Source organism: Streptomyces sp. P9-2B-2 (assembly GCF_030406865.1).
Lineage (GTDB): Bacteria > Actinomycetota > Actinomycetes > Streptomycetales > Streptomycetaceae > Streptomyces > Streptomyces platensis.
Genome location: NZ_CP129126.1, coordinates 1,317,456 through 1,375,126, shown reverse-complemented (window position 1 = coordinate 1,375,126; position 57,671 = coordinate 1,317,456). Strand labels below are relative to the sequence as shown.

At 70.0% G+C, this 57,671-nt stretch carries 42 protein-coding genes, 3 rRNA genes, 2 pseudogenes and 1 riboswitch (1 of these 48 only partly in view); of the genes and pseudogenes, 28 read left to right on the top strand and 19 right to left on the bottom strand.

The window, feature by feature from the left end; genetic code table 11:
* A protein-coding gene (locus QT196_RS05790; protein WP_290354483.1) for a hypothetical protein crosses the window boundary here: on the top strand, positions 1 to 2,512 show its 3' portion. Its footprint begins 2,168 nt before the window's first position; 2,512 of the gene's 4,680 nt are visible here — the last part of the coding sequence; its start codon lies beyond the left edge, outside the window; the stop codon is at positions 2,510 to 2,512.
* A gap of 28 nt (positions 2,513 to 2,540) precedes the next feature.
* Here the strand turns inward: QT196_RS05790 and QT196_RS05785 are convergent, their stop codons facing one another.
* Both QT196_RS05785 and QT196_RS05780 read right to left on the bottom strand, forming a co-directional pair.
* A complete protein-coding gene (locus QT196_RS05785; RefSeq protein WP_290354482.1) occupies positions 2,541 to 3,626 on the bottom strand; it encodes an S-(hydroxymethyl)mycothiol dehydrogenase in 1,086 nt (361 codons plus the stop codon).
* A gap of 228 nt (positions 3,627 to 3,854) precedes the next feature.
* A complete protein-coding gene (locus tag QT196_RS05780) occupies positions 3,855 to 4,661 on the bottom strand; it encodes an IclR family transcriptional regulator (protein WP_168477922.1) in 807 nt (268 codons plus the stop codon).
* A 160-nt stretch (positions 4,662 to 4,821) separates the two neighbouring features.
* Between QT196_RS05780 and QT196_RS05775 the strand changes: the two genes are divergently transcribed.
* Complete coding sequence (locus QT196_RS05775) at positions 4,822 to 5,151, top strand: bifunctional 3-phenylpropionate/cinnamic acid dioxygenase ferredoxin subunit (protein ID WP_042160182.1); 330 nt, start codon at positions 4,822 to 4,824, stop codon at positions 5,149 to 5,151.
* Positions 5,152 to 5,161: 10 nt separating this feature from the next.
* Here QT196_RS05775 and QT196_RS05770 read toward each other — a convergent pair.
* A pseudogene (locus QT196_RS05770) lies at positions 5,162 to 5,530 on the bottom strand (hypothetical protein); the annotation flags it as partial.
* Between the two features lie 388 nt (positions 5,531 to 5,918).
* On the opposite strand from QT196_RS05770, the gene QT196_RS05765 reads away from it, so the two are divergent.
* The 3 genes from QT196_RS05765 (at position 5,919) to QT196_RS05755 (ending at position 9,694) form a co-directional block, all read left to right on the top strand.
* Positions 5,919 to 8,759, top strand: coding sequence for a nitrate- and nitrite sensing domain-containing protein (locus QT196_RS05765; protein WP_290354481.1), 2,841 nt, complete (start codon positions 5,919 to 5,921; stop codon positions 8,757 to 8,759).
* On the top strand, positions 8,756 to 9,196 hold the full coding sequence (locus QT196_RS05760; RefSeq protein WP_168477919.1) for a roadblock/LC7 domain-containing protein: 441 nt from the start codon (positions 8,756 to 8,758) through the stop codon (positions 9,194 to 9,196). The genes QT196_RS05765 and QT196_RS05760 overlap by 4 nt, the downstream gene beginning before the upstream one ends.
* A gap of 84 nt (positions 9,197 to 9,280) precedes the next feature.
* Entirely contained in the window at positions 9,281 to 9,694 is a 414-nt protein-coding gene (locus tag QT196_RS05755) for a DUF742 domain-containing protein (RefSeq protein ID WP_085928522.1), read from the top strand.
* Positions 9,695 to 9,707: 13 nt separating this feature from the next.
* Here QT196_RS05755 and QT196_RS05750 read toward each other — a convergent pair whose 3' ends face one another.
* Both QT196_RS05750 and QT196_RS05745 read right to left on the bottom strand, forming a co-directional pair.
* The gene (locus QT196_RS05750) at positions 9,708 to 10,709 is read right to left on the bottom strand and encodes an MASE1 domain-containing protein (protein ID WP_248001043.1); all 1,002 of its coding nucleotides are present in this window, start codon (positions 10,707 to 10,709) and stop codon (positions 9,708 to 9,710) included.
* Positions 10,710 to 10,737: 28 nt separating this feature from the next.
* Positions 10,738 to 11,562: a PP2C family protein-serine/threonine phosphatase gene (locus tag QT196_RS05745; protein ID WP_168477917.1), complete on the bottom strand. Its 825-nt coding sequence runs from the start codon at positions 11,560 to 11,562 to the stop codon at positions 10,738 to 10,740.
* 214 nt (positions 11,563 to 11,776) lie between these two features.
* On the opposite strand from QT196_RS05745, the gene QT196_RS05740 reads away from it, so the two are divergent.
* The 3 genes from QT196_RS05740 to QT196_RS05730 all read left to right on the top strand — a co-directional run bounded on the left by QT196_RS05740 (position 11,777) and on the right by QT196_RS05730 (position 14,149).
* On the top strand, positions 11,777 to 12,646 hold the full coding sequence (locus QT196_RS05740) for an alpha/beta hydrolase (RefSeq protein ID WP_290354480.1): 870 nt from the start codon (positions 11,777 to 11,779) through the stop codon (positions 12,644 to 12,646).
* 60 nt (positions 12,647 to 12,706) lie between these two features.
* Positions 12,707 to 13,318, top strand: a complete 612-nt coding sequence (locus QT196_RS05735; RefSeq protein ID WP_168477915.1) for a TetR/AcrR family transcriptional regulator — start codon at positions 12,707 to 12,709, stop codon at positions 13,316 to 13,318.
* Between the two features lie 219 nt (positions 13,319 to 13,537).
* Positions 13,538 to 14,149, top strand: coding sequence for an ATP/GTP-binding protein (locus tag QT196_RS05730; RefSeq protein ID WP_168477914.1), 612 nt, complete (start codon positions 13,538 to 13,540; stop codon positions 14,147 to 14,149).
* Between the two features lie 66 nt (positions 14,150 to 14,215).
* On the opposite strand, the gene glpK is transcribed toward QT196_RS05730, so the two are convergent.
* From glpK to QT196_RS05700, 6 genes and pseudogenes are all read right to left on the bottom strand, one after another.
* Entirely contained in the window at positions 14,216 to 15,754 is a 1,539-nt protein-coding gene (glpK, locus tag QT196_RS05725; RefSeq protein WP_290354479.1) for a glycerol kinase GlpK, read from the bottom strand.
* 79 nt (positions 15,755 to 15,833) lie between these two features.
* A complete protein-coding gene (locus QT196_RS05720) occupies positions 15,834 to 16,601 on the bottom strand; it encodes an MIP/aquaporin family protein (RefSeq protein WP_168477912.1) in 768 nt (255 codons plus the stop codon).
* Positions 16,602 to 16,899: 298 nt separating this feature from the next.
* Positions 16,900 to 18,078, bottom strand: a complete 1,179-nt coding sequence (locus QT196_RS05715) for a lipid-transfer protein (protein WP_290356612.1) — start codon at positions 18,076 to 18,078, stop codon at positions 16,900 to 16,902.
* A gap of 282 nt (positions 18,079 to 18,360) precedes the next feature.
* A pseudogene (locus tag QT196_RS05710) lies at positions 18,361 to 18,786 on the bottom strand (zinc ribbon domain-containing protein); the annotation flags it as partial.
* A 497-nt stretch (positions 18,787 to 19,283) separates the two neighbouring features.
* Positions 19,284 to 20,123, bottom strand: a complete 840-nt coding sequence (locus QT196_RS05705) for a M15 family metallopeptidase (RefSeq protein WP_168477910.1) — start codon at positions 20,121 to 20,123, stop codon at positions 19,284 to 19,286.
* A 169-nt stretch (positions 20,124 to 20,292) separates the two neighbouring features.
* Positions 20,293 to 22,698: a TIM-barrel domain-containing protein gene (locus QT196_RS05700; protein ID WP_290354478.1), complete on the bottom strand. Its 2,406-nt coding sequence runs from the start codon at positions 22,696 to 22,698 to the stop codon at positions 20,293 to 20,295.
* 383 nt (positions 22,699 to 23,081) lie between these two features.
* Here QT196_RS05700 and QT196_RS05695 point away from each other — a divergent pair, with 383 nt between their 5' ends.
* Positions 23,082 to 25,112, top strand: coding sequence for an acetoacetate--CoA ligase (locus tag QT196_RS05695; RefSeq protein WP_290354477.1), 2,031 nt, complete (start codon positions 23,082 to 23,084; stop codon positions 25,110 to 25,112).
* Positions 25,113 to 25,258: 146 nt separating this feature from the next.
* The gene (locus QT196_RS05690; RefSeq protein WP_290354476.1) at positions 25,259 to 26,191 is read left to right on the top strand and encodes a hypothetical protein; all 933 of its coding nucleotides are present in this window, start codon (positions 25,259 to 25,261) and stop codon (positions 26,189 to 26,191) included.
* 87 nt (positions 26,192 to 26,278) lie between these two features.
* Here QT196_RS05690 and ptsP read toward each other — a convergent pair whose 3' ends face one another.
* Positions 26,279 to 27,949 (bottom strand): phosphoenolpyruvate--protein phosphotransferase, encoded by a 1,671-nt coding sequence (ptsP, locus tag QT196_RS05685; RefSeq protein WP_168477908.1) that lies wholly within the window; start codon positions 27,947 to 27,949, stop codon positions 26,279 to 26,281.
* A 77-nt stretch (positions 27,950 to 28,026) separates the two neighbouring features.
* Positions 28,027 to 28,476: a PTS glucose transporter subunit IIA gene (locus QT196_RS05680; protein WP_018090628.1), complete on the bottom strand. Its 450-nt coding sequence runs from the start codon at positions 28,474 to 28,476 to the stop codon at positions 28,027 to 28,029.
* An 899-nt stretch (positions 28,477 to 29,375) separates the two neighbouring features.
* On the opposite strand from QT196_RS05680, the gene QT196_RS05675 reads away from it, so the two are divergent.
* The 13 genes from QT196_RS05675 (at position 29,376) to QT196_RS05615 (ending at position 44,826) form a co-directional block, all read left to right on the top strand.
* Positions 29,376 to 30,904, top strand: a 16S ribosomal RNA gene (locus QT196_RS05675).
* A gap of 301 nt (positions 30,905 to 31,205) precedes the next feature.
* Positions 31,206 to 34,328: ribosomal RNA gene (locus tag QT196_RS05670) — 23S ribosomal RNA — on the top strand.
* 74 nt (positions 34,329 to 34,402) lie between these two features.
* Positions 34,403 to 34,519, top strand: a 5S ribosomal RNA gene (rrf, locus tag QT196_RS05665).
* The 16S, 23S and 5S rRNA genes sit together here, the layout of an rRNA operon.
* Before the next feature lie 146 nt (positions 34,520 to 34,665).
* The gene (locus QT196_RS05660) at positions 34,666 to 35,274 is read left to right on the top strand and encodes a CDP-alcohol phosphatidyltransferase family protein (protein ID WP_168477906.1); all 609 of its coding nucleotides are present in this window, start codon (positions 34,666 to 34,668) and stop codon (positions 35,272 to 35,274) included.
* A 121-nt stretch (positions 35,275 to 35,395) separates the two neighbouring features.
* Positions 35,396 to 37,891, top strand: coding sequence for a mannose-1-phosphate guanyltransferase (locus tag QT196_RS05655; protein ID WP_168477905.1), 2,496 nt, complete (start codon positions 35,396 to 35,398; stop codon positions 37,889 to 37,891).
* Positions 37,892 to 37,967: 76 nt separating this feature from the next.
* Positions 37,968 to 38,900 carry a DUF881 domain-containing protein gene (locus QT196_RS05650; protein ID WP_211117295.1) on the top strand — a complete coding sequence of 311 codons (933 nt, stop codon included), beginning with the start codon at positions 37,968 to 37,970 and terminating at the stop codon, positions 38,898 to 38,900.
* Positions 38,897 to 39,229 (top strand): small basic family protein, encoded by a 333-nt coding sequence (locus tag QT196_RS05645; RefSeq protein ID WP_003984969.1) that lies wholly within the window; start codon positions 38,897 to 38,899, stop codon positions 39,227 to 39,229. Before QT196_RS05650 ends, QT196_RS05645 begins: the two co-directional genes overlap by 4 nt.
* 5 nt (positions 39,230 to 39,234) lie before the next feature.
* Positions 39,235 to 40,251, top strand: coding sequence for a DUF881 domain-containing protein (locus QT196_RS05640; protein ID WP_168477903.1), 1,017 nt, complete (start codon positions 39,235 to 39,237; stop codon positions 40,249 to 40,251).
* A gap of 118 nt (positions 40,252 to 40,369) precedes the next feature.
* Positions 40,370 to 41,218, top strand: coding sequence for an FHA domain-containing protein (locus tag QT196_RS05635; RefSeq protein ID WP_168477902.1), 849 nt, complete (start codon positions 40,370 to 40,372; stop codon positions 41,216 to 41,218).
* 17 nt (positions 41,219 to 41,235) lie between these two features.
* Positions 41,236 to 41,982 (top strand): MerR family transcriptional regulator, encoded by a 747-nt coding sequence (locus QT196_RS05630; RefSeq protein WP_168477901.1) that lies wholly within the window; start codon positions 41,236 to 41,238, stop codon positions 41,980 to 41,982.
* 56 nt (positions 41,983 to 42,038) lie between these two features.
* On the top strand, positions 42,039 to 42,512 hold the full coding sequence (locus QT196_RS05625) for a bifunctional nuclease family protein (protein WP_006606439.1): 474 nt from the start codon (positions 42,039 to 42,041) through the stop codon (positions 42,510 to 42,512).
* A gap of 187 nt (positions 42,513 to 42,699) precedes the next feature.
* Complete coding sequence (locus QT196_RS05620; protein WP_290354473.1) at positions 42,700 to 43,305, top strand: MerR family transcriptional regulator; 606 nt, start codon at positions 42,700 to 42,702, stop codon at positions 43,303 to 43,305.
* Between the two features lie 66 nt (positions 43,306 to 43,371).
* Positions 43,372 to 44,826 (top strand): DNA polymerase IV, encoded by a 1,455-nt coding sequence (locus QT196_RS05615; RefSeq protein ID WP_168477900.1) that lies wholly within the window; start codon positions 43,372 to 43,374, stop codon positions 44,824 to 44,826.
* Here the strand turns inward: QT196_RS05615 and QT196_RS05610 are convergent.
* Entirely contained in the window at positions 44,736 to 45,119 is a 384-nt protein-coding gene (locus QT196_RS05610; protein ID WP_026170300.1) for a PRC-barrel domain-containing protein, read from the bottom strand. The genes QT196_RS05615 and QT196_RS05610 overlap by 91 nt on opposite strands.
* 114 nt (positions 45,120 to 45,233) lie before the next feature.
* A riboswitch (glycine riboswitch) is annotated at positions 45,234 to 45,330 on the top strand.
* Positions 45,331 to 45,515: 185 nt separating this feature from the next.
* Between QT196_RS05610 and gcvP the strand changes: the two genes are divergently transcribed.
* Complete coding sequence (gene gcvP, locus QT196_RS05605; RefSeq protein WP_168477899.1) at positions 45,516 to 48,401, top strand: aminomethyl-transferring glycine dehydrogenase; 2,886 nt, start codon at positions 45,516 to 45,518, stop codon at positions 48,399 to 48,401.
* Between the two features lie 69 nt (positions 48,402 to 48,470).
* Here gcvP and QT196_RS05600 read toward each other — a convergent pair whose 3' ends face one another.
* A complete protein-coding gene (locus QT196_RS05600) occupies positions 48,471 to 48,665 on the bottom strand; it encodes a DUF5999 family protein (RefSeq protein ID WP_042152060.1) in 195 nt (64 codons plus the stop codon).
* Positions 48,666 to 49,008: 343 nt separating this feature from the next.
* Positions 49,009 to 49,596: a hypothetical protein gene (locus tag QT196_RS05595; RefSeq protein ID WP_290354472.1), complete on the bottom strand. Its 588-nt coding sequence runs from the start codon at positions 49,594 to 49,596 to the stop codon at positions 49,009 to 49,011.
* Positions 49,597 to 50,184: 588 nt separating this feature from the next.
* Between QT196_RS05595 and QT196_RS05590 the strand changes: the two genes are divergently transcribed.
* Entirely contained in the window at positions 50,185 to 51,738 is a 1,554-nt protein-coding gene (locus QT196_RS05590) for a glutamate-cysteine ligase family protein (RefSeq protein ID WP_290354471.1), read from the top strand.
* A gap of 15 nt (positions 51,739 to 51,753) precedes the next feature.
* On the opposite strand, the gene QT196_RS05585 is transcribed toward QT196_RS05590, so the two are convergent.
* Positions 51,754 to 53,541, bottom strand: a complete 1,788-nt coding sequence (locus QT196_RS05585) for a substrate-binding domain-containing protein (protein ID WP_168477896.1) — start codon at positions 53,539 to 53,541, stop codon at positions 51,754 to 51,756.
* A 172-nt stretch (positions 53,542 to 53,713) separates the two neighbouring features.
* On the opposite strand from QT196_RS05585, the gene QT196_RS05580 reads away from it, so the two are divergent.
* Positions 53,714 to 54,541, top strand: coding sequence for a CPBP family intramembrane glutamic endopeptidase (locus QT196_RS05580; protein WP_266734553.1), 828 nt, complete (start codon positions 53,714 to 53,716; stop codon positions 54,539 to 54,541).
* A 68-nt stretch (positions 54,542 to 54,609) separates the two neighbouring features.
* On the opposite strand, the gene QT196_RS05575 is transcribed toward QT196_RS05580, so the two are convergent.
* On the bottom strand, positions 54,610 to 55,431 hold the full coding sequence (locus QT196_RS05575) for a PhzF family phenazine biosynthesis protein (RefSeq protein ID WP_266734555.1): 822 nt from the start codon (positions 55,429 to 55,431) through the stop codon (positions 54,610 to 54,612).
* 197 nt (positions 55,432 to 55,628) lie between these two features.
* On the opposite strand from QT196_RS05575, the gene QT196_RS05570 reads away from it, so the two are divergent.
* On the top strand, positions 55,629 to 56,270 hold the full coding sequence (locus QT196_RS05570; protein ID WP_290354470.1) for a PadR family transcriptional regulator: 642 nt from the start codon (positions 55,629 to 55,631) through the stop codon (positions 56,268 to 56,270).
* A gap of 60 nt (positions 56,271 to 56,330) precedes the next feature.
* Here QT196_RS05570 and QT196_RS05565 read toward each other — a convergent pair whose 3' ends face one another.
* Positions 56,331 to 56,759: an SRPBCC family protein gene (locus QT196_RS05565; RefSeq protein ID WP_168477893.1), complete on the bottom strand. Its 429-nt coding sequence runs from the start codon at positions 56,757 to 56,759 to the stop codon at positions 56,331 to 56,333.
* 292 nt (positions 56,760 to 57,051) lie between these two features.
* Between QT196_RS05565 and QT196_RS05560 the strand changes: the two genes are divergently transcribed.
* Positions 57,052 to 57,582, top strand: a complete 531-nt coding sequence (locus QT196_RS05560) for a Clp protease N-terminal domain-containing protein (RefSeq protein WP_168477892.1) — start codon at positions 57,052 to 57,054, stop codon at positions 57,580 to 57,582.
* Positions 57,583 to 57,671 lie beyond the last annotated feature (89 nt).

Here is a 57,671-nt window from a genome sequence, read left to right as displayed (position 1 = left end):
TCTCGCCCAGTCCGTCGACCCCGCCGACCACACCCGGGTGCTGGCCGCCCGCCCCGAGCTGGTCGACGGCGTGATCATCACGGACCCGGAGACCCATGCGCGGGCCCGCGAGGTGCTCGCCCAGGCCGCGCTGCTGCCCCGCTCGGCCGTCGCGGTCGGCACCGCCGCCGCGCTGCTCGCCCCCACCCCCGCGCCCGACGAGCGGGAGTCCGGCGTCTTCCTCGTCCCGCCGAACCCGGCGATGCACGACGAGTCCGCCGCCGACGAGGAGCGCCAGGCGCTGCGGGCGCGCGCCATAGAGCGCGACGAGGAGATCCGGGCGCTGGCCGCCCGGCTCGCCGGGGACCGTGCGCTGGCCGCCCGGCTCGGCTCGTGGCGTACGGGCTGCCCGGCCGGCCGGCTCGCCGAACTGGCCGCCGCCGCGCACGAGACCCGTACGGCAGCCGAGGAGGCCGCCGCGGAGCTGGCCGAGGCCCGTGCGGCGCGCGCCGAGACCGACGAGGCCGCGGCCGAGGCCACCGGGGTGCGCGACGAGCGCCAGGAGGCGGCGCAGCGGGCCCGCCGCGCCGCCGATCTGCTGGCCGGGCTGGCCCACCGGCTGCGCGAGCGCGCCTCCTGGCAGTCCCGGATGCGGGAACTCGCCGACGAGGCCGCCGAGTTCGAGGCCGTTGCCGAGGAGTGTGTGGACCGCGCGCGGGCCGCGGACGAGGACCGCCGGGCCGCTCAGCGGGCCGCCGACGACGCCCGTCGTACCGCCCGCGCGCTGCGCGCCGAGCGCGCCGAGATCGCGGGTGTACCGGACGATCTGGGGGAGGCCCCCGAGGGGGTGAGCACCTCGCTGCCCGCGCTGCGCGAGGCCTACCGCGCCGCCTCCCAGCTCTACGAGAAGGTCGGCGTCGGCGCCGATCTGCGCGCCGAACAGGCCCGCGCCGAGGGTGACGAGAGCGCCTCCCTGGCCGAGCTGAACCGCCTCACCAACAAGGTCCGCACCCGCGCCGAGGCGCTCCTGGAGAGCCCGGACGCCGCCGACGGCCCGTCCCGGCAGGCCGCCGCCGCCCGCGCCGAATCGCTGGTGCACATGCTGGAGACCCGCGCCTCGGCCGCCAGTGAGCAGCTCGGCCGGCTGCGCGGTGAGGCCGAGCGGCTCGCCCCCACGGACGCCGAGGCGCACACCGAGCTGCCCGAGGAGCTGGTGCCCGGGGACGCCGACCGCGCCAAGGAGCTGCTGCGCACCGCGGCGGGCGAACTGGCCACCGCCGGCGAGGCGTTGACGGCCGCCCGCGACCGGCACGAGGAGCTGCTGCGCGGCCACCGCGCCGCTGAGGACGCGGCCGGCGGCTTCGACGAGACCGCCGCTCTGCTGCGCGATCTGCTCCGTGACCACCAGGACGCCGAGGACCCGGCGGACGGGCAGATCGAGGCGTACGCCGGACAGCTGGCGGACGCCCGGCAGGCCGCCGCCGAGTCCCGCCGCTCGCTGCGCGGCTGCGCCGCCGATCTGTCCACCGCCGATTCCGCGGTGCGCGAGGCGAGCGACATCCTCGTCCGGCACGCCAACTCCACGCGCTACGAACAGGTCCGCACCCCCGCCCGGCAGCAGATCCGCGAACTGCCCGCCTCGGCCCTCCCGGACCACGCCGCCAAGTGGGCGGAGGCCTTCGCGCCCCGGCTACGGGTGCTCACCGACGAGCTGGAGCAGCTGGAGCGCAACCGCGACTCCATCGTCGACCGGCTGCGCGGTCTGGTCGAGTCGTCGCTGACGACGCTGCGCTCCGCCCAGCGGCTGTCGCGGCTGCCCGAGGGGCTGGGGGAGTGGTCCGGGCAGGAGTTCCTGCGGATCCGGTTCGAGGATCCCGACCAGGCCACGCTCACCGAGCGGCTCGGCGAGGTGATCGACGAGGCGACCCGGTCGGCCGTGAAGAAGAACAGCGATCTGCGGCGGGACGGGATGTCCCTGCTGCTGCGCGGGGTCGGCGCGGCGCTGCAGCCGCGCGGGGTGGCCGTGGAGATCCTCAAGCCGGACGCGGTGCTGCGCGCCGAGCGGGTGCCGGTCGGGCAGATGGGCGATGTCTTCTCCGGCGGCCAGCTGCTGACCGCCGCCATCGCCCTGTACTGCACGATGGCGGCGCTGCGCAGCAACGACCGGGGCCGCGACAAGCAGCGGCACGCCGGCACGCTGTTCCTGGACAACCCCATCGGCCGTGCCAACGCGACGTATCTGCTGGAGCTCCAGCGGGCCGTCGCCGATGCCCTGGGCGTCCAGCTGCTCTACACCACCGGCCTGTTCGACACCACCGCGCTCGCCGAGTTCCCGCTGGTCATCCGGCTGCGCAATGACGCGGATCTGCGGGCCGGGCTGAAGTACATCAGCGTCGAGGAGCATCTGCGGCCCGGCCTGCCGCAGCCGGACCCGTCCGGCGAGGCGGTGCACGGACAGATCACGGCGACGCGGATGTACCGCCGTCCGGAGGATCCGGCCCCCGAGGAGCCGGCGGACCCGGCCGGCGGCTGACCGGCGGCGCGGGAGGGCCTGCGGGCGGTCAGACCACCACTACCGACCGCAGGACCTCGCCGCGCTGCATCTTGGCGAAGGCCGGTTCGATGTCGTCGAGGCCGATGGTCTCGCTGATGAACCGTTCCAGATCGAGCTTGCCGCTCAGGAACAGATCGATCAGTACCGGGAAGTCGCGGCTGGGCAGACAGTCGCCGTACCAGGACGACTTCAGTGCGCCGCCGCGCGAGAAGAGATCGATGAGCGGCAGCTCGATCCGCATGTCCGGCTCGGGGACGCCGACCTGGACCAGTGTGCCGGCCAGGTCGCGCATGTAGAACGCCTGCCGGTAGGTCTCCGGGCGGCCCACCGCGTCGATCACCACATCGGCGCCGTGCCCGCCGGTGAGCGCCCGGACCGCCTCGACCGGGTCCGTACCACGGGAGTTGACGGTGTCGGTGGCCCCGAACCGTTCGGCGGCGTCCAGTTTGCCGTCGTCGAGGTCCACGGCGATGACCCGCCGCGCCCCGGCCCGGGAGGCGCCCGCGATGGCGGCGTTGCCGACGCCGCCGCAACCGATGACGGCGACGGTGTCCCCGCTGCCCACGCCGCCGGTGTGCACCGCCGCGCCGTACCCGGCCATCACCCCGCAGCCGATCAGCCCGGCGGCCTCCGGGCGCGCCGACGGATCGACCTTCACCGCCTGCCCGGCGGCCACCAGCGTCTTCTCGGCGAATGCGCCGATGCCCAGGGCCGCGGTCAGTTCCGTGCCTTCCAGCAGGGTCATGGGCTGGGTGGCGTTGCGGGAGGCGAAGCAGTACCAGGGGCGGGCGCGGCGGCAGGCCCGGCACTGGCCGCAGGGCGCCCGCCAGGCGAGCACCACGTAGTCGCCGGGCGCGAGTTCGGTGACACCGGGGCCGACGGCCTCGATGACACCGGCCGCCTCGTGGCCGAGCAGATAGGGGAAGTCGTCGCCGATCGCGCCGTCGCGATAGTGCAGATCGGTGTGGCACACCCCGCAGGCCTGGACGGTCACGAGCACTTCGCCCGGGCCGGGGTCGGGCACGAGGATCGGCAGCACCTCGACGGGGGCGCCCTTCTTGAGGGCGACGACGGCGCGGGCTTCGTGCGGCATGTCTCACTCCTAAAACAGCGCCTGCGGCGGCGGCAGGGCGGGTGGCACGCGTGCGGTGACACGGATGCGGGTGAGGGGTGGGAGTGGTGCGCTGTGCTGAGAACGGGGACGGTGGTGGAGGCCGGTCCGCCTCCGTCGCCGTGTTGCCTATAGTGCGCTTGGTTGCGCTATAGGAGACATGCTGGAAGTCCGCCAGGGATCCGTCAAGAGGGATTTTCCGCTACCCGCTCAACCCGGGCACCCCATCCGGCGGGAGAGGTCGGCGGCCGCCTTCGCGGCCCGCTCCGCGAGCTCCGGCAACAGTTGACGCTCCATCCGGTACGCCGGTCCCGAGACGCCGATCGCGCCGATCACCGCGCCGTCGTGGGCCCGCACCGGCGCCGCCACCGCGTTCAGCCCGATCTCCAACTCCTCGCTGGTGCAGGCGAATCCGTCCTCCAGCGCCGCGGTCAGCTGCTCGCGCAGACCGGCCGCCGTGGTCAGGGTGTGCTCGGTGAACCGCGGCAGCTTGCGGGTCACCAGGGTCTCCCGGCGCGGGGCCGGCAGATACGCCAGCAGGACCTTGCCGCTGGCGGTGGCGTGCAGCGGGGTCCGGCGGCCCAGCCAGTTGTACGCGGTGACCGCCGCGGAGCCCCTGGCCTGCATGATGTTGACCGCCGCATCGCCGTCCAGCACCGCGATGTTGGCGGTCTCCCCGGTGTCCTCGGCGAGCGCCCGGCACACCGGCTGGCCCTCCTGGGAGATGTCCAGCCGGATCGCCGCGGCACCCGCCAGCCGCAGCACCCCGGCGCCCAGGTAGTACTTTCCGCGCTCCCTCTCCTGCTCCACCAGCCCGCGGTTCTCCAGCACCCCGAGGATCCGGAACGCGGTCGACTTGTGGACGCCCAACTCCTCGCTGATCTCGGTCACCCCGGCCTCGCCCAGCTTGGCCAGGATCTCCAGCACACTCACCGCGCGGTCCACGGACTGGACGGATCCCGCTCCGCCGCGCCGTTCCTCGGACCGGTCGTCTGCCGTATCGGAAGTCTTCGACATGGGTCTTTGTGTCACCACCCGGTGGCCCCGCGGGGCACGTCTGAAGGCATCTGCCGGGAAGCCCTTGACGGCCCGCTCCCCGGCTTGGATTCTGTTGCGCATCGCGCTTTGCGGTGCGTTATTCAGAACACATGATACCGATCAGCGAGAGGGGGGCCAGATGATTCCCGTCTGCCGTATCGAGGACCTGCCCGAGGGCGAGTCCGTCCGGATCGAGATCGATGACGCCACACCGGCCATCGCCGTCTTCCACGCCGAGGGCGGCTACTACGCCGTCGATGACACCTGTAGCCACCAGGACGCCTCGCTCTCCGAGGGCTGGGTCGAGGGCTGCTTCGTCGAATGCCCGCTGCACGCGGCCCTGTTCGACCTGCGCACCGGGGCCCCGACCTGCCTCCCCGCCCGCCGGCCGGTGCGCACGCACCAGGTGGACGTCCTGGACGGCATCATTCATGTGCGGCCCGCCGTGCGGGAAGAGGCGGTGGCGTAAAACCCGTCGGTCACGCGGCCGCGCGATCGACCCCCGACGAAGCCTTCCGGGACTCCCGGCGCTGCTGCCGCCGGGCCCGGCGCCGCTCGCGGCGCAACTCCCGGGCCGTACTGCTCGGCTGTGAGCGCACCCCGTTGCGCTGCACCCACACCTGGCGGGTCACCCAGACGTCCAGCACGCCCCAGGTGGCGACCACGGTGCTGGCGACCGTGCTGAGCACCGCGGGAAACGCGAGCCAGGAGCCCGCCAGCGTGCTCAGGAACGCCACCATGGCCTGGATCAGCGTGAGCGCCACGATGATGACGGCACGCACGGCGGCGGTGCGTACCGGCTCCGCCATCCGGCGCCGGGCCGCCGGTTCCTCCTGCCACAAAGGCTGTCTGCCGGTGTCCATGACCGCGTCACTCTCCCCGCACTCTCCCCGCGTGTCCGGCTCCCTGGTGGCTGCCCGGATTTCACCGGTACACGCCCCTGGTGCCGCACCCCGTCCCTTCCCATGGTCACGTACCGAGCGCGCACAGGGTTACCCCGGGGTAGAGCAAAACCGGCCAACCGACCGGCTTCCCGCCGGACACCGATGACCTCGGCCGGTCCCGGAAACACGGGCGGGTTGTCCGGGAATCACCGGACAACTCAGGACGATCCCTCCCCGGCACCCGCCCCCACCTCCGAAGAGGCCTTCGGCTCGGTCACCCGAGAGTAGTAGGCTCACGCCGTTTGTTGACGGAACACCACCCCCGTGCGCCGGGGTTGACGTAGGGGAGGCCATGCGCTTTCGCGGGAAGTCGGTCCGCCGGAAGATCGTGGCGTTGCTGCTCGTACCGTTGGTCTCCCTGACGTCCATGTGGGCGTTCATGACCTACCTCACGGGGCGGGAGGCCGACCAGCTGCTGGACGTCGGCAACGTCGTACAGAAGCTGGGGTATCCGGTCGAGGGCGTCGTCCAGGCGCTGCAACGCGAGCGCCGCCAGAGCCTGCTGTACCTCGCCGACCGGCGCGGCGCCGACGCGCTCGGCGAGCTGCGGGCACGGTCCCGGGCCACCGACGAGGCCGTCACCCGGCTCCGCACCGACGCCGGCACCCGCGACATCCGCGAGGACCTCACCGGCGACACCGGCCACCGGATGCGCGGCATCCTCAAGGGCCTGTCCGGACTCGGCTCGCTGCGCGCCCAGGTCGAGGACAACACCGTCTCCCGCGACGAGGCCCTGGAGGGCTACAACTCCCTCGTCGACCCCAGCTATGACTTTCTCGCCGCGCTCCACGCCCTGGAGAACGTGGAGATGGACAAGCAGGGCCGGGCGCTGGTCATCCTCACCCGCGCCCGGGAGGCCGTCGCCCGCGAGGACGCCCTGATGTCCGCGGTGCTCGCCTCCGGCAGCATGAGCAAGCGCGATCTGCGGGCACTGTCCGACCGGGTCGCCGAGCGCCGGGTCCTCTACGAGACCAGCCTCTCCATGCTGCCCGTGAAGGACCGCGGCCTCTACGCGGACTACTGGCACTCCGCACCGGCCCGCGAGCTGACGTCGTACGAGGACCGGGTGATCGCCGCCGGCGCCCAGGGCGGACCGGGAACGGTCAACGCCGAACGCTGGAACACCGCGGCGAAGAAGGTCCTCGGCGACCTCCAGCGGATGGGCAAGGCCGCCGGTGACCGCTACCAGGAGCGGGTCGCCCCGGTCGCCACCAACATCCTGCTCAAGGCCGCCATCGCCGGTGTCCTCGGCTTTGTCGCGGTGCTGGTCTCGATCGTCGTCTCGTTCCGGATCGGCCGCCGCCATGTGCGCGACCTCATCCGGCTGCGCAAGGCCGCCCATGACGTCTCCGGCGTCCGGCTGCCGAGCGTCATGCGGCGGCTCGCGGCGGGCGAACAGATCGATGTGGAGACCGAGGCGCCCCGGCTGGTCTTCGGCCAGGACGAGACCGGCCAGGTCGGCCAGGCGCTCAACACCCTTCAGCGGGCCGCGATCGAGGCCGCGGTCAAGCAGTCCGAGATGCGCCGCGGCGTCTCCGAGGTGTTCGTCAACCTCGCCCGCCGCAGCCAGGTCCTGCTGCACCGCCAGCTGACCCTCCTGGACGCCATGGAACGGCGCACCGAGAACACCGACGAACTCGCCGACCTCTTCCGGATCGACCACCTGACCACCCGTATGCGCCGCCATGCCGAGGGCCTGGTCATCCTCTCCGGCGCGGCCCCCTCCCGGCAGTGGCGCAAACCGATCCAGCTGATGGACGTGGTGCGTGCGGCGGTCGCCGAGGTGGAGGACTACGAGCGGATCGAGGTGCGCCGGCTGCCGCGGCTCGCGGTGGACGGCCCCGCGGTGTCCGACCTCACGCATCTGATCGCCGAACTCCTGGAGAACGCCACCGTCTTCTCCCCGCCGCACACCGCCGTCCAGGTGCTGGGCGAGCGGGTCGCCAACGGCTACACCCTGGAGATCCACGACCGCGGTCTGGGCATGGCGCCCGACCTGCTGCTGGAGGCCAACCTCCGGCTCGCCGAGACCCCCGAGTTCGAGCTGTCCGACACCGACCGGCTCGGGCTGTTCGTGGTCAGCCGGCTCGCCCAGCGGCAGAACGTACGGGTCTCCCTCCAGCCCTCACCGTACGGCGGCACCACCGCCGTGGTCTTCCTTCCCGGGACGCTCCTCACCGAGACCGCCGACGGCGGCCGGGACGACGACGAGCCGGCCCCCGGCGCCTCCGTCGGCAACGAACTGGAGCACGCGGCGGGCAAGTTGGCCGCGCTGGCGCAGCTGCCGGTGCCGCGGCCCGAGCGCGAGCGGGACCCGGCCGTGATCGATGGACCGGTCGAACTCGAGGCGCCGCTCGGCCCGGACGAGCCGGTCCCCGACGAGGAGGACGGCCTCTTCCGGAAGCGGGAACGCGGCCGCGAGGCGAAGGGCCCCGCCGCTCCGGCCGGATCGTCCCCGGCGCCGCGCGGTATCGCCCCCGTGCCGCCCGCCCCGGAGGGCGAACAGCACCAGCAGACCCGGGATCAGGCGCCCGGCGGACCGGCCCCGCTGCCGCGCCGCCGACGCCCGCCGGTGCTGGTCTCCGACCACGGCCGTACGGTCGACGACCGCGACGCCCAGCGCAAGCGGGACACCGAACGTCCCGCTGCCGAGGGCTCCGGCCGTCCCGCCGCCGAGGGCTCCGGGCGTGCCGCGGACCGGCCGTCGTCGTCCGCCGCGCCAAAGGACCCGGGGCCCGACGCCCCGCAGCGCGCCGGGGGACCGGACACGCCCGCGCCGACCACGTCCACCGGCCTGCCCCGCCGGGTACGGCAGGCCAGCCTCGCGCCCCAGCTCAAGGCCGACGCCGCCGAACCGGCCGAGGCGCGCGGCACCGTGCCGGCCGCGGACGACCGGGACGCCGAGGCGGTACGCGCCAAGATGGCCTCGCTCCAGCGCGGCTGGCAGCGCGGCCGGCGCGACAACGGCGAGGAGCCGCGCGCGACCGGCACGCCACCGCGGGGCGAGGACCCGGCCGCGGACACCACAGGCCCGGACCGCACCGGCTCGGACACCCGTGACACCGTTGACCACGACGGCGACACGGGCAGCACAGCACCACCAGGAACCACATCGGGAGGGGACGGTCCATGACCGCACCGAAGGCAGCAGCTTCCACCGCACCGGTCTCGGCGAAGGGAGTCGGCGAGCTGAACTGGCTTCTGGACGAACTGGTCGAGCGGGTCGGCTCCATCCGCAAGGCACTCATCCTCTCCAGTGACGGCCTGGCCACCGGCGCCTCCAAGGACCTGACCCGCGAGGACGGCGAGCATCTGGCCGCGGTCGCATCCGGCTTCCACAGCCTGGCCAAGGGCGTCGGCCGGCACTTCGACGCGGGCCAGGTCCGGCAGACCATGGTCGAGCTGGACGACGCGTTCCTGTTCGTCAGCGCGGCCGGCGACGGCAGCTGCCTGGCCGTACTGGCCGATGCGGACTCCGATGTCGGGCTGATCGCGTACGAGATGACGCTGCTGGTCAAGCGCGTGGGCACGCACCTGGGCACCGCGCCCCGGGCCGGCCTGACCCCCTGAGAACGACGAGGGTGACGCCATGAGCGCGGGTAGCCGGCTCCTCGTGCAGAGATGCGCGCCCCGCGGGCGCGGCGAGGTTGCGGCATGAGTGAGCAGGACGGCCGGACGGCGCGGGACCGGGAGACGGCGCGCTGGTTCGACGACGACGCGGGCCCGGTCGTCCGGCCGTATGCCATGACGCGCGGGCGCACCCGTACGGCGGCGGAGGGGCGCCTCGATCTGATCGCGCTGGTGATCGCCGAGAGCCGCACGGAGGAGGCCGTCGACGATCAGATGCTCTCGCCCGAGCATGTCGAGATCGTCGCGCTGTGCCGGCAGGAGCCGCTGTCGGTCGCCGAGCTGGCGGCCGAACTCGATCTGCCGGTCGGCGTCGTCCGGGTCCTGATCGGGGATCTGCTGGACGCGGAGCTGGTCCACGTCAGCAGGCCGGTGCCGCCCGCCGAGCTGCCCGACGAGAAGGTGCTGCGCGAGGTGATCGAGGGCCTGCGCGCGCTGTGATCCGTCGGGCGGCTCAGCCGTCGTCGTCCGGGTTCTGCTGCCGCGGCGGCGGCCACTGCTCGACGGCGGCGCCCGGATCCAGCCGGGAGATCGCCTCCGCCAGCTGGGCGCAGACCCGGCGGATCTCCTCATGGGTGTTGCGCCGCTCGGTGACGACCGCCGCGAGCAGCAGCGCGGTCAGTGCGGTGATCCCGTTGAAGGCCTGGAGAGTGGCCATGTTCGTGAGCAGCTCGTGCCGGGCGAACGGCCCCCATGCCTCGGCGGCCGCGACGATCGCGATCGTCGAGATGAGCAGCGCACACGGGGCGGCGCCCGCCCGCTGGAAGCGGAACGCGGCCCAGATCAGACACGGTGAGACGAGATAGAGCAGGTTCACCGAACTGCTCACGGCCAGCAGGGTGACCGCGCAGGTGCAGGCCACCAGCAGCGCCGCCTCCAGCCACCGGAGCGGACGGATCTGTTCCCTCGTCGGCCATCGGGCGGCGCTGAGGAGCAGCAGCACCGGCGTGATCACCAGTACGCCCATCGCGTCGCCGGTCCACCACACCGCCCATGTCGGCCAGAATTCCCCCGTCGGCAGCGCTCCGGAGAGCACCAGGGCGCCGCTGCCGATGGTCGCGCTCACCAGCATCCCGGTCAGCGCGCCGAGGAACACCAGCGCGACGGCGTCCCGCAGCCGGTCAAGCTCGACGCGGAACCCCGCGCGGCGCAGCAGCCGGTAGGCGAGCAGCGGACCGAGCGTGTTGCCCGCGACGATCGCGAGCACCACGGCCGGCGACGGGCCCAGCGACACATTGACCAGGAAGGCGCCGAGCGCGATCCCCGGCCACACGCGCGGCCCGAGCAGCAGCAGCGCGGTCAGCGCGATACCGGTTGGCGGCCACAGCGGGGTGACCTGCCCGCGGACCAGTTCCTGGAGCAGCCCGAGCTCGGCGCTGCCGTAGTAGACGGCGGCGACGCCGAGGATCCACGCGGCGGTGGCGCCATGACGCCCGAGCCACTCCGTGTGCCTCACCGGACCTCCACTCGTTGCCGTGCCGCCGCTAGGTGTAGGGACCGCCGCTGTGGCGGAGGACGAGCACGGCGGCGTCATCGCGGTGCCCGGTCAGATCGGCCACCGCGATCACCTCGCCGGCCAGCTCGTCGGCGTCCGCGTCGTACGCCGCGCCGACCAGTGCGGCCACCCGCGCCAGCCCCTTCTCGATCGGGTAGGTCGGCCCTTCCACCACCCCGTCGGTGATCAGCACGAAGGCTCCCGCCCGGGACAGCCGGCGGCGGGTGACCGGGTACGCCGCGTCGGGAAAGAGGCCCAGCGGTAGGCCTCCCGGATCCTGGACCACCTGTGTGCCCTCGGCGGTGCCCCAGATCGCCGGTACATGGCCGGCGCGGGCGGCGGCCAGCTCCGCCGCGACCGGGTCGAAGCGCAGAAAGGTGCAGGTCGTCAGCAGATCGGAGCTCATCGACACCAGCAGGTTATTGGCCCGGCTCAGCACATCGCCCGGGTCGGTGGTGGCGCCCGCTATGGCGCGCAGGCCGGTACGGACCATGCCCATGAAGGCGGCGGCCTCGACGTCATGGCCCTGGACGTCGCCGATGGCGAAGCCGAGCGAGCCGTCCGGCAGCACGAACGCGTCGTACCAGTCGCCCCCGATGTCCAGCCCCGTCTGGGCCGGTACGTAGCGGGCCGCGGTCTGGAGGCCAGGCAGTCCCGGGAGCTCGGGCGGGAGCATGTGCCGCTGGAGTTCCACGGCCAGCGCCACGCGTGCCTGCTGGAGCTTGATCCGTGCCATCACCTGGCCGGTGAGGTGGCCGAGGCGGCGCAGCAGCTCGTCGGGCGGCGGGGTGGGGGTGGTGTGGCGTTGCTCCATCCAGCACTTCCGCTCCGGATCGGCCCCCCGGTACGGCGACACGCTGCTGGGTTTCAGATTACCGCCGACGGGCGGGGTCTTGACGGCCGAGCCGCGGCCCGGGGGAGGGGCGCCGGGCCCGCCCCGGGCGCGACGTGGGGGGTTTGTTGAGCAACGCTCAATGGCGCGGTACGGTGCCTATTGAGCAGCTGTCAACAGAAGGAGATCCGCCGCCATGGCCCCGGACGCGACCCCGGCACCCTTCGATCACCTGGAGATCCAGGTCGGCCAGCACACCTACGACGCCCTGGCCTGCGGGCCCACCGACGGAGAGTTCGTCCTGCTGCTGCACGGCTGGCCCGAATTCGCCGACTCCTGGGGCGATGTGCTCACCGCCCTGGGTGCGGCCGGCTACCGCGCCGTCGCCGTCGACCAGCGAGGCTACTCCCCGCGCGCCCGCCCGCCCCGGATCGCCGACTACGCCGTGCCCGAACTCGTCGCCGACGCCCTCGCCTTCGCCGATTCCCAGGGCGCAGGCCGCTTCCACCTGGTCTCCCACGACTGGGGCGGCATGGTCGCCTGGGCCGTTGCCGGCGCTCACCCCGAGCGGCTGAAGTCCCTGACCGTGCTGGCCACTCCGCACCCGGACGCACTCAACCGCGCGGCCGCCGAGGACTCCGTCCAGCACCACATGCTCGACTACGTCCGCTTCTTCCGCCGCGACGCCGGCGCCGCGGAGGCCGCCCTGCTCGCCGACGACGCCGCCCGGCTGCGCGCCGCGTACGGCGGCAAGGTGCCCGCCGCCCTGGTGGACGACAACGTCCGCCGGCTCTCCGCGCCGGGCGCGCTCACCGCCACGCTGAACTGGTACCGCGCCCCGGAGGCGATCATCTCCGTACCGGCCGGCCGGATCACGGTCCCCACCCTCTTCCTGTGGGGCAGCGAGGATGTCGCCCTGGGCCGGGGCGCGGCCGAGTCGACGGGGGAGTGGGTGGACGGCCCGTACCGCTTCGAAGCCCTGGAGGGGGCCAGCCACTGGCTGCCCGAAGAGGCCCCCGGCCTCGTCATGCCGCCGATCCTGGCGCACCTCGGACAGTACGTCTGACGCCGTGGCGGGCCGGGACATCGCGGCCGTCCCGGCCCCCCGCCGCCGTAAACTGCGGGCATGTCCGGCAAGCGAACCACCCGCCTCACGCCCGACCAGCGCAGGGAGCAGCTGGTCGGCATCGGTCTGGAGATGCTCGCCGACCGTTCCCTGGACGAGCTGTCCACCGACGAGGTCGCCCGCCGGGCCGGGATCTCCCGCGGACTGCTCTTCCACTACTTCGACTCCAAGCGCGACTTCTACCGCGCGGTGGTCCGCGCCGCCTGCGACCGCTTCACCGCCGCGACGGAACCGGACGGCTCACTGGAGCCGGTCGCCTGGATGCGGTCCTTCATCGCCGGCTTCGTGGCCTACGTCCTGGAACACCGTCAGGTGTATCTCGCCCTGGTGCGGGGCGCCGCCGGCAGCCACCCCGCCGTCACCGACATCGTCGGCGCGACCCGGGAGACCCTCGCCCGGCGGGTGCGCGACGGCCAGCGGCGGCTCGGCATGCCGGACGCCCCGCGGCTCGCCCTGGCCTCCCGCGCCTGGATGGCGTTCGCCGAGGAGGCGGTCATCAGCTGGCCCGCCGAGGAGCCCGGCGCCCGGGACGAACTCTGCGCCTTCATCGAATCCAGCCTCGTGAGCGTGCTGGGCCTGCTCGACCGGCCCGGCGCCCTCACCCCGCGCTGACCGCCGCGGCTCCGCGCCCCGCCGCCAACCGCCGCCCACTGCCCATTTGGGCAGGTTGGCGACCTCTGCCCCCACGGCGTGTCCCGAGCGTGACCCATCTCAAGTGGGCGCCGTGCTGCGCACGTTGTACCGTTTCCTTGCACCTGCTGCCCGTGCGCCGAGGCTCGGGACCAAGCGTGAGTTCCACCCGTATACACGGCAATTCAGGAGAAGAATCCCATGGCCTTCGGGCGTTCCGATCGCCGCCGACGGTCCGCCGCCGTCGAACCGGTGACGCTCAAGATCCTGGTCGCGGGCGGCTTCGGGGTCGGTAAGACCACCCTGGTCGGCGCCGTCAGTGAGATCAAACCGCTGCGTACCGAGGAACGGCTCACCGAGGCGGGCCGGCCGGTCGACGACCTCGACGGGGTGGAGGCCAAGACCACCACCACCGTCGCGATGGACTTCGGACGGATCACCGTCAACGAGGAACTGGTCCTCTACCTCTTCGGCACCCCCGGCCAGGACCGCTTCTGGTTCCTCTGGGACGAGCTGGCGCGCGGGGCGCTCGGCGCGGTGGTGCTCGCCGACACCCGCCGGCTCGCGGACAGTTTCGCCGCGATCGACTACTTCGAGCGGCGCGGGCTGCCCTTCACCGTCGCCGTCAACTGCTTCGACGGCGCCGACCGCTATCCGCCGCAGGCCGTACGGGACGCCCTGGACCTGGACCCCCAGATCCCGGTGATGCTGTGCGACGCCCGGCTGAAGGACTCCGCGCGGGATGTGCTGATCTCCGTCGTCGAGCATGCGATGCGGACCAGCGCCCGCCGGCGGGAGCCCGCGCTGCCCTGACGGGGCGGGGAAGTACGGCCGGTACCCGCCGTCCGGGCACCGGCCGTACGTCTCTGTCCCGCCGCGCTACGAGCCCGCCGAGCCGTCCTCGGCCAGCCAGCCGAAGCTCCGCTCCACGGCCTTGCGCCAGTTGGCGAACTCGAGGTCACGGGCCGCCCCGGCCATCCGCGGCGTCCACTCCGTGTCCCGCTGCCAGTGGCTCCGCAGCTCGTCCAGGTCCTGCCAGACACCGGTCGCCAGCCCGGCCGCGTACGCCGCCCCCAGACAGGTGGTCTCCGAGATCACCGGCCGGATCACCGGCACCCCCAGCACATCCGCCTGATGCTGCATCAGCAGCTGGTTCGCGGTCATCCCGCCGTCGACCTTCAGCTGGGTGATCCGCACACCCGAGTCCTGGTACATGGCGTCCACCACTTCCCGGGTCTGCCAGCTGGTCGCCTCCAGGACGGCACGCGCCAGATGCGCCTTGGTGACGAAGCCGGTCAGCCCCGTGATGACGCCACGGGCATCGGAGCGCCAATACGGTGCGAACAGACCGGAGAACGCCGGCACGACATACGCCCCGCCGTTGTCCGGGACGCTCGCCGCCAGCGGCTCGATCTCGTCGGCCGAGGCGATGAGGCCCAGCTGATCGCGGAACCACTGCACCAGGGCGCCGGTGATGGCGATGGACCCCTCCAGGCAGTAGACCGGAGCCTCCCCGCCGAGCTGGTAGCCCATGGTCGTCAGCAGCCCGTTCTTTGACGGGACCGGGCGGTTGCCGGTGTTCAGCAGCAGGAACGAGCCGGTGCCGTAGGTGTTCTTGGCCTCGCCGACGCCGTAACAGGTCTGGCCGAAGACGGCCGCCTGCTGGTCGCCGAGCGCGGACGCCACCGGCACCCCCTGCAACTGCCCCACGGCCGTGCCGTACACCTCCGCCGACGACCTGATCTCCGGCAGGATCGCGGCCGGCACATTCATCGCCGACAGGATCGCCGGATCCCACTGGAGAGTGGACAGGTTCATCAGCATCGTGCGGCCCGCATTGGTCACATCCGTGACATGCACCCCGCCGTCGGTGCCGCCGGTCAGATTCCAGATCAGCCAGGAGTCGATGGTGCCGAAGGCGATCTCCCCGCGCTCGGCACGGGCCCGCAGCCCCGGCACCTCATCCAGCAGCCAGGCAGCCTTCGGCCCGGAGAAGTAGCTGGCCAGCGGCAGTCCGGTGGCCTCCCGGAAGCGGTCCTGGCCGTCCGCGCCGCCCAGCTCCGCGCACAGCTGGGACGTACGGGTGTCCTGCCAGACGATCGCATGGTGCACCGGCCGGCCGGTTGCCCGGTCCCACAGGACCGTGGTCTCCCGCTGGTTGGTGATGCCCAGCGCACTGAGCTGCTCCGCGCGCAGCCCCGCCTTCGCGAGCGCGCCCGCCACCACCGCCTGCACCTTCGACCAGATCTCGGTGGCGTCATGCTCCACCCAGCCCGGCTTGGGGAAGATCTGCCGGTGCTCACGCTGATCGACGGCGACGATCGCCCCGCCGTGGTCGAAGATGATGCAGCGGCTCGACGTGGTGCCCTGATCGATCGCGGCGACGTACTTCTCGGTCTTCCCGGTTCGCTCCGTCATGCCGTCACGCCTCCTGAAGTCCTGGTGAGTGGGTGCAGCGGGGCCACGAGGCGGGCCGGGTGGCCCCGCCCCGGCAGGGTCAGAACGCCGCGTTGAAGACCAGACCGGACAGCACCGCGCCGATCAGCGGACCGGCCACCGGAATCCAGGAGTAACTCCAGTCGGAGGAACCCTTGTTGGGTATCGGCAGCAGGGCGTGCACCAGACGTGGACCCAGATCCCGGGCGGGGTTGATGGCATAGCCGGTGGGCCCGCCCAGCGACAGCCCGATGCCGACGACCAGCAGCGCGACGAGCAGCACATTGATCCCGGAGCCATAGATCCCGGCCTGCTCGCCGGGCACCTGGCCGATACCGATGCCCTTGTTCTGACCGAAGAACAGCAGCGGCAGCACCAGCCCGATGGTCGCGATGATCTCGGTCACCAGGTTGGCGGCCGGCTTACGGATCTCCGGGGCGGTGGAGAAGATCCCCAGCGTCGGCTGGGCCTTGCTCTGCTCGGCGTTGGCGGCGAACTGCGCGTAATACAGCGCCCAGGCCAGTACGGCGCCGATCACCGCCCCGACCATCTGCGCCAGGACGTACAGCGGCACCTTCGACCACTCGGTACCGCCCGCGACCGCCGAGCCCAGCGTCACCGCGGGGTTGAGATGCCCGCCCGACAGCGGCGCCGCGGTATAGGCCCCGGCCAGTACGGCCATGCCCCACCCGAAGGCGATCACGACCCAGCCGGCGCCCTTCGCCTTGGAATGGTGCAGGGTGACGGCGGCGCACACACCGGCACCGAAGAGAATGAGTATCGCGGTGCCTATCACTTCACCGACGACGATGTCCCCATTGGAATACATGGCGGCTCCTTGTCCCTCGCCCGGGGACGTCCCCCCGGTCCTCCGTGCAGGGTGCGTGCCACCGGCGGGCAGCGGACAGCCGCTGCCACCCGGCCGGGGTGCCTGAGTACGGCGACGCCGACTGGCATCCGGAAGTGTTCACCGGTGGTGAGGGGGCGTCAAGGTCGCGTACAAGGGCGGGTGTTGGGGCGCGCGGTTTGATGCCTTGGGGTGGGCGCGTGGTGCGTACGTGTTCGTCAGGCGTGGGGTGTCACGCCGTGCTGGTGAGGGGCTCGCTGCTGGACCGGCGGCGCCGTGCTCACCGCACCGCGACTACGGCCGACCCGTGTCCGAACAGCCCCTGATTGGCGGTCACCCCCACCCGGGCCTCCGGCACCTGCCGTGCGCCCGCCTGGCCGCGCAACTGCCAGGTCAGTTCGCAGACCTGGGCGATGGCCTGGGCCGGCACCGCCTCGCCGAAGGAGGCCAGACCGCCGCTGGAATTGACCGGCAGCCGCCCGCCCAGCGCCGTCGCACCGTCCCGCAGCAGCTTGGCGCCCTCACCGGCGCCGCACAGCCCCAGATCCTCGTACCACTCCAGCTCCAGGGCGGTGGAGAGGTCGTAGACCTCGGCCAGTGAGAGGTCTTCGGGGCCGATCCCGGCCTCCTCGTAGGCGGTGCGCGCGATCGATGCCCGGAAGCCGGTCTCCGGCTCCGGTACGGCGGCCGCGGAGTCGGTGGCGATATCCGGCAGATCCAGTACGGTCCGCGGATAGTGCGGGGTGGCAGTGGAGACCGCACGGATCCGGACCGGGTCCGTGGCACCGTGCCGGCGCGCGAACTCCATGCTGGTGAGAACCAGGGCCGCGGCGCCGTCGGAGGTGGCGCAGATGTCCAGCAGCCGCAGCGGATCGGCGACCACTGCGGACGCTGCGACCTCCTGCGCGGTGACCGCCTTGCGGTAGCGGGCGTACGGATTGGCCGCGCCCGCCGCCGAGTTCTTCACCTTCACCCGCGCGAAGTCGTCGGCCGTGTCGCCGTACAGGGTCATCCGGCGGCGCGCGTACAGCCCGAAGTACGCCGGGTTGGTGGCCCCGAGCACCCGGAACCGCAACCAGTCCGGGTCATCGGGCCGTTCGCCGCCCGCCGGGGTGAAGAACCCCTTGGGCGCGGCATCGGCGCCCACCACCAGGGCGACGTCCGCCATCCTTGAAAGGATCTGCGCCCGTGCGGTGTTGATGGCCTGGGCGCCCGACGCGCAGGCCGCGTAGACGCTGGTCACCCGGGCGCCCTGCCAGCCCAGCGCCTTCGCGAAGGTCGCTCCCGCCACATACCCGGGGTAGCCGCCGCGCACGGTGTCCGCACCGACCACGCTCTGCACGGCGCGCCAGTCGAGCCCGGCATCCGCGAGCGCGGCCCGGGCCGCCTTCGTCCCGTACTCGACGAAGCTGCGCCCCCACTTGCCCCAGGGATGCATCCCGGCACCGAGCACGGCCACATCGCCACTGGTGCTGCTTCCGCCGGCGGGCCCTGGGGCGGGGTGCGTTTGGGGGTGCCTATCTACCCGCCGCCCACCCACGGCGCCATTTTTTTCCCCGCCGCCCACCCCCCTTCGGGGGGTGGGCGGGTGTAGAGACGCGGTTACTGCATCTGCGGGTACTGCTTCCGGGGCGGCGGGCACCGGTCCCCGGGCGGCGGGCACCGCCCCGGGCGTACCCGGCCTTCGCGACGCGGATATCGCCTCATCCCCACCCTCGCCCCCACGCCCGTCCTCCGCCAACCGCCACTGCCAGGTCGTCCAGGTGTGTTCCTCGTCCTCGTGGAGCACCCCCGGCACCAGCTCGACCTCCGTGCCCACGGTGAGATCCGCGGCGCGAACGTCGGGCGCGGCCTGCCCGAGCACCACCATCCGCTCCTCGGCCAGTTCCACCGCGACCAGCAGGTACGGCTCCCATACGGCGTCCGGGTCGGAGACGTAGGGGGCGGGCGGGCGATAGCGGGTGTCGGTGTACGACCAGACCGTGCCGCGCCGGGACAGCGGCACCTCCGCCAGCTCGCCGCCCCCGCACGCGGGGTTGCGGCAGAAGGTGTCCTCCCGGGGGAAGAACACCGCGCCACAGTCCCGGCACCGGGTCCCCAGCAGCCGGAAGTCCGCCGCGTCCTGCTCGAACCACCCCGGCACCACCGGCTTCCGCGTACGCGCCACAGCCCCTCCTCAACCGCAGACCGACAACAGCAGAACTGACGGAACGTCAGAAAGTCTGGCACGCCACCGCCCGGCGCGGAACCCCGGCCCAGCACGGCCTCCGGGCGATCAAGCTGCTCGCGAGGGGGAGCGGCCACAGGGTGACGCGAGAGGGAGCGCCCGCAGGGCGAGGGTCTGTCCGCCGGGCACCGCCGCCAGCATCTTCCAGGCCACGGCACCACCTCGTCCGCAGCCTGGCCCCCGGCAGCCTGGCCCCCGCCCCCCCGCCGGACCTCGGCGGCCGACGCGACGGCCGCCCGGAGGGATCAACACCCGAACGAAATGCCGCGCCGGATTTCGCCGAACCGGACGCGCCCCGGCGGCGTCCCCCACAACAGGGCCCGGGGCACGGGATCGACGGGGGTGATGCCGTGCCCCGGCCCGCAGAGGACCTGGCCCGAAGACGCCCGGCCCGAAGGTGCCCCGGCAGCGGAGATGGAGAGCCCCGCCCGCCGCTCCTACCGCCCCACCACCCGCCCCCCTATCGGAAAGTCGAAATACGTGTCCGGGAAGGTCTCCGGCGTGAAGGTGTAGTGCCACCACTCGTTCGGGTAGTTGACGAATCCGGCGCGCTCCAGGCCGTCCTTCAGCAGCAGGCGGTGGGCCCGCCGGGCGCCCGTGATCCGTGGGTCGAGGGTGTGCGCCAGGGTGTCGAAGCAGTCGAAGCCGGTACCCATGTCCAGCGAATTGTCCGGGAAGCGGGCCGCCTTCGGGCCGTAGCAGGGCGCCAGCGGCTCCCCGGGGACGTACGGCCGGGTCGGCAGCGCGGGCAGCCGCACCAGCGTCAGATCGACGGTGCTGCCCCGACTGTGCCCCGACTTCTCCGCGATATAGCCATCCCGGAAGAGCATCGACTTATCGACCCGCGGATAGAACTCGCTCTTCATCCGCTGGTCGTCGAGGTCCTTGGCCCAGGACACGAAGTGGTCCACGGCGCGCTGCGGGCGGTAGCAGTCGTAGACCTTGAGGGAGTATCCGCGGCGCAGGAACGAGACCTGCGCCCGGTGCAGGGCCCGCGCCGCGTCCCGCGTCAGCAGGCACCTCGGAGCCCGATAGCCGGTCACCGGGACCCCCATGAAGTTGTGCGGGGTGAAGTAGCGCATTTCCTGGATGATCGTGGGCTCCACGCTGCGCAGTGATACGAACTCCCTTGGCGCCTTGGGGTCGTGTGCGGGCGGCGACGCCGACTCCGGGCGGACGGCGGTGCCCGCCACCGCGTCCGGCGAAAGCGCGGTGACAGCGATCAACGCGGCGGCAGCGGCAGCAAGGCCGCGCAGCGCGGCAGCAAGTCTCGGCATGGCCCTCGTCTACCAGCCCGGCAGCCGCAGAGGAAGCCCCACTACGCATGCGTACCACCGCGTACGCCTCCCACCACACACCGCAGCCCCCGCCCCGCGAAGCCCCCACTCCCCGCCTGCGCGCGCAGCCACGCACCCCGCCCGCGCGCCCACCCACGCCCCCGCCCCGCTACCCCTCCACCCCGCCCTCCAGCCCCCGCACCCGCACCGGATACCCCACCGCGCCCCCGTCCCGCCGCTCCACGACCACCCGGCCGCCCGAGCGCCGCGAGGTGAAGCGCTCCACCGTCGGCCGCTCCCAGCCGTCCCCGGCGTCCGGCACCACCAGCCCGCTGCCCCCGCGCCCGGCGACCGGCGCCCACACCTCCAGCTCTGTCCCGCCGTCCGCCCCGGCCACCGGCACCACCGCACCGGCCCGCGCCAGCACCGGAATCCGCGACAGCGGCGCCTCCACCCACACCTGCCCGGGACCGTCGTACGCCTGCCCGGTGGCGGTGTCGTACCACCGGCCGCGCGGCAGCCGCACCGGCCGCCGGGTCACCCCCGCCGCCAGCGCCGGAGCCACCAGCAGCGCATCCCCCAGCAGGAAGGCGTCCTCGCAGTCCCGTAGGGCCCGGTCCCGTGGCGCGCTCCACCACAGCGGCCGGACGTAGGGCGCCCCGGTCAGCCGCGCCAACTGCCCCAGCGTCTCGAAGTACGGCAGCAGCCGCTGCCGCTCGCGCAGCGCCGTACGGGCATGACCGAGCACCTCGCTCCCGTATTCCCAGGGCTCCCGCCGCCCCGCCCCGAGCGCCGAATGGGTACGGAACAGCGGCAGGTAGGCGCCCAGTTGGAACCACCGCAGATACAGCTCGGGGCACGGCACCCCGGAGTACCCGCCGATATCGGGACCGCTGTACGGGACCCCGCACAGCCCCAGCCCCAACACCAGCGACAGCGACGCCCGCAGCCCCGGCCAGCCCGTCGCCACATCACCCGACCAGCTGCCGCCGTAGCGCTGCATCCCGGCCCAGCCCGACCGCGAGAAGAGGAACGGCCGCTCGTCGGGCCGCAGTTCACACAGCCCCTCGAAGCCGGCCCGGGCCATCGCCAGGCCGTAGATGTTGTGCGCCTCCCGGTGGTCGCCGCCCCGCCCCTCCAGCACATGCCGTGCCGAGCGCGGCAAGGTCCGCTCCCCGAACGCGGCAAAGGAGACCGGCTCGTTCATGTCGTGCCAGAACCCCGCGAAGCCCTGCGCCAGCCGCTCCGCGTACAGCGCACCCCACCACTTGCGCACCCGCGCATCGGTGAAGTCGGGGTACACCGACTCACCCGGCCACACCACCCCGCGCACCTCGCGCCCCCGCGCGTCCCGTACGAAGGTGTCCGCCGCCGCCCCGCCCTCGTACACCGCGTCCCCCGGCTCGGCCTTCACCGCCGGATCCACGATCGACACCAGCCGCACCCCGCCCGCGCGCAACTCCCGTGCCAGCCCCGGAAGGTCCGGATAGCGCTGCCGGTCGACCGTGAACACCCGGTGCCGGTCGTAATGGTCGATGTCCAAATGGACGGCGGACAGCGGCAGTTCCCGCTCCTGGTAGCCGGCCACCACCCGGCGCACCTCCGTCTCCCCGCCGAAGCCCCAACGGGCGTGCTGATACCCCAGCGCCCACCGGGGCGGCAGCGCGGGCGCACCGGTCAGCGCCGTCCAGACCTGAAGCACCCGGGCCGGGGATCCGGCCAGCACCCAGTAGCGCAGCGGCCCGCCGTCCATCCGCAGTTCACAGCTGCCCGGCCGGTCATGCCCCGAGCCCGCGCCCTCCGCGCCCTCGCGCAGGGTGACCCGGCCGTCCCAGGAATTGTCGTGAAAGACCAGATGCGTACCGGCGTCCGCCACCACCAGCTGCACCGGCATCGTCAGCGACAGCGGATCGTCGCCCGGCCCGAACGCGCCGCCCGGATCGGTGTTCCACAGCCGGTACGCCCCGTCCCGCAGCCGCGGCCCGTGCGCCCGGCCCCCCAACCCGAAGAACCGGGCGTCGGCAGCCACCTCCGAGCGCTGCACCCAGCGCGAGCCGCCGCACCCCTGCGCCCACCCGGCGCGCCCGTCCGCGCCCTCGTCACCAGTACGGTCCCACCAGCGCGGCGGCAACTCCCGCCGCAGCACCGCCCCGCCGGGCGTCCGCACCTCCACCGCGCCGTGCCGGGACACCACCACCAGCACCCGCTCGGAGACCACCCGCCAGCCGCCCTCCGTATCGGGCTCCAGCACCGCCCGCGCATCCACTTCGGGACACGCCCCGGCCAGCGCGTACGACGGCTCCGGCTCGGCACCGTCCCAGCCGCAGAACACCGCACCACCCGCAGCCACCCGCACCCGCAGCGACGACCGCGCGAAATGGATCACCCCGCCGCCCGGTTGGGGCTCCGCCCTCAACGCCGCCCCCGGGACCCGCGCCCGTTCCGCGCCGCGCCCCGGCAGCGCCCGTGCGTCCGCTCTCCGCGCCCGCCACGCCGAGCGCACGGACCGCAGCCCCTGCGCCGGCCCGACCGCCCTGATCATCCGTACCGACCGCACCAGATCCCGCCCGTCCATGCCGGTCAGCCTGCCATTGACGGGCAGGTGCAGGGGAACCGTTCAACTGCCGTTCACCTGCGCCGGGTCACGCTCGGCCACCCTCAGCCCAAGAGGTGTCCGCAAAGTCCCGTCGCCCCCGGAGGACCGGGCGCACGGCCTCCGCCCCAGGGCACGCCCCTCAATGGCCGAATCCTGCCGTGGGCCCGCCGCCCGCCCCGCGCTCACATGGCGGCACCACATCCGCCCCCCCCGAATGTGGGGAGTCCACCCTGGTGCACAAGTCGATCACATGGCATCGTCCAGGCAAGCCGTGTCACGCGCACACGCCCACCCACTGGGCGGGGGACCCCCACCGCTGTGCGCGCCCGACGCCCACCACGCGTATCGCCCGGGAGAGCATGATGACCACCGCACCGCAGTCCGCCCACCAGCCGGAACCGCTCTGGCAACCAGGCCCGGACCGCATCGCCGGCGCACAGGTCACCCGCTTCCACACCTGGGCGGCCGCACACCACGGCGCACCCGCTCCCACCCCCGGTGACCCCGCGCGGAGCTACGCCGACCTGCACCACTGGTCCGTTCGCGACCTCCCCGCCTTCTGGCAGGCCACCGCCGAGTGGTTCGACGTCCGCTTCGCCACCCCGTACGAGACCGTCCTCGCCGACCGCACGATGCCCGGCGCCCGCTGGTTCCCCGGCGGCACCCTCAACTACGCCGAGCACGCCCTGCGCGCCGCCGAGGACCCGGCCCGCGCCGATGCGCCCGCGCTGCTGTACGTCGACGAGACTCATGAACCCACCCCCGTCACCTGGGCAAATCTGCGCGCCCAGGTCGGCTCGCTGGCCGCCGAACTCCGCCGCCTCGGCGTCCGCCCCGGCGACCGCGTCAGCGCCTACGTCCCCAACATCCCGCAGGCCGTCGTCGCGCTCCTCGCCACCGCCGCGGTCGGCGCCGTGTGGACGTCCTGCGCCCCCGACTTCGGCGCCCGCAGCGTGCTGGACCGCTTCCAGCAGATCGAACCGGTCGTGCTGTTCACCGTCGACGGCTACCACTACGGCGGCAAGGAACACGACCGCCGCGACACCGTCGCCGAACTCCGCAACGAACTGCCCACCCTGCGCGCCGTCGTCCACATCCCGCTGCTCGGCACCCCCGCACCCGAGGGCGCCGTGAACTGGTCGGACCTGACCTCGAACGACACCGAACCGGTCTTCGAACAGGTCCCCTTCGACCACCCGCTGTGGGTCCTGTACTCCTCCGGCACCACCGGCCTGCCCAAGGCCATCGTCCAGTCCCAGGGCGGCATCCTGCTCGAACACCTCAAGCAGACCGGCCTGCACTGCGACCTCGGCCCCGACGACCGGTTCTTCTGGTACACCTCCACCGGCTGGATGATGTGGAACTTCCTCGTCGCCGGCCTCCTGGTGGGCTCCACGATCGTGCTCTACGACGGCAGCCCCGGCCACCCCGACATCTCGGCCCAGTGGCGGGTCGCCGAAACCACCCGCGCCACCGTCTTCGGCACCTCCGCCGCCTACGTCATGGCCTGTCGCAAGGCAGGCATCCACCCGGCCCGCGACCTCGACCTCTCCGCCATCACCTGCGTCGCGACGACCGGCTCCCCGCTCCCGCCGGACGGCTTCCGCTGGCTGCACGACTCCTTCACGGAGGGCGGCACCGACCTGTGGACCGCCTCCGTCAGCGGCGGCACCGACGTCTGCAGCTGCTTCGCCGGCGCCGTCCCCACCCTCCCCGTCCACATTGGCGAACTCCAGGCCCCCTGCCTCGGCACCGACCTACAGGCCTGGGACCCACAGGGCAAACCGGTCATCGACGAGGTCGGCGAACTCGTCGTCACCAACCCCATGCCGTCCATGCCCACCCGCTTCTGGAACGACCCCGAGGGCACCCGCTACCACGACAGCTACTTCGACATGTACCCCGGAGTCTGGCGACACGGCGACTGGATCACCGTCACCCCCCGCGGCAGCGTCGTCATCCACGGCCGCTCCGACTCCACCCTCAACCGCCAGGGCGTCCGGATGGGCTCCGCCGACATCTACGAGGCGGTCGAACGGCTCCCCGAGATCCGCGAGTCCCTCGTCATCGGCCTGGAACTCCCCGACGGCGGCTACTGGATGCCGCTCTTCGTCCACCTCGCCCCCGGCGCCACCCTCGACGACGCCCTCCGCGACCGCATCAAGCGCACCATCCGCGAACAGCTCTCCCCGCGGCACGTCCCCGACGACATCATCGAAGCCCCCGGCGTCCCGCACACCCTCACCGGCAAGCGCATCGAGGTCCCGGTCAAGCGCCTCCTCCAGGGCACCCCCCTCGACAAGGCCGTCAACCCCGGCTCCGTCGACAACCTCGAACTGCTCCGCTTCTACGAGCGGGTGGCTCGCGACCGCGCCACCGACCGCACGCAGTAGACCCGCCAGGCGCCGGACCGCCGAAGGCCCGCACGGCCTCCGGTCCGGCGCCCGGACCGCATTGTCAGACCCCTCGATTACTCTCAGTGACAAGTGGCGTCCGGCCGGCCACGCTCAGCGCCGGACGCATCTCACCAGGGGGAGTCATGACATCCACAGCCAAGTACACCGACCAGTCCGCCCGCCGCAGGCTCCGCCGCGAAGTCCCCAGCGCCGCCGCCGTCCTGGCCGACGAGCAGGACTTCCGCGCCATGAGCCGCTACCGCACCTTCCCGTTCGACGACCACCGCAGCTACCTCCGGCAGATGGAGAACCTGCTGCGCACCCTCGCCTCCCAGGGCGTGCTCACGACCCTCAGCCTCTTCGACCCGGTCGCCTTCGAGAAATACTGCGCCGACCTCACCCTCGACCCCGACCGCCCCGACAGCCGCAGCCGCTACACCGCCGAAGTCGCCCGCACCGGCGCGACGTTGACCTACCAGGGCGAACCGCTCCACCGGCTGCTCCCGCTGCTCGTCGAGGAAGCCGATCGCCAGGCCACCTGGGACCACGCCTCCGCCGTCCTGGCCCGCGCCGGCGACTGCCCGGAGTGCGGCGACGACCTCGCCCGCGCCGCCTTCGCCCGCGCCACCCAAGCCCTCCAACAGCTCCTCGAAGCCCTCGGCAGCGGCACCCACCACCTCGTCTGCTCCGTCGCGGCCGGAGACCCGTCCCTGCTGGCGGTGCTGCATGCCACCGCCCAGGAGGGCGCCCGCCTTCAGCTCGCCGAATCGGACACCCTCGTCTTCTGCACGGTCCTCGCCGCCGGCTTCGCCCTGCGCACCCCCGGCGGCATCGTCTCCCGCACCACCACCGGCTACGACACCACCGGCTACGACACCACCGGCGACCCCGCCCACGACACGGTCCGCGGCTGGTCCTTGCGCGACGGCTGGCCCCGCGCCCTCAGCGCCGCCGAGGTCTTCACCGCCTACTGCACCGACGCCGAAACCGGCGAGCCGATCCCACCCGAGCACGGCGTCGACCACGCCCCCGGCCTTCCCCTCACACCCCCACCCGACCCCCACCACCACGGCTGACCGCCCCGCACACAGCAGCATGGCCGCCCCGCCACAAAGGGCGGGACGGCCATCAACACTCCTGAGCGACGCACGCGCCGCGCGAGGTCACTCCCCGGAGAGCACCGCCTGCGCGGCGGCCCGCGCATCGTCAGCGGTGTCCGCGGCACGCGCCGCGGCCGCCGCCCGCTCACACTGCGCCAGCGTGTGCTTCGACAGCGTCGAGCGCACATACGGAAGCGACGCCGCACCCATCGAAAGGCTGGTGACACCGAGTCCCGTCAGCACACACGCCAACAGCGGATCGGAGGCCGCCTCACCACACACGCCACAGCTCTTGCCCTCGGCCTTCGCGGCCTCGGCGGACGCCGCCACGAGGTCCAGCAGCGCCGGCTGCCAGGGGTCCTGGAGCCGCGAGACGGCCCCGACCTGACGGTCCGCGGCGAAGGTGTACTGCGCCAGGTCATTGGTCCCCAGCGAAAGGAACTCGACCTCTTGCAGAATCGACCGCGCCCGCAGTGCCGCCGACGGAATCTCCACCATCGCCCCGAACTTCGCCTGAAGCCCGGCCTCCCGGCAGGCATCCGCGAACGCCTTGGCGTCGATGCGGTCCGCCACCATCGGCGCCATGACCTCGAGGTAGACCGGCAGCCCCTCGACCGCCTTCGCCAGCGCCGTCAGCTGGGTACGCAGCACGTCGGGGTGGTCCAGCAGCGTCCGCAGACCCCGCACACCCAGCGCGGGGTTCGGCTCATCGGCCGGCGTCAGGAAGTCCAGCGGCTTGTCGGCACCGGCGTCGAGCACCCGCACCACGACCCGCCCCTCGGGGAAGGCCTCCAGCACCTTGCGGTACGCATCGACCTGCTTCTCCTCGGACGGCGCGTTCTTGCTGTCGTCCAGGAAGAGGAACTCGGTACGGAACAGGCCGACACCCTCGGCCCCGGCCTCGACCGCCGCGGCCACATCTCCGGGCCCACCGACATTCGCCAGCAGCGGCACCTTGTGCCCGTCGGAGGTGGCACCCGGGCCGGACGACGCCGCCAGCGCCGCCTTCCGCTCCGCCGCGGCCTGCTCCAGTGCCGCCCGCTTCTCGGGGTCCGGCTCGACAAAGACCTCACCGGTGCTGCCGTCGACGGCGATGACCGTGCCCTCGACGAGCTCACCCGCACCGGGCAGCGCCACGATGGCCGGCACCCCCAGCGCCCGCGCGAGAATCGCGCTGTGGCTGGTCGGCCCGCCTTCCTCGGTCACGAACCCGAGCACCAGCGTCGGGTCGAGCAGCGCGGTGTCGGCCGGCGCCAGATCCCGCGCGATCAGCACATACGGCTCGTCGCTGTCCGGCACGCCCGGCATCGGCACACCCAGCAGCCGCGCGACGATCCGGTTCCGCACGTCATCGAGGTCGGCCACCCGGCCCGCGAGGTACTCACCGGCACCCGCCAGCAGCGCCCGGTAGGCGGCGAACGCGTCATACACACCGCGCTCGGCGGTGCTGCCCACGGCGATGCGCCGATCGACGTCCGCCATCAGCTCGGGGTCCTGCGCCATCATGGCCTGTGCCTCCAGCACGGCCTGCGCCTCACCGCCCGCAAGGTTTCCCCGCGCCATCAGATCAGCAGCGACAGCCTCCACGGCCTGACGGGCACGCCCCTGTTCGCGCTCCGCCTCGTCCGCCGGAATCTGCTTGGCCGGCGGCTCGAGAACCGCCGTACCCATATGCCGCACCTCGCCGATCGCCACACCGTGGCTGACGCCGACGCCTCGCAGCGTTGTCTCCATTGCACCCGTCTCCGGTTGATGCGACGACTGCGGCCGCCGCGATGGATGTCGTACCTGCCGTGGGGCCGAGCCCCCGACTACTGCCAGGAGAAGAGCTGGTCGCCGGCCTTGACGTCGCCGTCCTCACGCACCTCGCCGAGCGAGTCCGCAGTGGCCTCCAGCGCGACGACCGGGCACACCGGCGACTTCCCGGCCTGCTCCACAGCGGCCGGGTTCCAGCGCACGACCTCCTGGCCGCGGGTCACGGTGTCGCCCTTGTTCACGAGAAGCTCGAAGCCCTCGCCATTGAGCTGCACGGTGTCGATACCGAGATGGGTGAGCACCCCGTGCCCCTCGGAGTCGACGACGACGAACGCGTGCGGGTGCAGCGATACGAGGACACCGTCCACGGGCGAAACAGCGGCGGACGGCTCACGCACCGGATCGATGGCGGTACCGGGACCCACCATCGCTCCGGAGAACACCGGGTCGGGCACAGCCGCGAGTCCGATGGCGCGTCCAGCAAGAGGGGACGTCACGGTGGTCATGGGAAGCCTCCCAGGGGTGGAGATTCATCAGGCCGCCGTCACTACCTGTCCTGGACGGCGCACCGTTCAGAAGCGTAAGTCATAAGAACTGACGGTTCCGCATGAGAGACGCCGGTTGCCGTCCGCGAGTCCCGCTGAATCGATTTGCCTCGCCCCCACCAGAGCTGTACTGTCTGACATCTGCCCCGGACGGCCAGGACGCACTCAACTGCGTCCGGTTGAGGTGGGCGGCACTCCTAGCGCCTTGATCGCGACTCAAGAATTGCGCCTTCCGCATGCTTGCGGAAAAGCGGCTTTTCGAAAGTCGAAAGATGACGAGGAATTCCGCTAATGTAGTGATCACGCCGAAAGGCACGGCAACGCAAATTGCCGGACCACGGCGTAACCCCCTCCGACGGGGATTCGGAAACGAATTCGGACCGGCAACGGACCGAGAATCGGATCTGATAGAGTCGGAAAGGCCGGAAAGCGAAAGCTGAACGGCCGCCCCGCTCCAACAGGGCGCCAGAGACGGAAACGGATCTGGTAAGGTTGGAAACGCGAAGAAGCCGAAAGGCGGAAACGCACCGGCGAAAATCGGGCCCGCAAGGATCTGATAGAGTCGGAAACGCAAGACCGAAGGGAAGCGCCCGGAGAGCCCGGTACTGAGCAATCAGAACCGATAAGGCACAAAGGAAGCGTCCGTTCCTTGAGAACTCAACAGCGTGCCAAAAGTCAACGCCAGATATGTTGATACCCCGTCCACCGGAAACACTTCCGGAGGATGAGGTTCCTTTGAAAAGCCCACCACGGCCCATGCGGTCGGGGTGGCACACACAGCGAGGACGCTGTGAACGACCGGACCTATTCCGTCTGGTTGTTCCGCTCTCGTGTGTGTTTCACCGGATTACCGGTAAACATTCACGGAGAGTTTGATCCTGGCTCAGGACGAACGCTGGCGGCGTGCTTAACACATGCAAGTCGAACGATGAACCTCCTTCGGGAGGGGATTAGTGGCGAACGGGTGAGTAACACGTGGGCAATCTGCCCTTCACTCTGGGACAAGCCCTGGAAACGGGGTCTAATACCGGATACGACCACCGACCGCATGGTCTGGTGGTGGAAAGCTCCGGCGGTGAAGGATGAGCCCGCGGCCTATCAGCTTGTTGGTGGGGTGATGGCCTACCAAGGCGACGACGGGTAGCCGGCCTGAGAGGGCGACCGGCCACACTGGGACTGAGACACGGCCCAGACTCCTACGGGAGGCAGCAGTGGGGAATATTGCACAATGGGCGAAAGCCTGATGCAGCGACGCCGCGTGAGGGATGACGGCCTTCGGGTTGTAAACCTCTTTCAGCAGGGAAGAAGCGAGAGTGACGGTACCTGCAGAAGAAGCGCCGGCTAACTACGTGCCAGCAGCCGCGGTAATACGTAGGGCGCAAGCGTTGTCCGGAATTATTGGGCGTAAAGAGCTCGTAGGCGGCTTGTCACGTCGGATGTGAAAGCCCGGGGCTTAACCCCGGGTCTGCATTCGATACGGGCAGGCTAGAGTTCGGTAGGGGAGATCGGAATTCCTGGTGTAGCGGTGAAATGCGCAGATATCAGGAGGAACACCGGTGGCGAAGGCGGATCTCTGGGCCGATACTGACGCTGAGGAGCGAAAGCGTGGGGAGCGAACAGGATTAGATACCCTGGTAGTCCACGCCGTAAACGTTGGGAACTAGGTGTGGGCGACATTCCACGTCGTCCGTGCCGCAGCTAACGCATTAAGTTCCCCGCCTGGGGAGTACGGCCGCAAGGCTAAAACTCAAAGGAATTGACGGGGGCCCGCACAAGCAGCGGAGCATGTGGCTTAATTCGACGCAACGCGAAGAACCTTACCAAGGCTTGACATACACCGGAAACGTCTGGAGACAGGCGCCCCCTTGTGGTCGGTGTACAGGTGGTGCATGGCTGTCGTCAGCTCGTGTCGTGAGATGTTGGGTTAAGTCCCGCAACGAGCGCAACCCTTGTTCTGTGTTGCCAGCATGCCCTTCGGGGTGATGGGGACTCACAGGAGACTGCCGGGGTCAACTCGGAGGAAGGTGGGGACGACGTCAAGTCATCATGCCCCTTATGTCTTGGGCTGCACACGTGCTACAATGGCCGGTACAATGAGCTGCGATACCGCGAGGTGGAGCGAATCTCAAAAAGCCGGTCTCAGTTCGGATTGGGGTCTGCAACTCGACCCCATGAAGTCGGAGTTGCTAGTAATCGCAGATCAGCATTGCTGCGGTGAATACGTTCCCGGGCCTTGTACACACCGCCCGTCACGTCACGAAAGTCGGTAACACCCGAAGCCGGTGGCCCAACCCCTTGTGGGAGGGAATCGTCGAAGGTGGGACTGGCGATTGGGACGAAGTCGTAACAAGGTAGCCGTACCGGAAGGTGCGGCTGGATCACCTCCTTTCTAAGGAGCATCTAGATCTCGTAAGAGATCCAGAGCCACTACGTCGGCAAATGTTCGACGGTGGTTAGCTCATGGGTGGAACGTTGACTATTCGGCGCACTTGATTGGTTGTCACTAGTACTGCTTCGGCGTGGAACGTGAGGACGAGTGAAGTGGGCCGGGCACGTTGTTGGGTATCTGAGGGTACGGACCGTTGAGTCTGGACCTTCGCGATGCCGGCCCCAGTGAACTCAGCCTTCGGGTTGGGGTGGTGGGTGGCTGGTCGTTGCTTGAGAACTGCACAGTGGACGCGAGCATCTGTGGCCAAGTTTTTAAGGGCGCACGGTGGATGCCTTGGCACCAGGAACCGATGAAGGACGTGGGAGGCCACGATAGGCCCCGGGGAGCTGTCAACCGAGCTTTGATCCGGGGGTGTCCGAATGGGGAAACCCGGCAGTCGTCATGGGCTGTCACCCGCTGCTGAACACATAGGCAGTGTGGAGGGAACGCGGGGAAGTGAAACATCTCAGTACCCGCAGGAAGAGAAAACAACCGTGATTCCGGGAGTAGTGGCGAGCGAAACCGGATGAGGCCAAACCAGTCACGTGTGATACCCGGCAGGGGTTGCGTGGTTGGGGTTGTGGGATCTCTCTTTTACAGTCTGCCGGCTGTGAGACGAGTCAGAAACCGTTGATGTAGGCGAAGGACATGCGAAAGGTCCGGCGTAGAGGGTAAGACCCCCGTAGCTGAAACATTAGCGGCTCGTTTGAGAGACACCCAAGTAGCACGGGGCCCGAGAAATCCCGTGTGAATCTGGCGGGACCACCCGTTAAGCCTAAATATTCCCTGGTGACCGATAGCGGATAGTACCGTGAGGGAATGGTGAAAAGTACCGCGGGAGCGGAGTGAAATAGTACCTGAAACCGTGTGCCTACAAGCCGTGGGAGCGTCGCGTTGAGTCTTCGGACTCAACGTCGTGACTGCGTGCCTTTTGAAGAATGAGCCTGCGAGTTTGCGGTATGTTGCGAGGTTAACCCGTGTGGGGAAGCCGTAGCGAAAGCGAGTCCGAATAGGGCGTTGAGTAGCGTGCCCAAGACCCGAAGCGGAGTGATCTAGCCATGGGCAGGTTGAAGCGGAGGTAAGACTTCGTGGAGGACCGAACCCACCAGGGTTGAAAACCTGGGGGATGACCTGTGGTTAGGGGTGAAAGGCCAATCAAACTCCGTGATAGCTGGTTCTCCCCGAAATGCATTTAGGTGCAGCGTCGTGTGTTTCTTGCCGGAGGTAGAGCACTGGATAGGCGATGGGCCCTACCGGGTTACTGACCTTAGCCAAACTCCGAATGCCGGTAAGTGAGAGCGCGGCAGTGAGACTGTGGGGGATAAGCTCCATGGTCGAGAGGGAAACAGCCCAGAGCATCGACTAAGGCCCCTAAGCGTGTGCTAAGTGGGAAAGGATGTGGAGTCGCAGAGACAACCAGGAGGTTGGCTTAGAAGCAGCCATCCTTGAAAGAGTGCGTAATAGCTCACTGGTCAAGTGATTCCGCGCCGACAATGTAGCGGGGCTCAAGCACACCGCCGAAGTCATGTCATTGCAGCAATACTCCCAACGGAGGCTGTGATGGGTAGGGGAGCGTCGTGTGCCGGGTGAAGCAGCCGTGGAAACGAGTTGTGGACGGTTCACGAGTGAGAATGCAGGCATGAGTAGCGATACACACGTGGGAAACGTGTGCGCCGATTGACTAAGGGTTCCTGGGTCAAGCTGATCTGCCCAGGGTAAGTCGGGACCTAAGGCGAGGCCGACAGGCGTAGTCGATGGACAACCGGTTGATATTCCGGTACCCGCTTTGAAACGCCCAATATCGAATCCATTAATGCTAAGGCCGTGAAGCCGGCCTGGAGTCTTCGGACAAAGGGACGTGGTGGAGCCGCCGATCCAAGGTGGTAGTAGGTAAGCGATGGGGTGACGCAGGAAGGTAGTCCAGCCCGGGCGGTGGTTGTCCCGGGGTAAGGGTGTAGCCCGTCATCTAGGCAAATCCGGATGACGTTAAGGGTGAGACCTGATGCCGAGCCGATTGTGGTGAAGTGGATGATCCTATGCTGTCGAGAAAAGCCTCTAGCGAGTTTCATGGCGGCCCGTACCCTAAACCGACTCAGGTGGTCAGGTAGAGAATACCGAGGCGTTCGGGTGAACTATGGTTAAGGAACTCGGCAAAATGCCCCCGTAACTTCGGGAGAAGGGGGGCCATTGCTGGTGATGGAATTTACTTCCTGAGCTGGTGGTGGCCGCAGAGACCAGCGAGAAGCGACTGTTTACTAAAAACACAGGTCCGTGCGAAGCCGTAAGGCGATGTATACGGACTGACGCCTGCCCGGTGCTGGAACGTTAAGGGGACCGGTTAGTCACATTTCGGTGTGGCGAAGCTGAGAACTTAAGCGCCAGTAAACGGCGGTGGTAACTATAACCATCCTAAGGTAGCGAAATTCCTTGTCGGGTAAGTTCCGACCTGCACGAATGGCGTAACGACTTCTCGACTGTCTCAACCATAGGCCCGGTGAAATTGCATTACGAGTAAAGATGCTCGTTTCGCGCAGCAGGACGGAAAGACCCCGGGACCTTTACTATAGCTTGATATTGGTGTTCGGTTCGGCTTGTGTAGGATAGGTGGGAGACTTTGAAGCAGCCACGCCAGTGGTTGTGGAGTCATTGTTGAAATACCACTCTGGTCGTGCTGGATGTCTAACCTGGGTCCGTGATCCGGATCAGGGACAGTGTCTGGTGGGTAGTTTAACTGGGGCGGTTGCCTCCTAAAGAGTAACGGAGGCGCCCAAAGGTTCCCTCAGCCTGGTTGGCAATCAGGTGTTGAGTGTAAGTGCACAAGGGAGCTTGACTGTGAGACTGACGGGTCGAGCAGGTACGAAAGTAGGGACTAGTGATCCGGCGGTGGCTTGTGGAAGCGCCGTCGCTCAACGGATAAAAGGTACCCCGGGGATAACAGGCTGATCTTCCCCAAGAGTCCATATCGACGGGATGGTTTGGCACCTCGATGTCGGCTCGTCGCATCCTGGGGCTGGAGTCGGTCCCAAGGGTTGGGCTGTTCGCCCATTAAAGCGGTACGCGAGCTGGGTTTAGAACGTCGTGAGACAGTTCGGTCCCTATCCGCTGTGCGCGTAGGAGTATTGAGAAGGGCTGTCCCTAGTACGAGAGGACCGGGACGGACGAACCTCTGGTGTGCCAGTTGTCCTGCCAAGGGCATGGCTGGTTGGCTACGTTCGGAAAGGATAACCGCTGAAAGCATCTAAGCGGGAAGCCTGCTTCGAGATGAGTACTCCCACCCCCTTTGAGGGGTTAAGGCTCCCAGTAGACGACTGGGTTGATAGGCCAGATATGGAAGCCTGGTAACGGGTGGAGTTGACTGGTACTAATAGGCCGAGGGCTTGTCCTCAGTTGCTCGCGTCCACTGTGTAGGTTCTGAAGTAACGACCTGTGTTTATGCCGGGTTGGTTAACTTCATAGTGTTTCGGTGGTCATAGCGTTAGGGAAACGCCCGGTTACATTTCGAACCCGGAAGCTAAGCCTTTCAGCGCCGATGGTACTGCAGGGGGGACCCTGTGGGAGAGTAGGACGCCGCCGAACAATTTTTGTTAAAGCCCCTCGGGAACGAAAGTTCCCGGGGGGCTTTTTCGCGTTTCGGTGATCTTGGGACCCGCGGCACGGCGTCGCCGGCGGGGCAGGTAAGGTCAGGGGGCATCGTTGGTACATTTCCCCCAGGAGGCTTCCGCGTGGAGGTCCAGGAGACGCGGGTTCAGACGGATCGCGTCCTCACCATCCCGAATATCCTGAGCATGGCTCGCCTCCTCGGCGTGCCGTTGTTCCTGTGGCTGATCCTGTGGCCGGTATTCGGCGGCCCGAAGGCCGACGGCTGGGCGCTGCTGGTCCTCGCGCTGAGCGGTGTGAGTGACTATCTGGACGGCAAGCTCGCCCGGCGCTGGAACCAGATCAGCAGCCTGGGCCGGATCCTCGACCCGGCCGCCGACCGCCTCTACATCCTCTCCACCCTCGTCGGTCTGACCTGGCGCGAGATCCTGCCGGTCTGGCTGACCGCGGCGCTGCTGGCTCGGGAAGTGATGCTGCTGATCGCGGTCGGATTCCTCGGACGCCACGGTTACGGGCCGCCCCAGGTGAACTTCCTGGGCAAAGCGGCTACGTTCAACTTGATGTACGCCTTCCCGTTGCTCCTCCTGAGCAGCGGAAGCGGCTGGCTTCACACACTTGCTGCCGTCTTCGGATGGGCGTTCGCAGGATGGGGTACGGCGCTCTACTGGTGGGCAGGAGTCCTCTACGTGGTCCAGGTCCGTCGGCTCATCAAAGCGGACACCACGGCCGACTGAGCTTTCCGGACCGGCAGCTGGTGCCAAGGCCCGGCGCCCGTACGCGATAACAGGAACAGTGGGCGAGCTGGACAAGTGAAGTCGGCAAGACCGTCGTCTCTTAGAGGAGGACGCTTCCGACATGAAGGCCGTTGTGATGGCCGGCGGCGAAGGAACACGCCTTCGCCCCATGACGTCCAGCATGCCCAAGCCCCTGCTTCCGGTCGTCAACCGGCCGATCATGGAGCATGTGCTCAGGCTGCTGAAGCGGCATGGTCTCAGCGAGACCGTCGTGACCGTGCAATTCCTTGCTTCCCTCGTCAAGAACTATTTCGGCGACGGAGAAGAGCTCGGAATGGAGCTCACCTACGCCAACGAGGAAAAGCCGCTGGGCACCGCGGGCAGCGTGAAGAACGCCGAGGAAGCCCTCAAGGATGATGCCTTCCTCGTCATCTCCGGTGATGCCCTCACTGACTTCGACCTCACGGATCTGATCCGGTTCCACAAGGAAAAGGGCGCCCTGGTCACCGTCTGCCTCACGCGGGTCCCCAATCCGCTTGAGTTCGGCATCACCATCGTCGACGAGGCCGGCAAGGTCGAGCGCTTCCTGGAAAAGCCCACCTGGGGTCAGGTCTTCTCGGACACCGTCAACACCGGCATCTACGTCATGGAGCCGGAGGTCTTCGACTACTTCGAGCCCGACGTGTCCGTCGACTGGTCCGGCGATGTCTTCCCGCAGCTCATGAAGGAAGGCAAGCCGATCTACGGCTATATCGCCGAGGGCTACTGGGAAGACGTCGGTACGCACGAGAGCTATGTGAAGGCCCAGGCCGATGTGCTCGAAGGCAAGGTCGATGTGGAAATCGACGGCTTCGAGATCTCGCCGGGCGTATGGGTCGCCGAGGGCGCCGAGGTGCACTCCGACGCGGTGCTGCGCGGCCCGCTGTACATCGGCGACTACGCCAAGATCGAAGCCGGGGTGGAGCTGCGGGAGCACACTGTCGTCGGCTCCAATGTCGTCGTCAAGAGCGGTGCGTTCCTGCACCGGGCCGTGGTGCACGACAACGTCTACATCGGCCAGCAGAGCAATCTGCGCGGCTGTGTGATCGGCAAGAACACCGACATCATGCGGGCCTCCCGGATCGAGGACGGCGCCGTCATCGGTGATGAATGTCTGATCGGTGAAGAGTCGATCGTCCAGGGGAATGTGCGGGTCTATCCGTTCAAGACCATCGAGGCCGGCGCGTTCGTCAATACGTCGGTGATCTGGGAGTCCCGCGGCCAGGCGCATCTGTTCGGTGCCCGCGGGGTGTCCGGGATCCTCAACGTCGAGATCACCCCGGAACTCGCGGTGCGGCTCGCGGGCGCGTACGCCACCACCCTCAAGAAGGGCTCCACGGTTACTACGGCGCGCGACCACTCGCGTGGTGCCCGAGCGCTCAAACGCGCCGTGATCTCCGCGCTTCAGGCCAGCGCCATCGACGTACGGGACCTGGAGAACGTCCCGCTGCCGGTCGCCCGGCAGCAGACCGCGCGGGGCAGCGCCGGCGGGATCATGATCCGTACGACGCCCGGGGTGCCGGACTCCGTGGACATCATGTTCTTCGACGAGCGGGGCGCCGACCTCTCGCAGGCCAAGCAGCGCAAGCTCGACCGGGTCTTCGCCCGCCAGGAGTACCGTCGCGCGTTCCCCGGCGAGATCGGTGATCTGATCTTCCCGGCCAGCGTCTTCGACTCCTATACAGGGTCGCTGCTGCGGGCCGTGGACACCACGGGCATCGGCGAGTCCGGGCTGAAGGTCGTCGTGGACGCCTCCAACGGCAGCGCGGGCCTGGTCCTGCCCAGCCTGCTGGGAAGGCTCGGCGTCGACTCCCTGACCATCAACCCCGGGCTCCATGAATCCCGGCCGACCGAGACCGCCGACGCCCGGCGTGCCGGGCTCGTCCGGCTCGGCGAGATCGTGGCCTCGGCGCGGGCAGCCTTCGGCGTGCGCTTCGACCCCGTGGGCGAGCGGCTCTCCCTCGTGGACGAGCGCGGCCGGATCATCGAGGACGACCGTGCGCTGCTGGTCATGCTGGATCTCGTCGCCGCCGAGCGGCGTTCCGGCCGGGTGGCGCTGCCGGTGACCACCACCCGGATCGCCGAGCAGGTGGCGGCGTATCACGGGACGCAGGTGGAGTGGACGACCACCTCGCCCGACGACATGACCCGGGTGGGCCGCGCCGACGGCACGGTCTTCGGCGGGGACGGCATGGCCGGCTTCATCATTCCGGAGTTCAGCAGCGTCTTCGACGGCGCGGCCGCGTTCGTCCGGCTGATCGGCCTGGTCGCCCGTACCCAGCTCACGCTCAGCCAGATCGACGCACGGATCCCGCGGGCGCATGTCCAGCGCCGTGACCTGGCCACCCCATGGGCGGTCAAGGGCCTGGTCATGCGGCATGTCGTCGAGGCCGCCGGCGACCGGGACGTGGACACCACCGACGGTGTACGGATCGTGGAGGCCGATGGCCGCTGGGTCCTGGTGCTGCCTGATCCTGCTGAGGCGGTCACGCACCTGTGGGCGGAAGGGCCGGATGACGCCTCCGCTCAGCAGCTGCTGGACGAGTGGTCCGCCGTGGTGGACAGCGCAGGACGCTGACCGGGGGTCCCACCGGCGGGCCGTGAACGGGCACGCCGGTGGGGCCATTGGGAGACCGCGCGGCCGACGTGCGACGATGTGCGGCATGTCGCAGCAGCGCCCCGATCGGAGCAACCCGAACACGCCGGCCGCGCGCCCCGATGCGTCCATGTCGCTGCTGACCAACGTGATGGATCACAGTCTCGACGACGGATACGCCGAGGCCGCCGCGCGGAAGTCCGAGACCGGGGTACGGGGACTGCCGCGGACCTTGCGGGCGAAGCTGGGCCTGGCGGCCGGTTTGGTGCTGGCCGCGCTCGTGGTGACCGTAGGGGCGGCGCAGGCGCGGATATCAGCTCCGACGCTCGCCAAGGAGCGCGAGGAACTGATCAACCGCATCCAGAAGGGCACCGGCGAGGCGGACCGGCAGCAGAAGCGGGTCGACGCGCTCCGGGACGACGTCAGCAGAATGCAGCGCGAGGCGCTGAAGAAACACGGCGGCGACAAGGCCGAGCTGCTGGCCCTGCTGTCCGGCTCGACGCAGGTCACCGGACCCGGCGTGAAGCTCGTCGTGGACGATGCGAAGGGCGCGGCGTCCAGCGGCGGCGGTCCGCGTGAGAGCAGTGGTTTTTCGGACACCGGGCGGGTACGCGACAGAGATATGCAACGCGTGGTCAACGGCCTGTGGGCGACGGGTGCGGAGGCCATCTCCGTCAATGGACAGCGGCTTACCTCACTCTCGGCGATCAGAGCCGCAGGAGACGCCATACTGGTCGACAACAAGCCACTGGCGCCGCCTTACACGGTGCTGGCGGTGGGGGACGGGCAGCGGCTGAGCACCGCGTTCCAGGACAGCGCCGATGGCCAGTACCTGCACGTGCTTCAGGAGAACTACGGCGTGCGCACCAGGATTTCCGCTGAGAACGAGGTCACGCTGCCGCCCGCGCCCAGCTTGATCGTACGTACCGCAAAGCCGCAGGCCGGTGCCGCCAAGGCGGACGGCGCCGACACAGGGAAGGGCACATCGTGATCGCCGTATTGGGCCTCATCGTGGGAGTCGTGGTCGGGCTTGTCGTCCGACCCGTGGTGCCGACGGTGGTCGAGCCCTACTTGCCGATCGCTGTCGTCGCCGCGCTGGATGCCGTGTTCGGCGGTCTGCGCGCCATGCTGGACGGCATCTTCGACGACAAGGTCTTCGTGGTCTCCTTCTTGTCGAACGTCGTCGTCGCCGCGCTGATCGTCTTCCTCGGCGACAAGTTGGGCGTCGGTGCCCAACTTTCCACCGGCGTCGTCGTGGTACTGGGTATCCGGATCTTCTCCAACGCGGCCGCGATCCGCCGGCACGTCTTCAGGGCGTGAGGCGGATGACCGAGGACGAGACGCCGGAGCCGGAGAAGAGCCCGGAGCAGGCAAAGAAGCCGGAACCGGAGAAGAAGCCGGAGCCCGCGGTGAAGGCGGAGCGGCCGGAGCCGGATGAGGACCGCGGGCCGGCCGGCCGTCGGCCGATGCCGCCCGAGAGCCGGAAGACTCCCGAGCCGGCGGAGTCCGGTGACGGAGCCGAAGCTCAAGAATCGGACAGTGCTGGACAGAAGCAGGGCAAAGGGGCAGACTCCTCGACTCCGGACGTCGTCGCCGAGGATGACGGGAGCGCGGAACGCCCGAAGACCGGTCGGGAGCGGCTGGTCGCGAGCCTGTGGCCGCCGCGGCTGACCCGGGCTCAACTGATCGTTGCGCTGCTCCTGTTCATCCTCGGCCTCGGCCTGGCGATTCAGGTACGTTCCACAAGTGACAGCAGTGCGCTGCGAGGTGCGCGCCAGGAGGACTTGGTGCGCATTCTGGATGAACTGGACAACCGCTCCCAGCGGTTGACCGACGAACAACGGCGCCTGGAAGGGCAGAAGACCGAGCTGGCGAACAGCTCGGACCAGGCCGAGGAGGCCCGTAAGCAGACCGTGGAGAAGGAACAGCAGCTGGGTGTGCTGGCCGGGACCGTCGCGGCGCAAGGGCCCGGCATCAACCTGACCATCGACGACCCGACGCACTCCGTCGAGGCGGACAAGCTGCTGGACACCATCCAGGAGCTGCGGGCGGCCGGCGCGGAGGCCATCCAGGTCAACGATGTCCGGGTCGTGGCGGACAGCTATCTCTCGGACGTCCGGGGCGGCGTGCAGATCGATGGCAAGCGCGTCATGCAGCCGTTCCGCTTCAAGGTCATCGGCAAGCCGGAGGACTTGGAGCCGGCGCTGAACATCCCCGGCGGTGTGGTCCAGACGCTGGAAAAGGAGCAGGCCAAGGTGTCTGTGACCCGTGAGAGGAAGATCATTGTGAACGCCTTGCGAGAGGCGAAGCGGCCTGACTACGCTCGGTTGTCATCTCAGTGAGGCGTGCACGTATGTCGAGTGCCCGGGAAGGGCATGAGGTAGCGGGGGGTCGACGCACCGTGCGTGTGGTGTGTGGTGGAAACTGTTTGAAGGCCACGGACGTTCACAGGATGTCCGGATGGGCCGGTGTGTGCATCGAGGGTTCGTCCTGCCCCACGGGCGGGTCTATTTCGTTCAAGGGGAATCGCCCGTGAAGTTGTTTGGAAAGCTGTTCGGCAAGAGCGCACGCCAGGAGGACGGCAGCGGCTCCGCGCGGCATGCCGCCCCGCGCCAGCCCGACGAGAGTGGTGCGGCCGAGGGCCGTCCGCTCTTCCGTGATGAGGTCAGCGGTCCGTCCGGGGGGTACGGCGCGGGTTCTGTTGACCCCTCCGGTGCCGGCCGCATAGGTTCCCAGGAACCATCAGCCGCACACACGGGTGGAGGGTCCGCCTTGCCGGTTTGTACGAGGTGTGGGAACCAGAACGCCGAGGCGAGCCGGTTCTGCTCCAACTGTGGTGCGCCGCTGCGTGCGGGGGTCCAGCCCGAGCGGGCGTCGGAGACGACGTCGACCATCTCCATTTCGGGGCTGGAGGCCTACGACTCGGAGACCACGGGCCAGAATCTGGCGCCGTCGCTGTCCCCTGAGGCCCAGGCGGCCGTGGACGCTCTCCCGTTGGGGTCGGCGCTGCTGGTCGTCCGCCGGGGGCCGAATGCGGGCAGCCGCTTTCTCCTGGACAGCGAGCTGACCACGGCGGGCCGGCATCCGCAGGGCGACATCTTCCTCGACGATGTGACGGTCTCGCGCCGTCATGTGGAATTCCGTCGCGGCCCGGACGGTCTCTTCACGGTCGCCGACGTCGGCAGCCTGAACGGCACCTACGTCAACCGTGAGCGGATCGACTCCGTTTCCCTCGCCACCGGCGACGAGGTCCAGATCGGCAAGTTCCGCCTGGTCTTCTACGCGAGCCAGCGAGGCGCCGGTATCTGACCGGCCGGGGAAGGCATATGCGCGATACACCGAAAGGCGGCGCCGGCTCTGCCGGTGCCGCCTCCTCGGACGGCAAGCCAGTGAGCATCGGTACGGTGCTCACCCTGCTGCGCGGGGAGTTTCCCGAGGTCACCATCTCCAAGATTCGCTTCCTGGAGGCCGAGGGGCTGGTCGAGCCGAAGCGCACGCCTTCCGGATACCGCAAATTCACGCAGGCGGACGTCGAGCGGCTGGCCGCCGTCCTGCGGATGCAGCGGGACCACTATCTGCCGCTGAAGGTCATCCGGGAGCATCTGGACGCCCTGGAGCGCGGTGAGCAGGTACCGCTGCCGGCCCCGGCCGCACCCTCCCGGGATCTGGTCGAGGGCGTGCACGAGCCAGGTGCGGAGCGCCCCACGGCTGCCCGGATCGGCCGGGCCGAGCTGCTGGCCGCCGCGGAGGTGGACGAGGCGGCGCTCGCCGACTGGGAGTCGTACGGACTCATCGTCCCCCATGACGACGGCGGATACGACATCGAGGCCGTCACGGTGGCCAAACTTGTCGCGGACCTGGGCCGTTTCGGTCTGGAGCCGCGGCATCTGCGTGCGGTGAAGGCGGCGGCAGAGCGCGAGGCGGGCCTGGTCGAGCAGGTCGTTGCACCCCTTCGGCGGCACCGTAACCCGCAGACCAGGGCGCACGCCGAAGCGACCGCCAGGGAGCTGGCAACGCTGTCCGTACGGCTGCATGCGGCCTTGGTGCAGAGCGCTCTGCGGGTCCGGCTGTAGCGAGCAAACGAGTGCCCGACTACCCAAACCGGCCGGGCACGTCCTAGGGTTGCTGTGTGAACGAGCTCGACGTCGTGGGTGTCCGGGTGGAAATGCCTTCCAGCCAACCGATCGTGCTCCTGCGGGAGGTGGGAGGCGACCGATACTTGCCCATTTGGATCGGGCCAGGGGAGGCCACCGCCATTGCCTTCGCCCAGCAGGGCATGGTCCCTGCCAGGCCGCTGACGCATGACCTCTTCAAGGACGTGCTCGAAGCGGTGGGCCAGGAGCTGACGCAGGTCCGCATCACGGATCTGCGCGAGGGGGTTTTCTATGCCGAACTTGTCTTCGCGAGCGGGGTCGAGGTCAGTGCGCGTCCGTCGGACGCGATAGCGCTGGCCCTGCGCACCGGAACGCCGATCTTCGGTACCGACGGTGTGCTGGACGACGCGGGAATCGCCATCCCGGACGAGCAGGAGGACGAGGTGGAGAAGTTCCGCGAGTTCCTCGACCAGATCTCGCCCGAGGACTTCGGGACCAACAGCCAGTGATATCGGCCAGGCGAACCACCTGTTTCCGGCCAAACAGTCAGCCCTTCCCCGTGCGAGGTCACGAGAAACCACTCGTAGGGTGATTATCACTCGGCGTGGCGAGCGCGGCGATCGTTGACGCACCCCGAGTGACTGCATACCGTCGATGTGGCAGGTCCCGTCCGGGACGTGGAGGACGGAGGGCGGCGTGGCAATCACCGGCGACGGTATGGCGGCGGAAGGGGCGTTGCCGCTCCACTCGGGCGCAGCAGCGAACCCTGCCCCGGCACCGGCCGCGGCGGTGTCGGGGGACTGCGAGGCGCAGAACATCGGCTATCGCGGCCCGACCGCCTGTGCGGCAGCGGGCATCACTTACCGGCAGCTCGACTACTGGGCGCGTACGGGCCTGGTGGAGCCGAGCATCCGGCCGGCCTATGGCTCCGGCACCCAGCGGCTCTACAGCTTCCGGGACGTCGTGGTCCTGAAGATCGTCAAGCGGCTGCTGGACACCGGGGTGTCGTTGCAGAACATCCGCACCGCCGTTCAGCATCTGCGCTCGCGCGGGCTGGCGGATCTGACGCGGATGACGCTGATGAGCGATGGTGCGACGGTCTACGAGTGCACCTCGCCCGACCAGGTCGTGGACCTGCTCCAGGGCGGCCAGGGCGTCTTCGGGATCGCCGTGGGCGTGGTGTGGCGGGACGTGGAGGGAGCGCTGTCACAGCTCCACGGGGAGCGGGTGGACACCGGCGAGACGCTGCTCGGGAAGAACCCGCACGACGAGCTGGCACGGCGCCGCAACCGGGCGGGCTGAGGCTCCGGCGGAGCGCGCGGCCCGGCAACGGGCCGATTGTCAGTGGCATGGGGCAGCATCGGAGATGTGAGACCTGCCCCGACGATTCTGCATCTGGACATGGATGCGTTCTTCGCGGCCGCCGAGCAGGCGGCCAAGCCGAGCCTGCGCGGTAAGCCCGTGGTGGTCGGCGGGGTCGGCGTGCGTGGTGTGGTCTCCACGGCGTCGTACGAAGCCCGGGTCTTCGGGGTCCGTTCCGCGATGCCGACGGCCCAGGCGCGTCGGCTGTGTCCCAACGCCGCCTATCTCAGTCCTCGCTTCACGCTCTACCGCCAAGTGAGTGACGCGGTGATGGAGCTGCTGCATGCGCTGTCGCCGCTGGTGGAGCCGCTGAGCTTGGACGAGGCGTTCGTCGACCTGGAGGCGGGCGGGGTGCCGGCCGAGACGGCGGCGGTACGGGCCGTGGGGGAGAAGCTGCGGCGGGATATCCGGTCCGCGACGGGGCTGACCGGCTCGGTGGGGCTGGCCGGGGCCAAGCTGCTGGCGAAGATCGCGTCCGAGGCGGCCAAGCCGGACGGGCTGGTGGTGATCGAGCCGGGTACCGAACGGGAGCTGCTGGGCCCGATGACGGTGCGGACGCTGCCCGGGGTGGGTCCCGCGACGGCCGAGACGCTGCGGCGGGCCGGGATCCACACCGTCGCGGAGACCGCGGAGGCCGGTGAGGCCGAGCTGGTGCGGCTGCTGGGCAGGGCACACGGCGCGGGGCTGTATGCCATGGCGCTGGGGCGGGACGACCGGCCCGTGGTGGCCGAGCGGGACGCGAAGTCCATCTCCGTCGAGGACACCTTCGAGGTCGATCTGACCGACCGGACGCGGGTGCGGAACGAGGTGCTGCGGCTGGCGGACCGGTGCGTACAGCGGCTGCGGGCGGCCGGGCGTTCAGGGCGCACGGTGGTCATCAAGGTGCGTAACTACGACTTCTCGACGCTGACGCGTTCCGAGACGCTCCGGGGGCCCACCGACGACCCTGCGGTGATACGGGAGGCCGCTGTGCGCCTGCTGGAGACGGTGGACACCACCGGCGGGGTGCGGCTGCTGGGTGTGGGTGTCAGCGGGCTGGCGGACTTCACACAGGAGGATCTGTTCGCGCAGCTGGCGACGGAGCGGGAGGCGGCGGAGGCCGCGACCGCGGCGGCGGTGGAGCAGGCCGCCGGGGAGCGGGAGCCGCACGAGGCCGAGGAGGAGCGGCCGCGGCGCTGGTATCCGGGGCTGGACGTGGTTCACGAGGAGTTCGGCGCGGGCTGGGTGCAGGGGAGCGGGGTGGGGAGGGTGACCGTCCGCTTCGAAACGCCATGGTCCGCACCGGGGAGGGTGCGGACCTTTGCTGTCGAGGACCCGGCGCTGCGGCCGGGGGAACCCCTGCCGCTGGTGGGCGGGGCGCCGGCCGGCGGTCAGTCGTCCGAGCCGGCGATCTTGCCGAAGTTCTTGTCGCCGGAGCCGGGGGACACCGGGTCGGTCGGGGAAGAAATATCCAGTCGGTAGTGGTGATAGAGCTGAAGTTCCTGTTCAGGGGAGAGATGGCGGCCCACGCCGAAGTCGGGTGCGTCCTTGATCAGCTTGCGGTCGTAAGGGATGTGCAGGCCCTCACCGACCATTTTGCTGGGCTCCAGGGGGACGAACGCATCCCGGCTGAAGAGTCCGGTGCGCACGGCCGCCCACTCCGGTTCCCCCGTCGCATCGTCGAGGTAGACCTCGTCGATGGTCCCTATTTTCGCGCCATTACGGTCGAACGCTTTGCGGCCGATCAGGCTTCGGGGATCGATATCGGTTTGCACGGCCCCTCCAATTGGTCGCAACTGCCCTCTGACAACTACCAAACGGCACATTTCATGCCCCGGCCACTCGAAGGAGCCTTCGAGAGCCACGCTGGTAGGCTGGCGATTGGCCGCAGACCCCGTGCGGGAGAGTCCTTGTCGTTCGCGACCAGGGCGCCGAAGGAGCAAATCCTCCCCGGAATCTCTCAGGCACACGTACCGCATGGACGAGGTCACTCTGGAAAGCAGGGCGGGCCGCGGAAGCACAGCGCCGAGACCCCCCTCACCGACGGTGAAAGCCGGGCCGCCTTGTGCGGGCCGGTGAAGCTCTCAGGTTGAATGACAGAGGGGGAGGCCGTCCGGGCACCCGTGCCGTGGTGCCCCTCGTAGGTCGTACCGACCAGGAGGCCCCCGCAGATGACCACCAATCGCATCTCCTTGACCGAGCTGGAACGCGGCACCCCCTTCGAGCGCCGGCACATCGGTCCCGACCACGCGGCGCAGGCGAAGATGCTCGCGCACATCGGATTCGGGTCGCTGGACGAGCTCACCGCCACCGCCGTACCCGATGTGATCAAGAGCGCCGAGGCGCTCGGCCTGCCGCAGGCCCGTACCGAGGCCGAGGTGCTCCAGGAGCTGAAGGGCCTGGCGGAGCGCAACGAGGTCCTGGCGTCCATGATCGGTCTCGGCTACTACGGCACGTTCACCCCGCCGGTGATCCTGCGCAACGTCATGGAGAACCCGGCCTGGTACACGGCGTACACGCCCTACCAGCCGGAGATCTCGCAGGGCCGCCTGGAAGCGCTGCTGAACTTCCAGACGATGGTCGCCGACCTGACCGGACTGCCCACCTCCGGCGCTTCGCTGCTGGACGAGGGCACCGCCGCCGCCGAGGCGATGGCGCTCTCCCGCCGGGTCGGCAAGGTCAAGCAGGGCGTCTTCCTGGTCGACGCCGACTGTCTGCCGCAGACCATCGCCGTGATCGAGACCCGTGCGGAGCCCACCGGCGTCGAGGTCGTGGTCGCGGATCTGTCCGACGGCATTCCGGCCGAGATCGCCGAGCGCGGAGTGTTCGGTGTGCTGCTTCAGTACCCGGGTGCCTCCGGCGCGGTGCGGGACCCCCGCGCCGTCATCGAGCAGGCGCACGAGCTGGGCGCGATCGTCACCGTCGCCGCCGATCTGCTCGCCCTGACGCTGCTCACCTCGCCCGGTGAGCTCGGCGCGGACATCGCCGTCGGCACCACCCAGCGCTTCGGCGTTCCGATGGGCTTCGGTGGACCGCACGCCGGCTTCATGGCCGTCCGTGACCAGTTCGCCCGCAGCCTCCCCGGCCGTCTGGTGGGCGTCTCCGTCGACGCCGACGGCAACAAGGCCTACCGCCTGGCGCTTCAGACCCGTGAGCAGCACATCCGCCGGGAGAAGGCCACCAGCAACATCTGCACCGCGCAGGTGCTGCTCGCCGTCATGGCCGGGATGTACGCGGTCTACCACGGCCCCGAGGGCCTGCGGACCATCGCCCGGCGCACCCACCGCTACGCCGCGGTCCTCGCCGAGGGCCTGCGGGCCGGCGGGGTGGAGATCGCGCACGGCAGCTACTTCGACACGCTGACCGCGCGGGTGCCCGGCCGGGCCGCCGAGGTCGTCGCCGCTGCCCGTGAGGCCGGTGTCAACCTCTGGCAGATCGACGCGGACCTGGTCGGTATCGCCTGCGACGAGACCACCGGGCGGGCGCAGCTGGCCGGCGTCTGGGGCGCTTTCGGGGTGTCCGGCGACGTCGAGCAGCTGGACGCGGCCGCCGCCGATGCGCTGCCGCAGGCACTGCTGCGCCACGACGACTACCTCGCCCACCCGGTTTTCCACGAGTACCGCTCCGAGACCGCGATGCTGCGCTACCTGCGCACCCTCGCCGACAAGGACTACGCGCTGGACCGCGGCATGATCCCGCTCGGCTCCTGCACGATGAAGCTGAACGCCACGACCGAGATGGAGCCGGTCACCTGGCCTGCGTTCGGTCAGCTGCACCCGTTCGCGCCGGCCGACCAGGCCCAGGGTTACCTCACGCTGATCCAGGAGCTGGAGGAGCGGCTGGCCACGGTCACCGGCTACGACAAGGTCTCCATCCAGCCGAACGCCGGATCGCAGGGCGAGCTGGCCGGTCTGCTGGCCGTCCGCGCCTACCACCGCGCCAATGGCGACGAGCAGCGCACGATCTGCCTGATCCCGTCCTCGGCGCACGGCACCAACGCCGCCAGCGCCGTGATGGCCGGAATGAAGGTCGTCGTCGTCAAGACCGGTGAGGACGGCGAGGTCGACACCGACGATCTGCACGCCAAGATCGAGAAGTACCGGGACGAGCTCGCGGTCCTGATGGTGACCTACCCCTCCACGCACGGCGTGTTCGAGGAGCACATCACCCAGATCTGCGCGGCGGTGCACGAGGCCGGCGGCCAGGTCTACGTGGACGGTGCCAACCTCAACGCGCTGGTCGGGCTCGCCGAGCCCGGAAAGTTCGGCGGCGATGTCTCGCATCTGAACCTGCACAAGACCTTCTGCATCCCGCACGGCGGCGGTGGCCCCGGTGTCGGCCCGGTCGGCGTACGCGCCCACCTGGCGCCGTACCTGCCCAACCACCCGCTTCAGCCCGCCGCGGGCCCCGAGACGGGCGTGGGGCCGATCTCCGCCGCTCCCTGGGGCTCGGCGGGCATCCTGCCGATCTCCTGGGCGTACGTACGGCTGATGGGCGGCGACGGCCTCAAGCGCGCCACCCAGGTGGCGGTCCTCAGCGCCAACTACATCGCCAAGCGGCTGGAGCCGCACTACCCGGTGCTCTACACGGGCCCCGGCGGACTGGTGGCGCACGAGTGCATCATCGATGTCCGGCCGCTGACCAAGGCGACCGGCGTGAGCATCGACGATGTGGCCAAGCGGCTGATCGACTACGGCTTCCACGCGCCGACGATGTCGTTCCCCGTGGCCGGCACGCTGATGATCGAGCCGACCGAGAGCGAGGACCTCGCCGAGCTGGACCGGTTCTGCGACACGATGATCGCCATCCGCGCGGAGATCGAGAAGGTCGGTTCGGGGGAGTGGGACAAGGACGACAACCCGCTGCGCAACGCCCCGCACACCGCGGGCGCGCTCGGCGGCGACTGGTCGCACGCGTACTCCCGTGAGGAGGCCGTCTTCCCGGCCGGTGTCGTCGCCGCGGAGAAGTACTGGCCGCCGGTGCGCCGCATCGACGGTGCCTTCGGCGACCGTAACCTGGTCTGCTCGTGCCCGCCGCTGGACGAGTACGACAACTGAGTCACGGCAGCATCAAGGGCCCTCGGCAGATCTGCCGGGGGCCCTGTGGTACGTGGCGCGCGCTGCGGGTCAGGCAGCGGCGATGACCCGGGCGCGGTGCGGGGCGATGACCTGCCCGTCGGGGAGCAGCTCACCGGTGTCCTCGAAGAGCAGGACGCCGTTGCAGAGCAGGCTCCAGCCTTGCTCCGGATGGTGCGCCACAAGGTGTGCGGCCTCCCGGTCGGTGGAGTCTGCGGACGGGCAGGGCGGTTGGTGCTGACACATGGAAGTTGTCTTTCGCTGCGGTGAGGTGAACGTCGTCGTGCGGCTCGATGAGGTGTTCATGGCCGCTCCCCCGTTTCTGTCGGTCGGTCCCAGTGTTGCCCCACGGACGGGATTCCGCAGGGATTTCGCAGCAGCGGTACTCACTCGGTAGGGACGCGTCACCCATGCGGGCGGTTGCTCCCAATTGCACTCCTCCCCAAGAGGGTTGGGAGTGGTATCCGCGGACTAGGCCGCCTGGGTGAGCGCGACAGAGCGCCCCGTGACCGGACGGGGTCGCGGGGCACGCTCGGGCGGCGCGGCGGGCGCCGGAAGCGGCGCGGGAATCCGCGCCGACGCCGGTGGATCAGGCGGGTTCGGCGAGGAGCGGGGCGGGCGTGAGCCGCAGGGTGAGCCGGGGGAGCAGATCGGCGATGCGCTGCGGACGGTGTGCGGCGATACCCGGCGGGGCGGGGGCCAGCGGTACGAGCAGGTCGCCGGGCGCGGGAAGCCCCTGGGCGCCGTCGGAGGTGAGGTCGTGGTGCAGCCACAGCGTGAGCATGTACAGCTCGGGGACGGACAGCAGCCGCGGCTGGTAGGGCGTGGCGAGTGACTCGGCCTGTGCCAGTGCCTGCTCGGTCGCGGCGACGTAGGGGCCGCCGCAGAAGCGCCCGAAGGTCCAGCCGTCCGCGGTGAGCACCGTCTCGGCGGTCGCCACGGCACGCTCCCCGCCGCGGACCAGGAAGCGCCATCCGGCCAGTCGGGTGTGCGGGGTGCCGCCGGCCCGGCTGACGTCGTCCCAGACATGGACGGGCAGCGGGTGGTCGGGGCTGAGCGGACCCTGATGGGCGCGCAGCGCGGAGACCGGAGCGTCACCGACCGCGGTGGGCGAGCCGAGAGCGGCGAGAACGCTGCGCAGGGCGGGTGCGGGGGCAGGGGGGAGGTGCAGCGGCATGGTGGGTCGCCTCTCACTTCGGAGACACGGTGCAGCGTGGCTCGGAGACACGGTGGAGCGTGGCGGGTGCAAACGGCGCTGTCTGCGGGCGGGTCAGAGCGTGGCCGGCCGGGGCGGCGGCCGGGCGGGGGCAGCCGCTGAGCCCGGTGTCGGTGAGATCACCGAGACGCTGGGCGCCAAGTCTCTGCCTCGTCACCGGAGTTTATACGACGTATGTTCTGAAATTGTTTCGGCTACCGGCCTTGTGGATTTCCGGCAAGGTGAAATCCGGACCGCTGCGCGAGGCGCTTTCCACCGCTTTGTGCGGCGTTTTATGGACGCCACCTTGTATTGCCTTGGCGGTGCGGTAGGCCGGAACTCGTCGTTGTTTCTCACGAGTGAATTGCCGCGGGCGAGTGCCGCGCGGATATGCCTATGGGCAGTGCCGGACGCTGCATCACTTCGAGCCTATCGGCACCGGCATGCCCCCGCCGCGTTATTGATCAGATTGCCGGGGCATCATCGACCGTAGCGCGAGCCCCGGCGGTGTCGGGGACGGCCCCAAGCGGCCCGTGGCCGCGGGCTGTTCACTCGAGGAGGGACCCTTCGATGGGGGAGAAGGTCGCCGCGGACGGGATCGACCTGGCGGACCGGGAGCGTTATCGAAGAAAGCTGCACGACTGTCTTGAGGGATTGCACAGGCTGCTGGTGGAGAAGAGGTTCGACCGGCCCAGAAATCTCATGGGCCTGGAGATCGAACTCAATCTTGCCGGCGCCGACGGGCTGCCCCGCATGATGAACACTCAAGTACTGGAGCGCATCGCCAGTGGTGATTTCCAGACCGAACTCGCCCAGTGCAACCTTGAGGTCAACATCCTGCCGCACCGCCTGAGCGGCCGGGTGCTGGACCAGCTTGCCGAGGAACTCCGTACGGGACTCGGCTATGCGGAAAGGAAGGCCCGGGAGGTCGCCGCCAGGATCGTGATGATCGGCATTCTGCCGACGCTGCACGCCACCGACCTCACGGCTGCCAGCCTCTCCGAGAACGACCGCTACGTCCTGCTCAACGACCAGATGCGGGCCGCCCGCGGCGAGGACTTCGCCCTGGACATCCGCGGTGTCGAGCACCTGGTCTCCCGCTCGCCCTCGATCGCCCCGGAAGCCGCCTGTACGTCGGTCCAGCTGCATCTCCAGGTGACACCGGGCCGCTTCGCCGCCGTCTGGAACGCGGCACAGGCCATCGCCGCCGTACAGGTCGCCGTCGGCGCCAACTCGCCGTTCCTGTTCGGCCGTGAGTTGTGGCGGGAGTCCCGGCCGCCGGTCTTCCAGCAGGCCACCGATACCCGCTCGCCCGAGCTGCAAGCCCAGGGGGTGCGCCCCCGCACCTGGTTCGGCGAGCGCTGGATCGACTCCGCATACGACCTGTTCGAGGAGAATGTGCGGTACTTCCCGCCGCTGCTGCCGGTGTGCGGGGCGCAGGAGCCGCTGCGGATCCTCGATGAGGGCGGGGTGCCCGACCTGGCCGAACTGGTCCTGCACAACGGCACGATCTACCGCTGGAACCGCCCCGTCTACGCGGTCGCCGACGGCGTCGCCCACCTCAGGGTGGAGAACCGGGTGCTGCCGGCCGGCCCCACCATCACCGACGTCATCGCCAACACCGCCTTCTACTACGGCCTGGTGCGGGCGCTGGCCGAGGAGCCGCGCCCCGTGTGGACGCGGCTCCCGTTCGCCGCCGCGGCCCGCAACTTCGACACCGCCTGCCGGTACGGCATCGAGGCCGCCCTGGAGTGGCCGCGTCCCGGGCGGGCGGGAGGTACCGCCGAAATCTCGGCCGTACGACTCGTACGCAAGGAGCTGCTGCCGCTGGCGGCCCGCGGGCTGGATGCCTGGGGGGTGGAACCGGCCGACCGGGACCACTATCTCGGCATCATCGACGAGCGCTGCCGGCGCCGGGCGAACGGGGCGTCTTGGCAGGCCGCGGCCTTCCACCACGCCCGGCGCCAGGGCCTGGACCGGGACGCCGCGCTCGCCGCGATGACCCGGCGCTACAGCGAGCTGATGCACACCGGGACGCCGGTGCACACCTGGCCGGTCGCCTGGCCGGTCGCCGGGCGTCCGGCCGTACCGGGAGCACGGCAGGCGGCGACGGAAGGGGCGTAGGGGGTGTCGTTCGGATCAGCGGGGGACGTTGCTGCCCGCCGCCATGATGGCCTTGAGCATCACCTGGTGGATCTGCGACGGGTCGCTGACCCGGTGCGTCGAGCCGCCGGTCGGTGCCACGATGCGGTTCAGGGCGGAGGTGTCGGCCTCCGGGCCGATCGCGAGGGCGATCAGCGGCACCGGCCGTTTCGGGTCGGAGAGCTTCTTCAGCTCGCCCACCAGGGCGTCCAGGCCGATGCCGTGGGCGTCGTCGTTGGCGCCGTCGGTGAGGATGACCAGCGCGTTGAACTTCCCGCTCGCATAGGTCGAGCGGGCCTTCTGGTACGCGGCGAGCGTGGTGTCGTACAGGCCGGTGGCGCCCTGGGGTTCCGGGGCCAGCGCGCCGAAGGCGTCGGCGAGCGCTTCGCGGTGGGTGCTGCCGTCCTTGTCCCGGCCGCCGAGCCGTTCGGTGGGGGAGAGCTCCACGTAGTCCTTGTCGCCGTGCAGTGAGGTGGCGAACTTCCACAGCCCGATCTCGTCCTCGGAGGTGAACGTGGTCAGCGCCTGGAGGAGCGAGTTCTTGGCGAGGTCCATACGGGACCGGCCGTTGTGTCCTGGGACCGGGGCGCCCATGGATGCCGAGGCGTCCACGACGGTGGAGAGTCGGGCGCTCTGCACCGTGATCGTCCACATGCCCATGAGGGCCTGGAGTTCCTTCGCGGTCGGCGGCTCGGCGGGCCCGGCGGAGTACGGCTGGGGGTCGCGCCCGCCGGCCGTTTTGACCACCTTCGGTTCCGCCTCCCCGGTGGGGGCGCGGAAGCCGATCCGGCGCAGCGCACGCTGTCCGGCGGGCTCGCTCAGCAGGGTCAGGAAGCGGTTGGCGGCGCGGGAGCGTTCCGGGTCCGTCTCGCTGTTGTCGACCAGCGTGTAGGGGTAGTCGAGCCGGGCCGTGCCGCCCTCGGGGTAGAGCAGGTCCAGATCCGGCCCGCCGTCCGCGTGTGTGTTGTGCGCGAAGGCGGCCTGCTCGGACAGCAGCAGCGCCTGGTTGCGGCGCGGATTGCTCTGCTCGGCACCGGAGGCGTCGCGGGGCAGGGTGGCCATGGCCTGCCCGTCGCCGTCCGCGGCGCGCTGGTTGAGCAGCCGCGCGGTGGCGGCGGTGCGGGTGTCGGCCGTGACGCGATCCGGTGCCTTCTTGGTGTTGGCGGCGCTGATGCGGGCCAGGGAGAGCAGGCCGGTGGCGCTGCGGGACGGGTCGGCGATGCCCAGGTGCAGCGCGTCGCCGGCTGCCGTGGCCCGGGTCAGTTCCGTCCAGGTGTAGGTCTTCTCCGGCCAGCCCAGCGACTTGGCGGCCCGGGGGACGGCGCCCAGCGCGACCGGGGACGAGGCGATGATCCCGGCGGTGGTCAGCGGGGTGCCGCGCTCCGCGCCGACGCGGTCCACCCACAGGCTCGAATCCGGTATCCAGACCTGGAATTCGGGATCGACCGGCCGCTGTCCGAAGGCGTCGGCGATCTCGTGGGCGGACCGCGAGGTGACCCTGACGTCCAGACATCTGCCGTCGGTACGCGCCGAATCCTCCCGCGCCGTCTTGGCCACCGCTTCGACCGCCGGGGCGACATCGGGCGAGGCGGCCACATCGAGCCGGGTCACCTCGCCGCCGCACGGCCCGCCGAACGGGAGCAGACCGCCCTCCAGCGCCACGACCGTGCCGGCGGCGACGGTCAGCACGAGGCCGGTGGCGAGGACGAGCGCGCGGGGACGGGCACCTCGGCGGGCCCCCGTGCGCGCCGGTGCGGAGCCGTCGGGCAAGCTGTGTCGTCCCATTGCGGTAGCGCCTCTCCTTCTCGGAGCTCGACCGGGATGCGCCGGTAGGGGAAAACGCGCCATCGGGATGGCGCCTGTCCCCGGCCTGTCGTGCGCGATCTTCGTAACTGCTGCCGAGACCCTAGCGGTGCGGTGGTGGCGATGAGGTGGTAAATGCGGAAGCGGAGGAAGTGTGCAGTCGGATACAAGTCCCGTGGCCGATGCGGACGTTCCAGGTCAAGGGCCTGGTGACGGGCTCCTCGGGGAGCCGTCCCGCAGCATTCTGCGGAGCGAGACATGGATCGTGCTGGCCCTTTCCCTGGGGGCCAGCGGGGTGTCGGCACTGATCAGCTTCATCGGTTCGGTGACCAAGCCCGGCGGTCTCAAGGATCAGGCGGCGACGCTCAATGGCTCCCATGCGCCCGGGCGGCCCTGGCTGGATCTCGCCTGGCAGCTGTTCGGTATCGCGAGCGCGCTGGTGCCCGTGGTGCTGGTGGCGCATCTGTTGCTGCGGGAACGGGCCGGCGGCCTGCGGGCGATCGGTTTCGACCGGCGGCGGCCCGGCTTCGACCTGAGCCGCGGGCTCGCCCTGGCGGTCGTCATCGGCGGCAGCGGTCTGCTGCTGTACCTGGGCTCGCGGGCGGCCGGATTCAATCTGACGGTGGTCCCCGAGGCGCTGCCGTCGGTGTGGTGGAAGATCCCGGTGCTGATCGCCTCCGCGGTGCAGAACGCCGTCCTGGAGGAGGTCATCGTCGTCGGGTATCTGCTGCGCAGGCTGGGGCAATTGGGCTGGTCACCGTTCGCGGCGCTCGCGGCCAGCTCGGTGCTGCGCGGCTCCTACCACCTCTACCAGGGCATCGGTGGCTTCGTCGGCAACATGGTGATGGGCGTGCTCTTCGTCCTGCTCTACCGGCGGTGGGGGCGGGTCGGGCCGCTGGTCGCCGCCCATGCGCTGATCGACATCGTGGCGTTCGTCGGCTATGCGCTGTTCGCCGGGTGGTTGGGGCTGCCGACACCGTGAGGAGGCGGCGGCGCGTGGCACCGCGGTGCCTGCCGCGCCTCCCCAGGGGCGCCGCCGGGTGGGCCGGCTCAGTCGGTGGCCAGTAGTTCCCCGTCGATGACCGTGACCGCCGACCCGGTCAGCAGCGTACGGTCGCCGCGCAGCTCGGTCCGTACGAAGCCGGTGCGGGCGGCGCCCTGGAGACCTACCAGGGCGGCACGGTCCAGGCGCGCCGACCAGAACGGTGCGAGCGCGGTGTGCGCGCTGCCCGTTACCGGGTCCTCGTCGATGCCGACGTTGGGGAAGAAGCAGCGCGAGATGAAGTCGTAGCCGCCGTCCGGGTTTTCGGCGCGGGCAGTGGCGATCACCCCGCGGCCGCCGTGCCCGGCGAGCACCTTGAGGTCCGGGGCCAGCGCCCGTACGGACTTCTCGTCGGCCAGCTCGACCAGGAGATCGCCGACATCGGGGCCGGTGTCGTGCGCGGAGCGGATCTCGGCGCCCAGCGCGCCCGCGACCACCGGCGGTACCTCGACGGGGGTGAGCGGGGCGGTCGGGAAGTCCATGGTGATCGCGCCGCGGTCGTCGGCCGTTGTGGTCAGCACCCCGCTGCGGGTGCGGAAGCGGACCGTACCGGTGGCCGTCCCCGTGGTGTGCAGGACGTGCGCGGTGGCCAAAGTGGCATGCCCGCACATGTTCACCTCGGCGGCGGGGGTGAGCCAGCGCAGCGCCCAGTCGGCGTCACCGCCCGCGGGCAGCGGATGCGCGAAGGCCGTCTCGGAGAGATTGACCTCGGTGGCGACCCGCTGGAGCCAGGCCGTATCGGGAAAGGCGCCGGAGTCGAGGAGTACGACTCCCGCGGGGTTGCCGGCGAAGGGACGCTCACTGAAGGCGTCGACGATGCGAATCCTCATGGCCGCGAGCGTAGGCGTGCCGCAGCGCCGCAGGCCAAGGCCAATCCGGGGGAATTGGCAGGGGAGCCGGGCCGCGGTGGCCGGTGGGGTGGCGTGCCGGGTGCTCATGAGGCGTTGACGAGATGAGGGAAGACTCTTGCTTCGACGAACAGTCCCGATATATCGTTGAAGCATCGCGACCGATCAACGATAGAGAGATGGAGGACGTCATCATGCGTTCCCAAGGACAAGAACACGGACATGAGCATCGGCATGAGCACTGCGGACCCGGGCGCCGCGGCGGCCACGGCGACTTCGCGGGTGGCTGGGAGCGGCGGCACTCGGCCTTCGGCCCGTTCGGCCCGCCGTTCGGTGGCCCGCCCTTCGGTGGCGGCCGGGGGCGCGGCGGACCGCGCGGCCGGGCGCGCCGCGGCGATGTGCGCGCCTCGATCCTGGCGCTGCTCAAGGACCGTCCGATGCACGGCTACGAAATGATCCAGGAGATCGCCGAGCGCAGTAGTGGGGCGTGGAAGCCCAGCCCCGGCTCGGTCTATCCGACGCTTCAGCTCCTGGAGGACGAGGGGCTGATCGCCAGCGCCAGTGAGGGCGGCAAGAAGCTGTTCTCGCTGACCGACGCCGGGCGCACCGAGGCCGACAGCGGTTCGGACGCCCCCTGGGAGGACGCCGGCCGCGGCGTCGACTGGGAGGCGATGAACGAGATCCGCAAGGCGGGCGGCGGCCTGGTCGAGGCGTTCCGGCAGGTGTGGGCCACCGGCAGCCCCGAGCAGCGGGAGAAGGCCATGGCGGTGGTCAACAAGGCGCGCAAGGAGCTGTATCTGATCCTTGCCGAGGAGGACTGAGCGTGAAGTGCACGGAGGTGCGGGCTTCGGGGGCCGGGGTGAGGGTCGGCCCCCGAAGCGTCAGGTGACGAGGCCGGCGAGCCTGCGCAGCGACTCGTTCAGCGCGGCGCTCGCCGAGTCCTTGAGCTTGCCCGCCATCAGGGAGACCGCGGCGCCGGTGAACGTGCCGTCGATCCGTACAGCCGTCGCCCCGCCGTCCGGTGTGAGTGCGTAGCGCATCCCCAGGGTGACGCCCATCGGGCCCTTGCCCTCGATATCGAGCAGCCGCTCGGGCTCCAGTTCCCGCACGGTCCAGGCGACCTCCGCCGGGAAGCCCATCAGCTTCATGTTCTCCTCGTAGCCCGCGCCTACTTGGAGCGTTTCCGGGCCGCCCTTGGGGAACGCGGTGTGGGTGGCGTTCCACTCGCCGTAGGAGTCGAAGTCGGTGAGCCGCTCCCAGACCTTCGCGGCCGGTGCCTCGATACGGGCCTGCGCGGTGGCTTCGGCCATGCGATCACCCCTTCGGTGACGATCCCTGGCTGGTGCCGCGGAACGTAGCCCTGCCGGGGTGAAGGTTCAATAGAGCGGACCGCACTGTTCTGATGGGTCGTCAGTTTTCGGGTAGGCGGTCCAGCGGCGATGGCGAGCGGTCACCCCACCCCCGTATGTCTGACCTCCACGATTCCCACACATCTCCTCCGTGAGGATGAGATCGCGCGGGGACGTGCGCAACCAGCGTGGGAGACGCAAATGCTTCCCGCCGGTGATGTTCCGGTCCGCACGGGCTGGTGGGGTGGGTGCTGTGCAAAACCGTACTGCGTACAGTGGTGGCGACAGCCCCGCCCCGGAGGACCTTGAGACCCGGCTCACCGTAGAGCTCGCGTCGGTCATATCCGCGGCCCGCAGGCGAGCCACCCGTGATGGCGACCGGCAGGTCGACACCGCCCATCTGCTGCACGGCCTCCTGGAATCGGACCCCGCGGTACGCGCCGCCTTCGACGGCGGACCGCAGGTCGCCCGGCTGCTCGGCTACCTCGTCCAGCGCAGCATCGGCTACGGACTCCAATGGCACGGCACCGTCGAGGACTCCGGCGCGGTCCCCGTGGTGGCCGAGGGTGCCGTCCCCGGATGGTCACCGGCCGCGGCCGCCGCCATGGACGGTGCGCTGGATCGCGCCCATGCCCGCTACGCCACCCGCGCGGGCTGCCTCGACCTGCTCGCCGCCCTGGTGGACGACCCGGAATCGCGGGCCGTCGAGGTGCTGTGCCGGGCCTCGGTCGACACCGTCCGGCTCGCCCACCGTCTCGACGGGGAGCGTCCCGGCCAGGACTGACAGGGGTCTCGGGGGTGGCACTGCTGACGACGGGTGCCATGATGGCCGGATGCACGCGTCTTCGGGGAGCCCGGCAGGAGCGCCGTCCG

What these genes read in the sequence shown, in the direction of transcription:
- QT196_RS05585 (WP_168477896.1), bottom strand. Translation starts at nt 53,541, where the DNA reads ATGGGACGACACAGCTTGCCCGACGGCTCCGCACCGGCGCGCACGGGG.
- QT196_RS05680 (WP_018090628.1), bottom strand. Translation starts at nt 28,476, where the DNA reads ATGACCACCGTGACGTCCCCTCTTGCTGGACGCGCCATCGGACTCGCG.
- QT196_RS05630 (WP_168477901.1), top strand. Translation starts at nt 41,236, where the DNA reads ATGCGCGATACACCGAAAGGCGGCGCCGGCTCTGCCGGTGCCGCCTCC.
- QT196_RS05695 (WP_290354477.1), top strand. Translation starts at nt 23,082, where the DNA reads ATGACCACCGCACCGCAGTCCGCCCACCAGCCGGAACCGCTCTGGCAA.
- QT196_RS05735 (WP_168477915.1), top strand. Translation starts at nt 12,707, where the DNA reads ATGTCCGGCAAGCGAACCACCCGCCTCACGCCCGACCAGCGCAGGGAG.
- gcvP (WP_168477899.1), top strand. Translation starts at nt 45,516, where the DNA reads ATGACCACCAATCGCATCTCCTTGACCGAGCTGGAACGCGGCACCCCC.
- QT196_RS05575 (WP_266734555.1), bottom strand. Translation starts at nt 55,431, where the DNA reads ATGAGGATTCGCATCGTCGACGCCTTCAGTGAGCGTCCCTTCGCCGGC.
- ptsP (WP_168477908.1), bottom strand. Translation starts at nt 27,949, where the DNA reads ATGGAGACAACGCTGCGAGGCGTCGGCGTCAGCCACGGTGTGGCGATC.
- QT196_RS05755 (WP_085928522.1), top strand. Translation starts at nt 9,281, where the DNA reads ATGAGTGAGCAGGACGGCCGGACGGCGCGGGACCGGGAGACGGCGCGC.
- QT196_RS05760 (WP_168477919.1), top strand. Translation starts at nt 8,756, where the DNA reads ATGACCGCACCGAAGGCAGCAGCTTCCACCGCACCGGTCTCGGCGAAG.
- glpK (WP_290354479.1), bottom strand. Translation starts at nt 15,754, where the DNA reads ATGACGGAGCGAACCGGGAAGACCGAGAAGTACGTCGCCGCGATCGAT.
- QT196_RS05570 (WP_290354470.1), top strand. Translation starts at nt 55,629, where the DNA reads ATGGAGGACGTCATCATGCGTTCCCAAGGACAAGAACACGGACATGAG.
- QT196_RS05600 (WP_042152060.1), bottom strand. Translation starts at nt 48,665, where the DNA reads ATGTGTCAGCACCAACCGCCCTGCCCGTCCGCAGACTCCACCGACCGG.
- QT196_RS05700 (WP_290354478.1), bottom strand. Translation starts at nt 22,698, where the DNA reads ATGGACGGGCGGGATCTGGTGCGGTCGGTACGGATGATCAGGGCGGTC.
- QT196_RS05650 (WP_211117295.1), top strand. Translation starts at nt 37,968, where the DNA reads ATGTGCGGCATGTCGCAGCAGCGCCCCGATCGGAGCAACCCGAACACG.
- QT196_RS05690 (WP_290354476.1), top strand. Translation starts at nt 25,259, where the DNA reads ATGACATCCACAGCCAAGTACACCGACCAGTCCGCCCGCCGCAGGCTC.
- QT196_RS05730 (WP_168477914.1), top strand. Translation starts at nt 13,538, where the DNA reads ATGGCCTTCGGGCGTTCCGATCGCCGCCGACGGTCCGCCGCCGTCGAA.
- QT196_RS05740 (WP_290354480.1), top strand. Translation starts at nt 11,777, where the DNA reads ATGGCCCCGGACGCGACCCCGGCACCCTTCGATCACCTGGAGATCCAG.
- QT196_RS05590 (WP_290354471.1), top strand. Translation starts at nt 50,185, where the DNA reads ATGGGGGAGAAGGTCGCCGCGGACGGGATCGACCTGGCGGACCGGGAG.
- QT196_RS05565 (WP_168477893.1), bottom strand. Translation starts at nt 56,759, where the DNA reads ATGGCCGAAGCCACCGCGCAGGCCCGTATCGAGGCACCGGCCGCGAAG.
- QT196_RS05595 (WP_290354472.1), bottom strand. Translation starts at nt 49,596, where the DNA reads ATGCCGCTGCACCTCCCCCCTGCCCCCGCACCCGCCCTGCGCAGCGTT.
- QT196_RS05640 (WP_168477903.1), top strand. Translation starts at nt 39,235, where the DNA reads ATGACCGAGGACGAGACGCCGGAGCCGGAGAAGAGCCCGGAGCAGGCA.
- QT196_RS05745 (WP_168477917.1), bottom strand. Translation starts at nt 11,562, where the DNA reads ATGGAGCAACGCCACACCACCCCCACCCCGCCGCCCGACGAGCTGCTG.
- QT196_RS05720 (WP_168477912.1), bottom strand. Translation starts at nt 16,601, where the DNA reads ATGTATTCCAATGGGGACATCGTCGTCGGTGAAGTGATAGGCACCGCG.
- QT196_RS05765 (WP_290354481.1), top strand. Translation starts at nt 5,919, where the DNA reads ATGCGCTTTCGCGGGAAGTCGGTCCGCCGGAAGATCGTGGCGTTGCTG.
- QT196_RS05775 (WP_042160182.1), top strand. Translation starts at nt 4,822, where the DNA reads ATGATTCCCGTCTGCCGTATCGAGGACCTGCCCGAGGGCGAGTCCGTC.
- QT196_RS05655 (WP_168477905.1), top strand. Translation starts at nt 35,396, where the DNA reads ATGAAGGCCGTTGTGATGGCCGGCGGCGAAGGAACACGCCTTCGCCCC.
- QT196_RS05635 (WP_168477902.1), top strand. Translation starts at nt 40,370, where the DNA reads ATGGGCCGGTGTGTGCATCGAGGGTTCGTCCTGCCCCACGGGCGGGTC.
- QT196_RS05705 (WP_168477910.1), bottom strand. Translation starts at nt 20,123, where the DNA reads ATGCCGAGACTTGCTGCCGCGCTGCGCGGCCTTGCTGCCGCTGCCGCC.
- QT196_RS05780 (WP_168477922.1), bottom strand. Translation starts at nt 4,661, where the DNA reads ATGTCGAAGACTTCCGATACGGCAGACGACCGGTCCGAGGAACGGCGC.
- QT196_RS05785 (WP_290354482.1), bottom strand. Translation starts at nt 3,626, where the DNA reads ATGCCGCACGAAGCCCGCGCCGTCGTCGCCCTCAAGAAGGGCGCCCCC.